We start from the raw sequence: 56,639 nt of genomic DNA, 5'->3' as shown, positions 1-56,639 counted from the left end.
TTTCGCAAAAGCAGATCAACGACTTCGTGACCGAGGTGGACCATGCCGCCGAGCAGGCCATCATCGAGACGCTGCTCACCGCCTACCCCGGCCACGGCATCCTGGCCGAAGAATCGGGTTCGGAGCACGGCTCCAAGCATTCCGAATACGTCTGGATCATCGACCCGCTGGACGGCACCACCAATTTCATCCACGGCTTTCCCGTGTACTGCGTGAGCATCGCCCTGGCCGTGCGCGGCAAGGTCGAGCAGGCCGTGGTGTACGACCCCTCGCGCAACGACCTTTTCACCGCCACGCGCGGGCGCGGCGCCTTCCTGAACGAGCGCCGCATCCGCGTGAGCAAGCGCACGCGCCTGGGCGAATGCCTGATCTCCACGGGCTTCCCCTTCCGCCCCGGCGACAACTTCAAGCAATACCTGAACATGATGGCCGAGGTGATGCCCCGCACCGCGGGCCTGCGCCGCCCCGGCGCTGCCGCGCTGGACCTGGCCTATGTGGCCGCCGGCTACACGGACGGCTTCTTCGAGAGTGGCCTGTCGATCTGGGACGTGGCCGCGGGCGGCCTGCTGGTGACCGAGGCCGGAGGTTTGGTGGGCAACTTCACGGGCGAGGCCGACTACATGGAGCAGCGCGAATGCCTGGCCGGCGCGCCACGCATCTATGGCCAGCTGGTGACTCTGCTGGGCAAATACAGCAAGTTCGCCAGCGCGGGCGACAAGGCCGCGGTGCGCCAGGCCGCCGAGGTCACGGAAGTCGCTGGCGTGGCCGACGACGAGGCGGCCGCGCAGTCGCCAGACGACGCCACGCCCACCGCACCGGACAGCGCCGCCGAGGACACCCAGACCCGCCCCACGGCCGCGCCGTAATCCTCACACTCATAAAACAATAGCTGCCCGCGCTTGCTGCAAGCGCCTTAGCAGCTATTTTTTATGAGAGCTGCGGCAGCACTTCAATGGGGATCGGGGTAGCGCTGTGCGATGCCGCGGAAGTCGTCGGCCAGTTCCACGAACGCATCCACCATGTCCGGGTCGAAGTGCGTGCCCCGCCCCTTGAGGATGATGGTGCAAGCCTGTTCGTGGGAGAACGCCGGCTTGTACACGCGCTTGCTGATGAGTGCGTCATACACGTCGGCCACGGCCATCAGGCGCGCAGACACGGGAATGGCGTCGCCCTTGAGGCCTTCGGGGTAGCCCGATCCGTCCCACTTCTCCTGGTGGCTGTACGCGATCTCCTTGGACACGCTGAGGAAGGCCACGCGCATGCCCAGGCGCTGCTCGGCATCCTCGATGGCCTTGCGCCCCAGCGTGGTGTGGGTCTTCATGATCTCGAACTCCTCCACCGTGAGCTTGCCCGGCTTGAGCAGGATGCTGTCGGGGATGCCGATCTTGCCGATGTCGTGCAGCGGCGCCGACTTGTACAGCAGGTCGATCATGCGGTCGTTCAAGGCCGCCTCGAAGCGCGGGTGGTGGCGCAGAAGCTCAGCCAGGGCCTTGACGTACAGCTGCGTGCGGCGGATGTGGTTGCCGGTTTCGTTGTCGCGCGTCTCGGCCAGAGAAGTCATCGCCATGATGGTCACGTCCTGGATCGCCTGCACCTCCAGCGTGCGCATCGCCACCTCGCGCTCCAGGTAGGCGCTCTTGTCGCGCAGGAAGTCGGCCGTGGCCTTGAGCGCCAAGTGCGTGGCCACGCGCGCCAGCAGGATGGAGGGGCTGATGGGCTTGGTGATGTAGTCCACCGCCCCCAGCGCCAGCCCTTCGCGCTCGTCGTCGGGATCGGAGCGTGCGGTGAGAAAGATCACCGGAATGTGACGCGTGGCCTCGTTGGCCTTGAGGCGCCGGCAGACCTCGTAGCCGTCGATGCCGGGCATCATGATGTCCAGCAGCAGCAGGTCGGGCGGAGCGTCGGACTGCGCGATTACCAGGGCCTTCTCACCGCTGGCCGCCACCTTGACGCGGTAATGCCCCTGCAGCAGTCCGGCCATGAGCGTCAGGTTGTCGGGCGTGTCGTCCACTACCAGCACGGTGGCGATGGGCTTGTCGACCAGGCGGTCCGGAGCGGCGTTCACGTAGCGTTGCTGATCCATGGGAAGTCCTGCCAAAGAGTTGGTGGGATGGGGCGTCATTCCGCCGGGGCCGCCGGGCATGCCTCCAGCCGCCGCAGCGCGTCGTCATAGGCAAAGCTGCGCACGCTGCGCTCCAGCGCATCGAAGTCCGCACCCAGCAAGTCGGCCAGCCCAGCCGCGTTGCGCTGGAGGTAGTCGCCTGCGGCCGGGTCGTCCGCGCGCAGCAGCGTGCGCAGCCCGCGCAGCAGCTGGGCGGGCGTCTGCGGCGGCACGGTGGCCTCGCGAGCGCCCGCGCCCGGGGCCTGCCGGGTCCAGGCACCCAACGCCTGCAGCAAAGGCGCCATATGCTCTGCCAGGGCCGCCAGCAGGGGCTGGAGCGTTTCTGCCGGCGCCTGAGAGCGCAGCGCCTGCTCCAGTGCCTGCGCATGCCGCGACACCGGCTGCGCACCGAGGTTGGCGGCCACCGAGCGCAGCGTGTGTGCGGTGCGCTCGGCCAGTGCCCAGTCCTCCGCCTGTATGGCCGCCTGCAGGTTCTGGACGACGTCACTCTGACTCAGCGCGAAGCGCTGCAACAGTTCGGCGTACAGCCCCGGCTTACCCGAAGCCCGCTTCAGGCCCAGCGCGGTATCCAAGCCCGGCACGCCCTGTGGCAGGGCAGGCGCGAATGCCGATGCTAGCGGCGCGTTCGCCGGGGGTGCGGGCGAGTGCGACGCCGCCTCGGGGCGCGGCGACAGCCAGCGCACCAGCGTGGCCCACAGCACGTCGGGGTCGATGGGCTTGGGCACGTGGTCGTTCATGCCCGCGGCAAAGCAGCGCTCCCGGTCGGCCTGCATGGCATTGGCAGTCATGGCGATGATCGGCAGGCCGGCGTGGCGTGGGTCGGCACGCAGTTGCCGCGTGGCCGTTTCGCCATCCATCACGGGCATCTGCATGTCCATGAGCACCACGTCGTACCGGCGCCGGTCGATGCACGCGATGGCCTCCTGGCCGTTGGACGCCACATCCACCTGCATGCCCGCATCGCGCAGCAGCTCCTGCGCCACGATCTGGTTGAGCTCGTTGTCTTCCACCAGCAGCACCACCGCACCGCGCAGCACGGCGGGTGCGGCGCCAGACGGAGACCGCGGCAGCGGATGCACGTCCCACGCCTGGGCCAGCGGCTGCATGAGCGTGTCGAACAGCACCGACGCGCTCACCGGCTTGACGAGCACGTTGTCGATCCCCTCGCTGCGCGCGGCGTCCATCACCTCGTCGCGCCCGTGCGCCGTGACCATCAGCATCTGCGGGATATGCGCAAGGCCCAGCCCGCGAATGCGGCGCGCCAACTCGATCCCGTCCATGCCCGGCATGTGCCAATCCAGCAGCAGCAGGCCGTAGGGACGCTGCTCGGCCACCGCGTCGCGCAGTGCCTGCAGCGCCTGCACGCCCGAGTGCACCTGCGTGGCCTGAAGGCCCATGGTCTGCAGCATGTCCACCAGCACCTGGGCGGCGGTGTGGTTGTCGTCCACCACCAGCACCCGGCTGCCACGCCAATCGCTGCGCAACAGCGCACGGGGCAGCGGCTCGCCCCGCGTCAGCGGCACGATGATCCAGAAGGCCGAGCCCTGCCCTGGTTCGCTGCGCACGCCCACTTCGCCGCCCATGAGTTCGGCCAGGCTCTTGCTGATCGCCAGGCCCAGGCCCGTGCCGCCGTAGCGGCGGGTGGTGGAGGTGTCGGCCTGCTCGAAGCTCTGGAACAGCCGCTGCATCTGCTGCGGCGCGATGCCGATGCCGGTGTCGCGCACTTCGAAGCGCAGCAGCACGCGCGCGCCCTCGTCGCGCTCCAGCCGCACCAGCAGATGGATCTCTCCTTGCTCGGTGAACTGAACGGCGTTATTGGCAAAGTTGATGAGGATCTGCCCCAGGCGCAGCGCGTCGCCCACCAAGTGCTGCGGCACGTCGGGTGCCACGTCCAGCACCAGCTCCAGCCCCTTGGCCGCCGCCTTGAAGCCCACCACGTCGGCCACGCCTTCCAGCATACGATCCAGCGCGAAGGGGCTGCGCTCCACCACGAGCTTGCCGGCCTCGATCTTGGAGAAGTCCAGGATGTCGTTGATCACGCCCAGCAGATGCTGGCCCGCCTGCTGCATGCGCACCACGTAGCCGCTTTGGCGCGCATCCAGCCCCGACTTGAGGGCCAGGTGCGACATGCCGATGATCGCGTTGAGCGGCGTGCGGATCTCATGGCTCATGTTGGCCAGGAAACGCGACTTGAGCGCCGCCGTCTCCTCGGCCAGTTCCTTGGCGCGGCGCAGTTCCACTTCGGCGCGCTGGCGGTCGGAGACGTCCACGAAGGTGCCGATGACTCCGCCCGCCGAGCCGTCCGGGCGGTTGAACCCATGCAGCCAGAACATCGTGTGATGCACCAGTCCATCGGCATACGGCATGACCACCTCGCGGTGCACGGACTGCGCGCCCCGCAGCGCGGCCTCGGTATCCGCGTGCAGGCGTTCGCGCTCCAGCATGGGCAGGAACTCCAGGTCCAGCACCGTCTTGCCGATGAAGTCTTCCGTATGGATGTCGAAGGCCTGGACATAGGCCCGGTTGAAACCCAGGTAGCGCCCCTTCGCGTCTTTGTAGAAGAGCGGTACCGGAATGGCATCGATCAGCGCCTGCTGGAAGGCGAGCTGCTCGGCCACGCGCGCCTCCAACATCTTCTGGTCATGCACATCCACCTGCACGCCGATGATGCGCGCGGCCTGTCCTGCTTCGTCGCGCACCACGCGCGCGGTACACAGGATCCAGCGCGTACTGCCATCGGCGCGCACGATGCGCCAGGAATCGCGCAGACGGCCGCCGCCCTCGCCGGCCTGTGCCTGCGCCAGCAGGCCTTGCACGCGCGCACGGTCTTCGGGATGGATCACATCCATCCACGCCTGGAACGGCCTCTCTGCGGCATGCCCGTCCTTTTGCGCCGGCAGCGACGCCGCGCCATACAGCTGCTCCAGCTGGGGCGACCACACCATGCGCTGCGTCAGCAAGTTGTAGTCGAACACGCCGATGTGCCCCGCCTCCTGCGCCAGCTCCAGCCGCGCGTTGGCTTCGCGCGTGGCAGCCTCTGCGCGCTGCGCCTCGGTCACGTCCTCGATCACCCACAGCGATGCGATCTGCACGCCTTCCATCTTCAGCCCGCGGCCCGCCATGCGCGCCGTGAACGACGTGCCGTCCGGACGCCGCAGCACGGCCTGCTCGCGCACCGAGCCACCGGCCAGAAGCATGGGAACGGTCCGTGCGGTGAAGGCGCCGTAGCCGGCCTCGCCTGCGAACAGCTCCTGTACCGGGGTTCCCGCCAGGGCATCGTCCGAGGAGCGCAGCAGTTCCGCCAGGGCGCGGTTGAACTGCCGTATCTGCCCGTCGCAGACGAGCACGATGGGCGGCGCGTTGTCAAAAAGCGCTGTCTGTTGTTCCAGCAGTTCGCTCAGGCGGCGCTCACGCCGCTCCAGCTCTTGCGCGCCCTCGATGCGTGCGGTCACGTCCTGCAGCAGCCCCACGATCGCGATGCGCCGGCCCTTGGCGTCGAACACCGGCGACAGCGTGGCTTCCTCGTGGTACAGGGTGCCGTCCCGGCGCCGGTTCACGAAGCGTCCGCGCCAGGAATGGCCGGCCAGCAACCGGCTCCACATGTCCCGGTAAGTACCGGCGGGCGTGTGTTCGCTGGCGGCTATCGACGGCTTGCGCCCGCGCACTTCACCCAGCATGTAGCCGGTGTTGCGTTCGTACTGGGGATTGACCCACGCGATCACCCCTTCCGCATCGGTGATGACGATGGAAATGGGGCTGTTCTCCAGTGCCGCGCCCAGCACGGAAAAGCGCTGCATGCTCTCCGCCAGGCGGCGCCGGTTGCGCAGCGCGTCCAGCGCCATGGCGCCCACGAGCGCGAAGAGCGCGAACGCGCCCCCTCCCACCATCCAGCGCAACCCCATGGGCATGATGGCACTCATGTCGTCCAGCAACACCAGCTGCCAGGGGCCCGCAGGGTCCTTCCAGTCCACGGCGCGGCGGCCCACGGCATAGCGCACGCCGTCGATCAGCGCTTCGCGGGAGTCGATGGAAAACGGCAGGGCCGACACCAGCCCGTTGTCGAAACGGCTGCCAAACTGGCGCGTGCTGCGCACCGCGTCGATGCGTTCCTGCGTCAGGGGCGCGGCCATGGCGTAGAGCCACTCCGGACGGGTGGAAGAGAACACCACGCCCTGCGGCGACATCAGCAGCACGGGATGCCCCGCCCGCGTGAGCAGGCGGTCGAAATGGGAGAACCCCACCTTGACGGTAACCACACCGATGACGGGACTGGACGGGGTATCGCTCTCATACAGCGGCGCTGCGTAATAGAGGCCGCGCTCCTGCGACGTGCCGCCCAGGGCGGCATATACGGACGCATTGCCCTGCAGGGCCTGCTGAAAATAGGGCCGATGTCCCAGCTGCGCACCGGTCGTGCGGTTGCCGGCGGTGTCATGCGCTACCACCGTGCCGTCGCGCGCGATCACGTAGGCGCCATCCACCATGAAGCGGCCGCGGATGACGCCCAGGCGCGCCAGCACCGGCGGCGCATCGTAGGGCAGAAAGCCCTGCGCGGCAGCCTTGAGCGACGGCTCGCTCAAGCCAAGCAAGGTAACCATCCCCAGCAGCGGGCCGTTGCTGCTCTCGCCCAGCAGCGTCTGCTCCATGCCTTCCAGCAGCTGATTGCGTTCGTGTTGGCGCTGTTCCGAGCGCACCAGCGCGATCGCTTCCACTGCCAGCCAGGCACCCAGCGCCGCCAGCACGAGCACCCATACGGCGCCCCGCAGCCACCGGCCCTGGGGGTCGCGCAGCGAATCGCGCAGAACAGCCAGCCGTTCCTTGCGCTCAGGCATGGCCGTCATGCCTGCCAAGGGGCCGAGCGACCAGCCACACGTCGGGGGAGCTTTTCAAGGAAACCTCCATCAGCCCCGTGCTTCGGGGGTCGGTGCAAGATGCGTCACAGACGCGTGGCGCGCCGTGATCCAGTGGGTGCGCGGAGTATGTCAAAACGTAACCATTTTCGCCATCCTGCATGACACTTATCCACCACCTGCCAACAGCAGCGTACCAGCATGTAACAGCGGGAGCGTGTGACCTTTCTGCCCAGTACGATGGCCCGGATCACGCCACCACCAAGGAGACCCCGATGCGACCGTACCTGCGCGCCCAACGTATGACCGCCTCTGTCGTCGCTGCCCTCGCGGTGGTGACGCTGGCGGCCTGCTCCAGCCCCCCCGCCGCATTCCACTACCAGGTGCCGCAACAGCCCGAGGGCTCTTCCGGCTACACGGAGAAGCCCGGCTGGGCTACCGAGCGCTTCGCGGTGGCAGCCGCCAATCCGCTGGCGACCGACGCCGGCTACCAGGTGCTGAAGGCAGGCGGCTCGGCGCTGGATGCGGCCATCGCGGTACAGATGGTGCTTACCCTCGTGGAACCGCAGTCCAGTGGCATCGGCGGCGGCGCGTTCCTGCTGCACGCGGCTGGCAGCAAGGTCGAGGCCTACGACGGGCGCGAGACCGCCCCCGCGGCCGCCACGGAGAACCTGTTCATTGGCGCCAATGGCAAGCCCATGGCCTTCCATGACGCTGTGGTGGGCGGGCGCTCGGTCGGCGTGCCGGGTACGGTGCGCATGCTGGAGCAGGCCCACAAGGAACACGGCAAGCTTGCCTGGGCCACACTGTTCGAGCCCGCCATCCAGTTGGCGGAACAGGGCTTCAAGGTCAGTGCGCGCCTGCACACCTTGCTGGCCAATGAGAAGTTCCTCGCGCAGGACCCCGTGGCGCGTGCCTATTTCTTCGATGCCGCCGGCCAACCCTGGCCCGTGGGGCACACGCTCAAGAATCCTGAGCTGGCGAGCGTGCTGCGTGCCATAGCCAGGAACGGCTCCAAGGCGCTGCTGGAAGGGGAAGTGGCCCAGGCCATCGTGGCCAAGGTCCAGGGCCACGCAGGCAATCCCGGCGGGCTCAGCCTGGCCGACTTGGCAGGCTACCAGCCCAAGAAACGGGAGGCCCTGTGCTCCGACTACCAGATCGGCGCTAAAGCCTATCGCGTCTGCGGCTTTCCGCCGCCCAGTTCCGGCGCCATTGCCGTGGCGCAGATCCTGGGCATCCTGAAGAACACCGATGCCACGACCATGCCGTTGCAGGAGGGCCCCCAAGGTTCCGCCGACCCGCTGGGCCCGCTGCCCACGGCCGACTGGCTCTATCTGTACAACGAAGCCGCGCGCCTGGCCTTCGCCGACCGCGCGCAATACGTGGCCGACCCCGATTTCGTGCGCCCCCCTGCCGGCAGCTGGATGAGCCTGCTGGAGCCGGCCTACCTCGCCAGCCGCGCACGCCTCATCCAGCCGCAGAGCATGAAGGTGGCCCAGCCCGGAACCCCCGGCGGGGCGCAGACCAGCATGGCGCCCATGCCCGACCAGCCGGAATACGGCACCAGCCACATCAGCGTCGTCGATGCCCGGGGCAATGCCGTCGCCATGACCACCACCATCGAAGACCAGTTCGGCTCCCGCCAGATGGTCAGCACCAGCAGCGCGCGCAGCGGGGGCTTCCTGCTCAACAACGAACTGACCGACTTCAGCTTTGCGCCGCGCGACGCCCAGGGCCGCCCCATCGCCAACCGCGTCGAGCCGGGCAAGCGCCCCCGCTCGTCCATGGCGCCCACACTGGTGTTTGACAAGGCGTCCGGGCGCCTGCTGATGAGCGGAGGCAGCCCGGGCGGCGCGCTCATCATCCACTACACCGCCAAGACGATCTACGGGATCTTCAACTGGGGCCTGACGCCGCAGCAGGCGATCAATCTGCCCAACTTCGGCAACCTCAACGGCCCCACCCTGCTGGAGGAAAAGCGCTTCACCTCCACCACGATCGACAACCTGCGCGCACGCGGCGCGGAAGTGCGCGAGATGAACATGACCAGCGGCCTGCAGGCCATTACGCGCAGCGAAGTGCATGGCAAACCCATGTGGCTGGGCGGAGCGGACCCGCGGCGCGAAGGCGTGGTCATGGGCGACTGAAAGCCCCGATCCCCCCTGGCGACGCACGGGCGATGCGTCGCCCTTCGTGCGGCAGCGCGTGGACCGCCTGCGCTATTGCGTGCGCCGTTTTCTCCCATTTTCATAGCAGCGCAACGCCCCTGCCCCTGCGGGGGCAGGCTAAACCCTTTACCTGGCGAGGCTGCGTGACTTCGTAGAATGTCACCTTTGTAAGGACGTGTGCGCGGCGCCGCCGACCGTGCCCTGCCTACCGACGGCAGCGTCAGCGTTCTGCAAATCGATCTGGCCCATGCCCCACCCCGCGTGCGGACAGACACGCGCACCCAGCCATCTTCTTGGAGACACCATGCAGGCTTTACTTTCACTGTCGCGGGCCATCGACAGGCTCAACGCGTTCGTGGGCAAGTATTCAATCTGGCTCATCTTCGCATCCACTTTCATCAGTGCCGCCAACGCCATCGTGCGCAAGGCGTTGGACACGAGTTCCAACGCCTTTCTGGAAGTGCAGTGGTACCTGTTCGCATGGTCTTTCCTGATCGCCGCCGGCTGGACGCTGCTCAACCGCGAGCACGTGCGCATCGACGTGGTCAACAGCCGCTTGCCCAAGAAGGTGCAGGTGTGGATCGACATCGTGGGCTTTGCGCTCTTTCTCACCCCGCTGTGCATCACCATCCTGTACCTGAGCGTGCCGGTCGTGATCCAGATGTACCAGTCGGGTGAAGTGTCCGGCAATCCTGGCGGCCTGATCCGCTGGCCCGTATGGGTGGCGATTCCCGTCGGTATCACGCTGCTGATGCTGCAGGGCTGGTCCGAACTCATCAAGCGCATCGCTTTCCTGCGTGGCCAGGGGCCCGATCCCATGGGCAAGCTCAGCGACAAGAGCGCTGAAGAAGAACTGGCCGAGGCGCTGCGCGCCGAAGCTGAGAGAAAGCAGGAGCAGGCCCTGTCCGCCGCTCCCGCCGCGCAACGCTGATCTGCCCCAGGAAAGCATTTCATGGAATTCATCACAAGCAATTACGCCCCCGTCATGTTCGGGAGCCTGATCATCTTCCTGCTGCTGGGCTTCCCCGTGGCGTTCAGCCTGGGCGCCTGCGGCCTGCTGTTCGGCTTCCTGGGGATCGAGCTGGGGGTCTTTCCTTCGTCCGTGATGGCCTGGCTGCCGCAGCGCCTGATCGGCATCATGGCCAACGACACGCTGCTGGCGGTGCCCTTCTTCACGCTCATGGGCCTGATCATGGAGCGCAGCGGCATGGCGGAGGACCTGCTCGACACGGTGGGCCAGGTGTTCGGCCCTTTGCGCGGCGGCCTGGCGCTGGCGGTGGTTTTCGTGGGCGCGCTGCTGGCGGCCACCACCGGTGTGGTGGCGGCCTCGGTGATCTCCATGGGCCTGATCTCGCTGCCCATCATGCTGCGCTACGGCTACGACCGGCGGCTCGCCAGCGGTGTGATTGCCGCATCCGGCACCCTGGCCCAGATCATTCCCCCATCACTGGTGCTGATCCTGATGGCCGACCAGCTCGGCCGCAGCGTGGGCGAGATGTACAAGGGCGCATTCGTGCCCGCCTTCATCCTCGTCGGCCTCTACGTGCTGTGGGTGGTCATCCTGGCCATCTTCAAGCCCCAGTCCGTACCCGCCCTGCCACCCGAGGCGCGCATCTACCGTGAAGACAATGGCAGCTCCGGCTATGCCTCGCTGGCCGTCGTGATGGGCATCTCCACGGCAGCATCGATCTTCCTGGCCGCTCACATGGCCGACGTGCATACGTGGTGGACAGGCACCGAAGTGCTGGACGTGCCGACCGATGAGAAGGTCGTCACCGCCATGTGCGGCGGCACCTTCATCGCGTTCGTCATCGCGAGCATCAATCGCGTGCTCAAGCTGGGCATGCTCTCCCGCCTGGCCGAGCGCGTGACCTTCGTGCTGATTCCGCCACTGCTGCTGATCTTCCTGGTGCTGGGCACCATCTTCCTGGGCATTGCCACACCGACCGAAGGCGGCGCCATGGGTGCCATGGCGGCGCTGGTCATGGGCTTCGCGCGCCGGCGCCTGGACATGCCCCTGCTCAAGCAGGCGCTGGGCGCCACTACGCGCCTGGCCAGCTTCGTGATGTTCATCATGATCGGCGCCACCACGTTCAGCCTGGTGTTCCAGGCGGCCGACGGCCCGAAGTGGGTGGAGCACCTGCTGGCCAGCCTGCCCGGCGGACAGGTGGGCTTCCTGATCGTGGTGAACCTCATGATCTTCTTTCTGGCTTTCTTCCTGGACTACTTCGAGCTGTCCTTCATCGTGGTGCCGCTGCTGGGACCCGTCGCCGACAAGATGGGCATCGATCTGATCTGGTTCGGCGTGCTGCTGGCGATGAACATGCAGACCTCGTTCATGCACCCGCCTTTCGGCTTCGCGCTGTTCTTCCTGCGCTCGGTGGCCCCGGACAAGCCCTACATCGACCGGGTGACGCACAAGGCCATCCAGCCCGTGACCACCATGCAGATCTACAAGGGCGCCATTCCCTTCGTCCTGATCCAGTTGATCATGGTGAGCCTGCTCATCGCCTTCCCGTCCATCGTGACGGGCAGCCTGGACAAAAAGGTGGAAGTGAACATGGAAGCGGTGGGCGCGCAAATGATGGATGCGCTCCAGGATGCGGAGAGCTACGGTGCGCCAGGCAACGACCCGTTCGCATCGCAGCCCGCTCCAGACGCCGAGCAGGCACCGGCACCGGAGGGCGAGTTGGCACCCCCTGCCGACGGCGGCTACGGTTCGGACGACCCAGCCAAGGCGCTGCAGGACGCCATGGGCTCGGGCAGCAAGTAAGCCGTCTCACCCCCACTAAAAAGCCCCGGTACGCCGGGGCTTTTTTAGTTTGCGCGGGCAACAAAAAAGCCGCAGGGAACTGCGGCCTCGTTGGATTGGTCGCAAGCCGCCGCCGCAAGGGCAGCAGCCCGCCACGCGATCAGATCTTCACACTGTTCATGTACTGGTTGAACGGGAACTCCGAGAAGCGGTTCCACAGGATCTGGTCACGCTGGAAGGCGCGCATGTCCTGGTGGATCTTCTTGAACTCGGGCGACTTGGCCTCGTGCTCGGCAAACACTTCCATCGACGCCTTGAAGCCGGCGTCCATGATCGCCTTGGGGAACGCCTTGAGTTGCGTCTTGTTGGCCACCAGGTTCTTGATGGCGCGCGGATTGAACACCTGGTACTTGGCGGTCATGTCGGCAGCGGCCACGCGGGTGGCCGCGTCCAGGATCGCCTTGTGCTCGGGCGACAGGGCGTTGTACTTCTTGATGTTGATGAAGAACTCCAGGTCAGCGGAGCCTTCCCACCAGCCGGGATAGTAGTAGTACGGCGCCACCTTGTTGAAGCCCAGCTTTTCATCGTCGTACGGGCCAACGAACTCCACGGCGTCCAGCGTGCCCTTCTCGAGCGCCTGGTACACGTCACCGGCGGGCATGTTCTGCGCCACCACGCCCAGCTTGGCCATGGCCTCGCCGAACACGCCGCCGCCCAGGCGCATCTTCAGGCCCTTGAGGTCAGCGACGGTCTTGATTTCCTTGCGGTACCAGCCGCCCATCTGGGTGGTGGTGTTGCCGGCGCTGGCGGTCTTGAAGTTGTACTTCTCGAAGAAGGCATCCAGGTACTTGCGGCCGTTGCCGTGGTCCTTCCAGGCTGCCATCTGCAGCGGGGTCAGGCCGAAGGGCACGGCGCAGCTGAAGGCGAACACGGGGTCCTTGCCGGTGAAATAGTAGGCGGCCGTCTGGGCCATATCGATGGTGTCGCCCTGCAGCGCATCCACCACGCCAAACGCGGGCATCAGCTCGCCGGCGGGGTGCACGGAGATCTCGAACTTGCCGCCCGACATCGCCTTGACGGCCTGGGACAATTTTTCTGCGCTGCCAAAGATCGTGTCCAGCGACTTGGGGAAGCTGGAGGCAAGGCGCCAGCGAACGGCGGCCTGGGCATGCACTGCGGGTGCAACCCCGGCTGCGAGTACGCCAGCCAAACCGGCCTGCTTGATGATTGAGCGACGATCCATGGACAAATTCTCCGAAATGATGAAGCAAACAAACAGTAACGCGGTTGAGTGTACGCGCCGCTGAATCCCGCCGATGAGCGGAGGTAAATTCTAAAAACGTGGGTTGCCGGCCCCGTTGCGGGTTTCCCCTGAAAAATCCGCGAATGGCGCGTATTACTCGGCCGGGCAAGGAGCAGCGCAGGCCTCCGCGATGGGCTGCACAGGCGCCGCGACGCATCCCAGCGGCACGCTGCCGCGGGATGACTGCATTGTTGTGAAGGGAAGGAAAGCGCGTCAGGCCGCTGCCAGCGCCTGCGCGCCCGGCAATGCGCCGAAGCGCTCGGTGATGGAGCGCTGCATGCCAGCGGCGTCCAGCCCCTGCAGGGCCAGCAGCTTGGCCGGGTCGCCATGCTCGATGAACGCGTCGGGCAGGCCCAGTTGCAGCAAGGGGCGCTGCACACCTGCGGCGGCCAGCGCCTCGGCCACGGCACTGCCGGCGCCGCCCATGATGCAGCCCTCCTCGACGGTGACCAGCGCATCGTGCTCCGCTGCCACCTGAAGCAGCAGCTGCGTATCCAGTGGCTTGGCCCAGCGCATGTTCACCACCGTGGCGTCCAGCGCCTCGGCCGCCTGCAGCGCCGGGTACAGCAGCGTGCCGAAAGCCAGGATGGCAATGCGCCGGCCCTTGCGGCGCACCTCGCCCTTGCCGAAGGGCAGCCCCTCCAGATCGGGCAGCGGCGCCACGCCCACGCCCGCGCCGCGCGGGTAGCGCACGGCCACAGGGTGGTCTTGCTCGTAGGCGGTGGTGAGCAGTTGGCGGCATTCGCGCTCGTCGGCCGGGCAGGCCATGCTCATGTTGGGAATGCAGCGCACGAAGGCGATGTCATACGCGCCGGCGTGCGTGGCGCCGTCCGCACCCACCAGGCCCGCACGGTCCAGGGCAAACACCACGGGCAGGTTCTGCAGCGCCACGTCGTGAATAAGCTGGTCATAGGCGCGCTGCAAAAAGGTGGAGTAGATCGCCACCACGGGCTTGATGCCCTCGCAGGCCATGCCGGCGGCAAAAGTGACGGCATGCTGCTCGGCAATGCCCACGTCGTAATAACGATCAGGAAAGCGCTGATGAAACTCGACCATGCCCGAGCCCTCGCGCATGGCGGGGGTGATGCCCACCAGGCGCTTGTCCTTGTCCGCCATGTCGCACAGCCACTGGCCGAACACCTGCGTAAAGGTCTGCTTGGGCGGCGTGGCCGGCTTCACCAGGCCCACGCGCGGGTCAAACTTGCCCGGGCCGTGGTAGGCCACCGGGTCGGCCTCGGCCAGCTTGTAGCCTTGGCCCTTTTTGGTGACCACATGCAGAAACTGCGGGCCCTTCAGCCCTTTGATGTTCTCCAGCGTGGGGATGAGCGAATCCAGGTCGTGCCCGTCAATCGGCCCGATGTAGTTGAAGCCAAACTTCTCGAACAGCGTAGCCGGCACCACCATGCCTTTGGCCTGCTGCTCCAGGCGCTTGGCCAATTCGAGCAGCGGCGGCGCGTTCTTCAGCACGCTCTTGCCCACATCGCGCGCCTTGGCATAGAACTGCCCGCTCATCAGCTGCGCCAGGTAGCGGTTCAGCGCGCCCACGGGCGGGCTGATGCTCATGTCGTTGTCGTTCAGGATGACCAGCAGATCCGCGTCGGCCACGCCCGCGTTGTTCAGCGCCTCGAAGGCCATGCCGGCGGTCATGGCGCCGTCGCCAATGATGGCGATGGCCCGGCGGTCTTCGCCTTTTTGCTTGGCCGCCAGCGCCATGCCCAAAGCGGCCGAGATGCTGGTGGACGAGTGCGCCGTGCCAAAGGTGTCGTATTCGCTCTCGGCGCGCTGCGGAAAGCCCGACAGGCCGCCCAGCTGGCGAAGGGTGGGCATGCGCTCGCGCCGGCCGGTCAATATCTTGTGCGGATAGGTCTGGTGGCCCACGTCCCACACCAGCCGGTCGCGCGGCGTGTCGAACACGGCATGCAGCGCCACGGTCAACTCCACCGTGCCCAGGTTGGACGACAGGTGCCCGCCGGTCTTGGACACGCTCTCCAGCACAAAGGCGCGCAGCTCATGGGCCAGGGTCTTGAGCTCGGCACGGGGCAGCCGGCGCAGGTCGGCGGGGTCGTTCACGCGCTCAAGCAGTGGATAGTTTGTCATGGACATTTGCTATATCTTTAGTAGCTACCAGCGCTTTCCAAACATGCGCTGAAGGCCAATTTGACTCATAAAACGGCACCCACCCCGCCCTGCGCAGCCTGGGGACCACCATCAATGCGAGCGGCGCACCACCATGTCGGCCAACGCCGCCAACGCCCGCGTGTCGGTCAGGCCGCTGGCGGCCAACGCCGCCAGTGCCTGCGCGCGCAGGGCTTCGGCATGCGCGCGCGCGGCCTCCAGCCCCATCAGCGAGACATAGGTCGGCTTGTCGCTCGCGGCGTCCTTGCCGGCGGTCTTGCCCAGTGTGGCGGAGTCCTGGGTCACGTCCAGCACGTCGTCCACCACCTGGAAGGCCAGCCCCATGGCTGCGCCGTAGTCGCTCAGCGCGCGCAGCGTGCCCTCCGGGGTCTGGCCGCAGACCGCGCCCATCACCACGCTGGCCTGCAGCAGCGCGCCCGTCTTCAGGCGATGCATCTGACGCAACTGGTCTTCAGACAACTGCAGGCCCACGCTGGCCAGGTCGATGGCCTGCCCGCCGGCCATGCCGTCGGCACCTGCGGCGCGGGCCAGCTCACGGCACAGCCGCGCCTGCATGGCCGGCGGTACCCCATCCTCGGGCGTGAGCAGCTCAAATGCCAGCGCCTGCAGTGCGTCGCCCGCCAGCAGTGCACGCGCTTCGCCAAAGCGCACATGCACCGTGGGCTTGCCGCGGCGCATCACATCGTTGTCCATGCAGGGCATGTCGTCATGCACCAGCGAATAGGCGTGGATCAGCTCCACCGCGCAGGCGGCGCGCAGGGCGGCCTGCGCGTTTCCACCGACGGCCTCGCAAGCGGCCAGCACCAGCAGCGGGCGCAGGCGCTTGCCGCCATCCAGCACGGCATAGCGCATGGCCTCGCCCAGGCCTGCGGGCGCATCGGGGCACACCCAATGGGACAGGGCGTCCTCGACCCGCGCAAGCTGCGCGCGCATCCAGCCATCGAAGTCGAACACGGGCACGGCGGACATGGCGGGCGTCACTCCTGCGTCCATGGCTGCAGCGTGCCTTCGTCCAGCACCTTGATCTGGTCCTGTACCGCGTCCAGGCGCGCGCGGCAGAAGTTCAGCAACACCGCGCCCCGCTGGTAGCCCGCCAGCATCTGGTCCAGCGGCAGCTGGCCCGACTCGATGCGGCCCACGAGCTGCTCAAGCTCTTCCAGTGCGGCTTCGTAGCTGACGGGATCGGGCTGGGTGGATGAAGGGGCGGCGGGGGCCTTGGCCATGGAGACGCAGCGCCAAGGGCGCAAGTGGAAACGGCCAATTTTAGGCGCAGGGCCCCGCGCCTACCCGGCGAAGGCCGCGGGGATGCCCCCGCGGCCGGCGGGAGATCGCCGCCCCGGACGCCGCACGCGGCTTGCTAGGCGCGCGCAATACACGTACACCCGCCGCGGAAATAACCCCACCACCTATAATCCCATTCCTTCACCACGAACCGGCTATGGAGTACTTCCCTGGGCCGGTTTCGTTTTTTCTATAGCCCCGTGCGCACGCGCACCCTCCCTGTGGGGAGTCTTTAGGTCAGGTCACCCATGTCTGATTTAAGTCTTCAACTGCAGCAGGCCGCAAGCCAACTACCAGTTTCCAGCTATTTCGACGAAGCGCTGCTGCAGCGCGAACTGGAGACGATCTTCCAGCGAGGGCCCCGCTACGTGGGGCACCAACTCGCCGTCCCCGAGGTGGGCGACTACTTCGCGCTGCCCCAGGAAAAGGAGGGCCGCGCCCTCGTGCGCAATGCCCAGGGGCGGGTGGAGCTGATCTCCAACGTCTGCCGGCACCGCCAGGCAGTGATGCTCAAGGGCCGCGGCAACCTGCAGGCCCAAGGCAAGGGCCATGCGGGCGGCAACATCGTCTGCCCGATTCACCGCTGGACGTATTCCAGCAGCGGCGAGCTGCTGGGCGCGCCGCACTTCGCGCACGACCCCTGCCTGAACCTCAACAACTACAAGCTGCGCGAGTGGAACGGCCTGCTGTTTGAGGACAACGGCCGCGACATCGCCACCGATCTGGCCGGCATGGGCCTGCAGCGCGAACTGTCGTTTGACGGCTTTGTGCTCGACCATGTCGAGCTGCACGAGTGCAACTACAACTGGAAGACCTTCATCGAGGTCTATCTGGAGGACTACCACGTCGGCCCCTTCCACCCCGGGCTGGGCAACTTTGTCACCTGCGACGACCTGAAGTGGGAGCTCGCCAGAGAATATTCGGTGCAGACCGTGGGCGTGGCTTCCACCTTCGGCAAGCCAGGCTCTGACACCTACAAGAAGTGGCACGAGGTACTGCTGCGCTACCAGGGCGGCAAAATGCCCGAGCGCGGCGCGATCTGGCTGACCTACTACCCGCACATCATGGTCGAGTGGTACCCGCATGTGCTCACCGTGTCCACGCTGCACCCGGTCAGCCCGACCAAGACGCTGAACATGGTGGAGTTCTACTACCCCGAAGAAATCTGGGCCTTCGAGCGCGAATTTGTCGAGGCGCAGCGCGCCGCCTACATGGAAACCTGCATCGAAGACGACGAAATCGCCGAACGCATGGACGCCGGGCGCATGGCCCTGCTGGCGCGCGGCGACAACGAAGTCGGCCCCTACCAAAGCCCCATGGAAGACGGCATGCAGCACTTTCACGAGTGGTACCGCGCGCGCATGGGTGCAGCCGTGCCGCAGCGCTGATAATTTCACTCCTTTTTTGATAGCTGCCAGCGCTTGCCACATAAGCGCTAGCGGCTATTTTTGGTTTAACCACTTTATTTTCTATGCAAGCCCTCTGGATGGTGCTGGGCGCCTTTTTGTTTGCCAGCATGGGCGTGTGCATCAAGCTCGCGTCGGCGCACTTCAACGCGGCCGAGCTGGTGTTCTACCGCGGCCTGATCGGCCTGGTGCTGACCTGGCTGCTGGCGCGCTCGCAGCAGGTGGCCCTGACCACCCGCTACCCCGGCATGCACGCCTGGCGCAGCCTGATTGGCGTGTCGGCGCTGGGTGCCTGGTTTTATGCGATTGGCCAGCTGCCCCTGGCCACGGCCATGACGCTCAACTACATGAGCAGCGTCTGGATTGCCGCGTTTTTTGTCGGCGGCGCACTGCTGGCCTGGCGCCCCTCGGCGGCCACGCCGCGCCCGGCCCTGCAAGGCCCGCTGGTGCTGACGGTGCTCGCCGGGTTTGCCGGCGTGGTCATGATGCTGCGCCCCAGCCTGGACCAAAACCAGATGTTTGCCGGCCTTGTCGGCCTGCTGTCGGGCATGGCATCGGCCTTTGCCTACATGCAGGTGGTGGCGCTGTCGCGCGTCGGCGAGCCCGAAACGCGCACCGTATTTTTCTTTGCCGTCGGCTCTGCCGTGGCAGGCGCGGCGGCCATGCTGGTGGTGGGCGTATCGGCCTGGCCGGGCCTGCCGGGCCTGTGGCTGCTGCCGCTGGGGCTGTTTGCCACAGGCGGGCAGCTGTGCATGACGCGCGCCTACGCCAGCGCCAAAACACAGCGCGGCACGCTGGTGGTGGCCAACTTGCAGTATTCGGGCATCGTCTTTGCCAGCATCTACAGCTTGGCGCTGTTTGGCGACCGGCTGCCGCTGATCGCCTGGGCCGGCATGGCGCTGATTGTGGCCAGCGGCATCACCGCCACCGTGCTGCGCGCCCGCACGGCACCCCGCACGCCTGCAGAGGAACACTGAGCCCCGGGCAACACCGCCACAATGGCGCCTGATCCAACTGTGCAGACCGCCTTGCCATGCCCTACTCCACGCTGATCTCTGTCCTGCAACTGCAAACCCTCATGCGCAGCGGCCAGCCACTGATGGTGTTTGACTGCAGCTTCGACCTGGCCCAGCCCGCCCTGGGCGCAGCGCAATACCGCCAGGCCCACATCCCCGGCGCCCTGCACGCTGACCTGGACCAGCACCTGAGCGCCCGGCACGGCGCGCCCGGCGCTGATGGCGCAGTCATGGCATCGGCTACAGACCTGCCCGCATCGGGCGGACGCCACCCGCTGCCCAGCCGCGAGCGCTTTGCCACCTGGTTGTCGGACATCGGCTTTACCAACGACATGCAGGCCGTGGTGTATGACCGCAACGGCGCCAACTACTGCGGCCGCCTGTGGTGGATGCTGCAGTGGGCGGGGCATGACGCCGTGGCCGTGCTTAACGGTGGGCTGCAGGCTTGGCAGGCCGCTGGCGGTGCGCTGGCCACCGGGGACGAGGCCACGCACAAGGCCACCCATTTCGCATCCCACTTCGTCTTGCGCGAGCCGCTGCGCCAGCTGGTCAGCGTGCAGCAGGTGCAGGCCGCCCTGGGCGACAGCGCGCAGACCCTCATCGACGCACGCGGCGCACCGCGCTATCGCGGCGAGGTGGAGCCGCTGGACCCGGTGGCAGGCCACATCCCCGGCGCGCTCAACCGCCCCTTCAGCGAGAACCTGGGGGCCGACGGCTGCTTCAAAAATGCCGACCAGCTGCACGCCGAATTCACCGCCCTGCTGCAAGGCCGCAGCCCCGCCACCGTGGTGCACCATTGCGGCAGCGGCGTGAGCGCCATCCCCAACCTGCTGGCCATGGAAGTCGCCGGCCTGGGGCCCACGGCGCTGTTCGCCGGCAGCTGGAGCGAGTGGTGCAGCGACCCCAGCCGCCCCGTGGAGCGCGGCTGAGCGTGGCTGCGACATATCTCAGAGAGCGCGTGACATCAATCACCCCGTCATTCCGGCGAAGGCCGGAATCTACACGTCGCGCACTGGTAACAGCGGTAGATTCCGGCTTTCGCCGGAATGACGGTGAGTTGAGATATATACCTAATCAGGGCTTTTTTGCCTCTAGCCCTTATAAATCAAGCGCTGGCAGCTATTTTATCTGTAGCAAAATTACACATTCGTGATCGAGATCGCGCGCGTATTCAAGCAGGCTTCCAGCGCCTCGGGGCCGCCTTCTGAGCCGTAGCCCGAGTCCTTGATGCCGCCAAACGGCAGCTCGGCCGATGGCGTGGCGGGCTGGTTGATCCACAGCATGCCCACTTCCACGCGCTGGCTGAGCAGGTGCGCGTTTTTCAAAGACCGGGTAAACGCATAGCCCGCCAGCCCAAACGCCAGGCGGTTGGATTCGGCGATGGCGTCTTCCAGCTGCGTAAAGCCGCGCACCGCCGCCACAGGGCCGAAGGGCTCTTCATTGAAGATGCGCGCCGACAGCGGCACGTTGTCCAGCACCGTGGGCGCAAAAAAGTTGCCCACGCCGCCGATGCGCTCGCCGCCGGTGCGCACATCGGCGCCCTGCTGCACGGCGTCGCCCAGCAGATCGGCCATGGCGGCCACGCGGCGCGGGTTGGCCAGCGGGCCCATTTGCGTGCCCTCGGCCAGGCCGTCGCCCACCTTCAGGCCCTCGGCATGGCGGGCCAGCGCGGCCACAAAGTCGGCGCGCACGCTTTCGTGCACCAAAAAGCGCGTGGGCGAGATGCACACCTGCCCCGCGTTGCGGAACTTGGCGCCGCCGGATGCCTTTACAGCCAGCTCAACGTCGGCGTCCTCACACACGATCACCGGCGCATGACCGCCCAGCTCCATGGTCACGCGCTTCATGTGCTGGCCCGCCAGCGCGGCCAGCTGCTTGCCCACGGGCGTGGAGCCGGTAAAGGTGACCTTGCGCACGATGGGGTGCGGAATCAGGTAATTGGAGATTTCGGCCGGGTTGCCAAACACCAGGCCCACCACGCCAGCGGGCAGGCCCGCATCGGCAAACGCGCGGATCAGCTCGGCCGGGCTGGCGGGCGTTTCTTCGGGCGCCTTGACCAGCACCGCGCAGCCCGCGGCCAGCGCTGCGCCCAGCTTGCGCACCACCTGGTTGATGGGGAAGTTCCAGGGTGTAAACGCGGCCACCACGCCCACCGGGTCTTTCACCACCAGCTGGCGCACGGCCAGGCTGCGCGAAGGCACGATGCGGCCATACACGCGCATGCCCTCGTCGGCAAACCATTCGATGATGTCGGCCGCGGCCAGGGCCTCGATGCGCGCCTCGGCCAGGGGCTTGCCCTGCTCTTGCGTGAGGATGGCGGCAATGCCATCGGCACGTTCGCGCATCAGCGCGGCGGCGCGGCGCATGGCCCGCGCACGTTCGATGGCGGGCGTGTCGCGCCACACTTCAAAGCCTTTTTGCGCCGCGGCCAGGGCGCGATCCAGGTCGGCAATGCCCGCGTGCGCCACCTGGCCAATCTGCTGGCCGGTGGCGGGGTTGACGACGGGCAGCGTCTTGCCGCTGGTGGCGTCTTGCCATTGGCCGTCGATGAAAAGGCGGGTGTCGGGGTAGCTCATCACAATGCTCCAGGTCGTTATGTCAAAACAGGACAGATGCCGTCGGCGGCCGGCAAGGCGCAGCACTGACGGCAAACCGTCACTATAGAGGGCAACGCCCGAAGGCACCGGGCAGGCTGCGCGTATGCTCGCCGCCCATGACAGACCAACCCAGCGACCAACCCAGCACCCCGCCCGCATCCGCCACACCGCAGCCCCGCAATCCGCTGCACGGCGTCACGCTGGAGGCGATGGTGGTGGCGCTGCAGCAGTACTTTGGCTGGGACGACCTGGCCAGCCGCATCCCGGTGCGATGCTTTCAAAGCGACCCCAGCGTTGCCTCCAGCCTCAAGTTTTTGCGCAAAACGCCCTGGGCGCGCGCCAAGATCGAAAGCCTGTACCTGTTCATGCTGCGCGAGCAGCGGCGCAGCGCCAGGTAATGACCGCGCGGGGCCCGGCGCAACTATGGCTGCGATGCAACAGTAGCGCCAGGCACGCGGTGGTGCCAGTAGCGCCGCGCGGCCTCGCGCTCGCAGTGCACCGTCTGCGGCACATGCGATTGCCAGCGCACCGCGCCGCACTCGGGCGTTTGCACCAGCGTGGCGCCGTGCTGGCGGTAGCGCGCTGCCACCTCGGGCGCGGGGTGGCCAAAGCGGTTGCGGTAGCCCGCCTGCACAAGGGCGATGCGCGGTTGCACGGCCTGCAAAAAGGCCTGGCCGGACGAGGTCTTGCTGCCGTGGTGCGGGGCCAGCACCAGGTCTGCCGCCAGGGGTGCGCCAGCATCCACCAGGGCCTGCTCTTGCGCCAGCTCGATGTCGCCCGTCAGCAGGGCCTGGGCCCCGTCGCTACCGGGCGTGCCGGCCGCTGCAATGCGCAGCACGCAACTGGTGGCGTTGGTGTTGGGCTGACGGCTGCGGGGCGCGCTGTCGGCCATCTGCGGCAATTGCAGCGACTGCGGCGGCGGGTGCAACACCTCGAAGTGCACGCCATCCCAAGTCCAGCGCTGCCCCGCCGCGCAGGGCTGAACCGGGCGCAGCGCCTGCAGCGCGTGGCCGGGCTCGATCGACCCCAGCAGGCGCGCCTGGGGCTGCTGCGCCAGCACGGCTGCGGCGCCACCGGTGTGGTCGCTGTCGCGGTGGCTCAGCACCAGCAGATCCAGCCGATCGCCCTGCGCGCGCAGCAGGGGCACCAGCACGCGCTCGCCGGCATTGCTGTCCTGGTGGTAGCGCGGGCCGGCGTCGTACAGCAGCGCATGGCCCGCGGTGCGCACCAGCACGGCCTGGCCCTGGCCCACGTCGGCAGCCAGCAGTTCAAACTGCCCCGGCGGCGGGCGCGGCGGCTGCCACCACAGCGCGGGCAGCAGCAGCGGCAGCCCCAGGGCGCGCAGGCCCCAGGGCAGGCGCAGCGCCAGCAGCGTGCCGCCGGCCACGGCCGCCATGCCCACCCACAGCGGCGCCATGGCCAGGCTGATCTGCGCCCAGGGCCAGGCGGCCAGCCATTGCAGCAGCACCGACAAACCCTGCACGCACCACGCCGCCGCCAGCCACAGCGGCGCCCACAGCACGCCCAGCAGCGCCAGCGGCGTGACCACCAGCGTGGTCCACGGAATCGCCACCAGATTGGCCAGCAGCCCCACGACGGATACCTGCCCAAACAGCAGCAGCGTGAGCGGCGTCAGCGCCAGCGTCACCACCCACTGCTCGCGCAGCAGTGCATAAAATTGGCCTCTTGCGTCCGCAGGACGCGCGCTGGCAGCTCCTGAATCCGTAGCAAACAGCACCGCCACGGCCACAAAGCTCAGCCAGAACCCCGGCTGCAGCAGGGCCCAGGGGTCGGCCGCCAGCACCACCGCGCAGGCCAGCAGCCACACCTGCGGCCAGGGCCAGTGCCGCCCCGACAGGCGCAGCAGCGCCACCGTGGCCAGCATGCACACCGTGCGCTGCGCAGGCACACCCCAGCCGCTGAAAAGAGCATAGGCGCCAGCCAGCAGCACGCCGCCCGCCAGCGCTGCCGTGGGCGCGGGCACGGCCAGGCACAGCCGTGGCGACAGGCGCCAAGCCCGGCCCAGCGCCGCAACCGTCAGCCAGGCAAACAGCGTGATATGCAGGCCCGAAATGCTCATCAGGTGGGCCACGCCCGTGGCGCGGAACACGTCCCAGTCGGCCCGGTCAATGGCGCGCTGGTCGCCGGTGACCAGCGCCGTCACCACGCCGGCGGCGCGCTGGCGGGCAGCATCCGGGGCGGCATCCCCGGCAGGGTCGGCCAGCGTGCGGGCAATCGCATCGCGCACGCGCTGGCGCAGCTGCTCGACGGGGTAGCGCCAGGTGGCGGCCAGCCGCTGCGGCGGGCCGTGCAGCACATCCAGCCGCGCACTGGTGCGCACATAGCCGGTGGCCTGCACACCTTGCTCCCACAGCCACAGCTCGTAGTCAAAACCATGCGGGTTGCGTGCGCCGTGCGGAGCCTTCAGGCGCACGGTCAGGCGCCAGCGCTCGCCCGCGCGCACGGCGGGGGGCGGCGCCAGTTCGCCGTCATGCTGGCCTTGCGCGTACCAGGTCAGGTCGATCAGCGCCGGCACCTGCACGGGGGCGCCGTGCAGCAGTGCGGACTCCACCTGCAGCCGCAGGCGCAAGCTGGCGTCGCGCTCTTGCGGCATGGCGGCCACCAGGCCGGTCACGCGCAAGTCCTGCCCCTCCAGCTGCGGTGCCAGCGCCGCCGCCAGAAAGACACTTGCGCGCAAGCCGCAGGCGCTCCAGGCCAGCAGCGCGGCAATCAGCCAGCCAAGCCAACGCCATTGGGGCAGTCGCCACGCCAGACCTCCCACGGCAAGCGCCAATGCCAGCGTGCCCCCATAAGCGGGCCACGGCCACAGCGCGCCCTGCTGCAACTGCAGCGCCGTGCCCAGCAGCCAGCCGGCCAGCACAGCGGGCAGGCGCCAGGCCGTGCGCGGCAGGGTGGACGCGGGCGCCGGGGCAGTCATGTGATGGGCTGCGGCAGTCGGGACGGTGAGGTTTCAGGGGCAAAAAATGTCGCGCAGCGCGGCAATCAGTTTGATGACGCCGGGGTCGTCAATGCGGTAGTACAGCGTCTGCGCCTCGCGACGGTAGGTCACCAAACCTTCTTCGCGCATCCTGGCCAGGTGCTGCGACAGGGCCGAGGGGCTCAGGCCGACCACCTCATTGAGTGCGCCGACAGTCATCTCGCCGTGTTCGATCAGCAGGCACAGCACCAGCAACCGGCTGGGGTTGCCCACGGCCTGCAGCAGCTCGGCGGCCTGTGCGGCGCTTTGCTGCAGTTGCTGCAGCGCGGACAAGGGCTGGGTCAAGGTTTCAGCAGTCATGGTGTTTACGCGTTTCGCTATTCATTCAATTTAGGCTAATCTAAACAACAAGGGGACAACTGACAAAGGGGATCAACGCCATGCCTATCACGCCCGAGCAACGCAGACTTGTCGATTCTTGGCTACAGGCGCCCAGCCAGCGGCGCGCCTTCTTGCTGGCCGCGCTGGGCGGCATGGCCGCAGCAGCACACGCGCAGACGCCGGCGCCAGCGCCAGCGGCCACGCCCGCCAAAGTCAAAACCCAGGCGCGCATTGTGATTGCAGGCGCTGGCGCTGCGGGCCTGACGGCTGCCGCGCGCCTGTCGGCAGCGCTGGACGGCGCGCGCATCACGCTGATCGATGCCCGCCGCGACCACTACTACCAGCCCGGCTTCACCCTGGTGGGCGCGGGCATCAAGCCCGCAACCTATGTGGTCTCCAGCACGGCCGACTATGTGCCCGCAGGTGTGGAGCTGGTGCCCGAGCGCGTGGTCGAGTTCGACGTGGAGGGCAACCAGGTGGTCACCGAAAGCGGCGCGCGCCACGCCTATGACTTTCTGATCGTCGCCACCGGCCTGCAGCTGGAATATTCTCTGATCGAAGGCATGGACCCGCGGCTGATCGGCAAGGACGGCATCGGCAGCATCTACGCCGGGCCACAAGCCGCCGAAGACACCTGGCAGGCCATGTCGGCGTTTGCCGACAAAGGCGGGCGCGGTGTGTTTTTGCGCCCCGCCACCGAGATGAAATGCGCGGGCGCCCCGCTCAAATACACCTTTTTGACCGACGACTACCTGACGCGCCGCGGCACGCGCAGCAAGTCCGAGGTGATCTACAACAGCAACAACAAGGTGCTGTTCAGCGTGCCCATCGTGCACGAAAAGGTGCGCATGCTGTACCAGGAGCGAGGCATTGCGGTGAACTACGAGCGCGTGCTGCGCGCCATCGACCCCGGCAAGCGCATTGCCACCTTTGCCACGCCGGACGGCACAGAAGAGCAGCCCTACGACTTCATCCACGTCATTCCGCCCATGCGCGCGCCCGAGGCCGTCAGAAACAGCCCCCTGCCCTGGCCCGCCGACAAAAACAAGGCCTGGGCCGCAGAAGGCTGGATGGAGGTGGACAAGGGCACGCTGCGCCATGTGCGCTATCCCAACGTTTTTGGTCTGGGCGACATTGCCGGCGTGCCCAAGGGCAAGACCGCCGCCAGTGTCAAATGGCAGGTGCCGGTGGCCGTGGACCATCTGGTGGCGCAGATCGCGGGCCGCACATCGTCCGCGCTGTACGCGGGCTACACATCGTGCCCGCTGATCACGCGGCTGGGCCGGGCCATGCTGATCGAGTTTGACTACCAGAACAACCTGACGCCCTCGTTCCCGGGCGTGATCGCGCCGCTGGAGGAGCTGTGGGTCAGCTGGGTGATGAAAACCATGGCGCTCAAGCCCACCTACATCAGCATGCTGCGCGGCGTGGCTTGATGCATCAAAAATGCCTCTAGCGCTTTTGCATCAAACGTCAGCAGCTACTTAACCTATAGCAAACGGAGACTTCTCATGAAAGAACTCGACCCCCTCATCCTGCTGGCCGTGTTCCAGGAAATGCTGGGCGCCTGGCTGTGGCCGCTGATCGCCGTGGCGGTGCTGGGCACGCTGGCCTTTGTGCTGCTGCTGGTGCGCGACCGGGGGCTGCGCGCGCGGCAGCTGGTGGGCGCGCAGGCGCTGGCCCTGCCCGGCGGCGCGCTGGCGCTGTGGATCATGGCCAGCGTGTCGTCGTCCGGCTTTACCGACGCCGCCGGCCCGGCCGACTGGATACTGATCACCCTGGTCTTCATGCTGGGTGCCGTGGGCGCCACCATCGTGGCCTACACCCTGGCAGGCTGGCTGGGCCTGGGCGCCCGCACCCGCCACACCTGAACCTACCCACCGCCCCACACGGGCCCCTATTGCAAAGGAAGCAAACCCATGCCAGCCACCGCCGACTTCGTCTCCACCCTCTACCACGGCAAGGGCAACCCCGACAAAGCCACAGTCGCCCTGACCATGGCGCTGGCCGCGCGGCGCAAAGGCCACACGGTCTGCCTGATCCTGATGGCCGAGGGCGTCACGCTGGGTGTACCCGGCACGGCGGACGGCATCAACATCGGCGCGCCTTTCGAGCCCGCCGCCGACCTGCTGCGCAACTTTCTGCAAGAAGGCGGGCGCGTGGCGGTGTGCAAATCCTGCATGGTGCACAACGGCCTGGACGCATCGCAGATGGACCCGCGCACCGAGATCATCACCGCGCCCGACGTGATCGACCTGCTGATGGGCGCCAAGGGCTCGCTGCAGGTGGCTTGATCAAAAAGCCCTGCCAAGGGCCCCGCCCAGCTGCCCGCGACTGGGTAGCCAGTTGTGCAACACTCAGCAAGGCCATGCGACGCGCGCGTGGCCTTTATTGTTTTCAAGGACTGCCATGAGCGTTTACGACAAGCTGAAGGAACTCAACATCTCCCTGCCCCCCGTGGCCGTGCCTGCCGCGGCCTATGTGCCCTATGTGCAGACCGGCAACCTGGTGTTCTTGAGCGGCCACATCGCCCGCAAGGACGGCAAGCCCTGGGCCGCGCAATTGGGCCGCGACATGACCACCGCAGAAGGCCAGACAGCCGCCCGCGCCGTGGCCATCGACCTTCTGGGCACGCTGCAGGCAGCCTGCAGCGGCGACCTGAACCGCGTGCAGCGCATCGTGAAAGTGATGAGCCTGGTCAACTCCACCGGCGACTTCATCGAGCAGCACCTGGTCACCAACGGCGCCAGCGAGCTGCTGGGCCAGGTATTTGGCGACAAGGGCCGCCACGCGCGCAGCGCCTTCGGCGTGGCGCAAATCCCCATGGGCGCCTGCGTGGAGATCGAGCTGATCGCCGAGATCAGCTAAGCCCCTGCAGCTGCCAGTGCATCGCTTGGCGATTGGGCATGTTTTATGCCTCCAGCCCAATCGCTAAAAGCGCTGGCAGCTATCTTTTTTATATCACCCGTCACTCCACCCGCAGCACGTCGGCCGGCTTGAAGCCCAGGTCGGCAGCCTTGCCCTTGCGCCCGCGCAGGGCGCGCGCGTTGTTCAGGCTGCGGATTTCCAGCGTTTCATCGCGCGGTTTGCCGCCACGGCCCACGCCCACAAAGCGCACGCTGCGCGTGTAGGCGGCCGCGCCGGCCAGTTGGTCCTTGGGCTCCAGGTCGATGAGCATCAGCCCGCGGCCGCCCTTTTCCATGAGCTTGAGTTCGGCGATCTCAAACGTGAGCACTCGCCCACCCACGGATGCGCAGCACACATGGGTGGCGGGCGCCAGCGGCTGGCTGCCGCTGGTGAACGCCGCATGCGAGGGGCGGCACAGGCGTTCGCCCTCACCCAGGTTCACAAAGGCCTTGCCGCCACGGTTGCGTGCGGTCATGTGCTCCACGGTGGACAGGAAACCATAGCCGCCCGAGCCCGCAAGCAGCAGCGCTGCGTTGGCCGGTCCGGCGAAATAGTGCACCGGTTGCGTGCCGGCCTCCAGCTCGATCAGCGTGGTGATGGGCTGGCCGTCGCCACGCCCGCCCGGCAGGCTGGACACGGCCACCGAGTACACCCGCCCGTTGCTGCCGAAGACGATGAGCGTGTCCACCGTGCGGCACTCAAAGGTGCCGTACAGGCCGTCGCCCGACTTGAAGGCGAAGCTGCCCGCCTCGTGCCCGTGGCCCTGGCGCGCACGCACCCAGCCCTTTTCGGACACCACCACGGTGACGGGTTCGTCCAGCACCTTGACCTCGGCCACGGCCTTCTTTTCGGCCTGGATCAGCGTGCGGCGCGCGTCGCCGAACAGCTTGGCGTCTGCCTCGATCTCCTTGACCATCAGGCGGCGCAGCGAGGCGGGGTTGGCGAGGATGTCCTCCAGCTTCCCCTGCTCGTCGCGCAGCTCTTTCAGCTCCTGCTCGATCTTGATGGCTTCCAGCCGCGCCAGTTGGCGCAGGCGGATTTCCAGAATGTCCTCGGCCTGGCGGTCCGACAGGTGAAAGCGCGCGATCAGCGCCGCCTTCGGCTCGTCGGCCTGGCGGATGATGGCGATCACCTCGTCGATGTTCAGCAACACCAGCTGCCGCCCCTCCAGGATGTGGATGCGGTCCAGCACCTTGTCCAGCCGGTGCTGGCTGCGCCGCGTGATGGTGGTCTGGCGGAAGTCGATCCACTCCTGCAGCATCTCGCGCAGCGACTTCTGCACGGGCCTGCCGTCCAGCCCCACCATGGTCAGGTTGATGGGCGCGGAAGTCTCCAGGCTGGTGTGCGCCAGCAGCGCGGTGATGAGGTCCTGCTGCGGCACCTTGCCGGTCTTGGGTTCGATGACCAGGCGCACCGGTGCGTCCTTGCTGGACTCGTCGCGCACGCCGTCCAGCAGCGCCAGCAGCGCGGCCTTGAGTTGCGTCTGCTCCTGCGTGAGCGCCTTCTTGCCGGTCTTGACCTTGGGGTTGGTGAGTTCCTCGATCTCCTCCAGCACCTTCTGCGCGGAGACGCCGGGCGGCAGCTCGGTCACCACCATCTGCCACTGGCCGCGCGCCAGGTCCTCGATCTTCCAGCGCGCGCGCACCTTGAGGCTGCCGCGGCCCGTGCGGTAGGCGTCCTGGATGTCCGCATCGCTGCTGATGATCTGGCCGCCGCCCGGGTAGTCAGGGCCGGGGACCAGCGCGAACAGCTCCTCGTCGCTCAGCTGCGGCTTCTTGACCAGGGCCACGCAGGCGTCGGCCACCTCGCGCAGGTTGTGGCTGGGGATCTCGGTGGCCAGGCCCACGGCGATGCCGCTGGCGCCATTGAGCAGCGCGAACGGCAACCGCGCGGGCAGCTGGCGCGGCTCCTGCGTGCTGCCGTCGTAGTTGGGCACGAAATCCACCGTGCCCATGTCGATCTCGTCCAGCAGCAGGCCGGCGATGCGGGTCAGCCGCGCCTCGGTGTAGCGCATGGCGGCGGCGCCGTCACCATCGCGGCTGCCGAAGTTGCCCTGGCCGTCGATCAGCGGGTAACGCTGGTTGAAGTCCTGCGCCAGGCGCACCAGTGCGTCGTAGGCCGACTGGTCGCCGTGCGGGTGAAAGCGGCCCAGCACGTCGCCCACCACGCGGGCGCTTTTGACAGGCTTGGCCGCCACGTTGCGGTTTGGCCCGCTGTAGCCCAGGCCCATGCGGTCCATGGCGTAGAGGATGCGCCGCTGCACGGGCTTGAGGCCGTCGCACACGTCGGGCAGCGCGCGGCCCTTGACGACCGAGAGGGCGTATTCCAGATAGGCGCGCTGGGCGTAGCCGGCCAGTTCCAGGCTGTCGCCGTGGTCGGCGGGCGCGGAGAAGTCGAGAGTGGGTTGGTCGCTCATTCAGTGAAGACAGACTCGGTCGATGACTGCCGGGCCAGGCGCGTGGGCGCAGGCGTGGACATGCGCTGCGTGTCGCCGCGCTCACCGGCATCGGATAGGGAATGGGGCGTGGCGGGCAGTTCCATGCGCACGCGCCCCGGGTTCGCGCGCTGATTGCGCGTCGGTAGCGGCGGCTTGAGCAGCGCATACAGGCCCATCACGCTCTGTACGTAGTTGCGCGTCTCGCGGTAGGCGGGCACGCGGTTGCCGGCGCGCTGCACGGCGCCCTCGCCCGCGTTGTAGGCCGCCAGCGCCAAGTCCAGGCGGCCCTCGAAGAGATCCATGAGGTAGCGCAGGTAGCGCGTGCCCGCGGCCACGTTGGTGGCGGGGTCCACCAGCTTTTGCTCCACCGAGCGCCTGGCGTCGCCGCTCACGCCGAAACGGCTGGCGGTGGCGGGCATGAGCTGCATCAGCCCCACGGCGCCGCGCGGCGAGACCGCACGGGTGTTGAAACCCGACTCGGTGGCGATCACCGCCTGCAGCAGCGCGTAGTCCACGCCATGGCGCGCCGACGCCGAGCGCAGGTGCTGGCGCACGAGCTTGTAGTCGTGCGACACCTCGAAGAAGGCCAGCAGCCGCACCCCCGAGGGACTGGCCGGCCCGGTGGAGACATCGGCCGCACCCTGACGTCCGGTGTTGGAGCCGTCGCGCTCGGAGTCGAAGTCGTTGCCGCGAAAGAACAGCGCGTAACGCTCGTCCAGCTGCTGCGCGGCGAAGTGCGTCACGCCGCGCTCGTCCACGAAGGCCCACAGGTCCGCATGCGCGGTTTGCTGCAAAAACAGGAGCGCGCAGCACATGCCAGCCGTGCGCAAAACCCCCAAAAGGCTGTTACGCATACGGTATCCCGGGCGCGCAGTCATGGCGAGTGCCTTCGTCAGATGTCCACATCCACCAGGTCGCCGTGCAGCTCCATGAGCTCGCGGCGCGCGGCGGCCTCGCCCTTGCCCATGAGCTTGGTGATCAGGCCCTCGGTGGCGGAGAAGTCGAACGTGCCCAACTGCACCGGCAGCAGGCGGCGCGTGTCGGGGTTGAGCGTGGTCTCCCACAGCTGCTCGGCGTTCATTTCGCCCAGGCCCTTGAAGCGGCTGATCTGGCATTTCTCGCGCGGCACGCCGTCCTTGGCGCACTTGTCGAGGATGCTTTCCAGCTCGGATTCATCCAGCGCATACACCTTGGCCGCGGGCTTCTTGCCGCGCGCCGGCACGTCCACGCGGAACAGCGGTGGCCGGGCGACAAAGATATGGCCGGCCTCGATGAGCTTGGGGAAGTGGCGGAAGAACAGCGTGAGCAGCAGCACCTGGATGTGCGAGCCGTCCACGTCCGCGTCGGAGAGGATGCAGATCTTGCCGTAGCGCAGGCCGGACAGGTCGGGGGTGTCGCTCGGGCCGTGCGGGTCCACGCCGATGGCTACCGAGATGTCATGCACCTCGGTGTTGGCAAACAGGCGGTCGCGGTCGACCTCCCAGGTGTTGAGCACCTTGCCGCGCAGCGGCAGGATGGCCTGGCTTTCCTTGTCGCGGCCCATCTTGGCGCTGCCGCCGGCCGAGTCGCCCTCGACCAGGAAGACCTCGTTGTAGGCCAGGTCACGGCTTTCGCAGTCGGTGAGCTTGCCGGGCAGCACGGCCACGCCCGAGCCCTTGCGCTTTTCGACCTTCTGGCCGGCCTTTTGCCGTGTCTGCGCGGCCTTGATGGCCAGTTCGGCCAGCTTCTTGCCGTATTCCACGTGCTGGTTCAGCCACAGCTCCAGCGCCGGGCGCACGAAGCTGGACACCAGCCGCACGGCGTCGCGCGAGTTCAGCCGCTCCTTGATCTGCCCCTGGAACTGCGGGTCCAGCACCTTGGCCGCCAGCACATAGCTGGCGCGCGCAAACACATCCTCGGGCAGCAGCTTCACGCCCTTGGGCAGGAGCGAGTGCAGCTCGATGAAACTCTTGACCGCGTTGAACAGGCCGTCACGCAGGCCGCTTTCATGGGTGCCGCCGGCGCTGGTGGGGATCAGGTTCACGTAGCTCTCGCGCACCGGCTGGCCTTCCTCGGTGAAGGCCACACACCATGCGGCGCCCTCGCCCTCGGCAAAGCTCTCGTTGTGGCGGTCGGCAAAGCCCTCGCCCTCGAACAGCGGGATCACCGGGTCAGCGCTCAGCGTCTGCGCCAGGTAGTCGCGCAGGCCGCCCTTGTACTGCCAGGTCTGGGTGTCGCGCGTCTTTTCATTGACCAGCTGCACCGTGACGCCGGGCATGAGCACCGCCTTGCTGCGCAGCAGGTGCGTCAGCTCGCCCATCGGAAGGTTGCTGGACTCAAAGTATTTGGCGTCGGGCCAGACGCGCACGGTGGTGCCCTGCTTGCGCTCGCCCGCCTGCAGCGGGCGCACCGCCAGCGGCTCGGTCACATCGCCGCCCGCAAACACCAGGCGCGCCACCTGGCCCTCGCGGTGGGTGGCCACCTCCAGCCGGGTGGCCAGGGCGTTGGTGACGCTTACGCCCACACCATGCAGGCCGCCCGAGAAGCTGTAGGCCCCGCCCTTGCCCTTGTCGAACTTGCCGCCCGCGTGCAGGCGGGTGAACACCAGCTCCACCACCGGTGCGTTCTCCTCGGGATGCAGGCCGAACGGAATGCCCCGGCCGTCGTCCTCCACGCTCACCGAGCCGTCGGTGTGCAAGGTCACCTTGATCTTCTTGCCAAAGCCCGCCAGCGCCTCGTCGGCCGCGTTGTCCAGCACCTCCTGGATGATGTGCAGGGGGTTGTCGGTGCGGGTGTACATGCCCGGCCGCTGCTTGACGGGCTCCAGTCCCTTGAGGACGCGGATCGAGCCTTCGGAGTAGTCGCTGGCGGAGGTGGATGCGGGTTTGACTGCCATGGCGGCGGATTGTAGTGCTGGATATAAAACCAGGATGGTGACGCTTTCTTGCCCCGCCAGCGTGCCGCACAGGGGGGCGCCAAGCAGGCGACACGGGTTTTCGCTACATTCGCCGGATGCACGACGCAACCCGAAAACTGTCCATGGCCCAGGTGCTGATCTGCGGCGCCGCCATCGTCACTCTGTCCATGGGCATCCGGCACGGCTTCGGCCTGTGGCTGCAGCCCATCACCCAGGACATGGGCTGGACACGCCAGACCTTTGCCCTGGCCATGGCCATTCAGAACCTGTCCTGGGGTCTGTTCGGCATCTTTGGCGGCATGCTGGCCGACCGCCTGGGCGCCTTCCGCGTGCTGATCGGCGGCGCAGCGCTCTACGCCATGGGCCTGGCCGGCATGGCGCTGTCTCCCACGCCGCTGCTGTTTTCGCTGACCACGGGCGTGCTGATCGGCGCTGCACAGGCGGGCACCACCTACGCCATCATCTACGGGGTGCTGGGCCGGCAGATCCCGGCCGACAAGCGCTCCTGGGCCATGGGCGTGGCCGCTGCGGCGGGCTCGTTCGGCCAGTTCCTCATGGTGCCGCTGGAGGGGCAACTGATCCTGCGCCTGGGCTGGCAAGAGGCCCTGCTGGTGCTCTCGGCCATGGTGATCCTGATCGTTCCGCTGGCCTTCGGCCTGCGCGAGCCGGGCTTTCATGGCAGCGCCCCCATCAAACGTACCCAGTCCGTGGGCGAGGCCTTTGCCGAGGCGCTGCGCTACCGCAGCTTCCTGCTGCTCACCGCCGGCTACTTCGTGTGCGGCTTCCAGGTGGTGTTCATCGGTGTGCACATGCCCAGCTATCTGCGCGACCAGGGCCTCACGCCCCAGGTGGCCAGCTATGCGCTGGCGCTGATCGGGCTGTTCAACGTGTTCGGCACCTATATCGCGGGCTCGCTGGGCCAACGGATCCCGAAGCGCCACATCCTGGCGTTCATCTATTTCGCCCGTGCCGTGGCCATCACCATCTTCCTGCTGGTGCCGCTGTCGCCGCTGTCGGTCTACGTGTTCTCGGCCGTGATCGGCGCACTGTGGCTGTCCACGGTGCCCCCCACCAATGCCACCGTTGCGCAGATCTTCGGGGTGCAGCACCTGTCCATGCTCAGCGGCTTCGTGTTCTTCAGCCACCAGATCGGCAGTTTCCTGGGCGTGTGGCTGGGCGGCTATCTGTATGACCGCACGGGCAGCTACGACATCGTGTGGTACCTGGCAATTGTGTTGGGCATCCTCGCGGGCCTGGTGAACCTGCCCGTACGCGAGGGCGCCATCGTGCGCGCCACCCCTCAGGCGGCCTGACCATGCGCACCCTGTACAAGCGGTCGATCGTCGCAGCTGCGCTGCTCGCGGTGCTGCTGGGGGTGTTCGCGCTGTACCTGCAGCCCGACTTCATGCTGACGCTGGCGGACCAGATCTGGGCCTGCTTCTGACGATGGCCCCGCACGGCACCGCCCATGCGCCGCTGCCCGCGGCCTCGGAATGGATACAGCGCTGGTCCCATCTGGTGCCTGCGGGCGGCAGTGTGCTGGACGTGGCTTGCGGTCACGGCCGTCACATGCGCTGGTTCCATGAAAGAAAACACCCGGTAACGGGCATAGACAAAGCGCCAGAAGCTATTGAAAGCATAGCACCATGGGGCGCGACGATCGTTGCGGATATCGAGGCTGGCCCCTGGCCCCTGCCCGGGCAGCGCTTTGCCGGCGTGGTGGTCACCAATTACCTGTGGCGTCCTTTGCTGCCCACCATCGTGGACAGCGTGGCGCCCGGTGGCGTGCTGCTCTATGAGACCTTCGCCGTGGGCAACGAAACTGTCGGCCGGCCCGCGCGGGCCGAATTCCTGCTGAGGCCGGGCGAACTGCTGCAGGCCTGCCGGGCCCTGCGCATCGTGGCTTATGAGGAAGGCTTCCTCGACGCGCCCGCGCGCTTCGTGCAGCGCATCGCCGCCGTGCGGCCTGCGCCGTCCATGGACGGGCCGCTGCGCGCGCCGCTGCGCGCGCCGCTGCAGGGCCCCGTCTAGTTAGAATGTGTTTTTACCGTTTTTGAACGCGGACATGACTTCTCCCAGCGCCCCCCTGACCGGCAGCATCGTCGCCCTCGTCACGCCCATGCATGACGACGGCAGTGTGGACTACCCCGCGCTGCGCAAACTCATCGACTGGCACATCGCAGAAGGCACCGACTGCATCGGCGTGGTGGGCACGACCGGCGAATCGCCCACGGTGAACGTGGAGGAGCACTGCGAAATCATTCGTGTGTCCGTGGAACAGGCCGCCAAGCGCGTGCCCATCATGGCGGGCTGCGGCGCCAATTCCACGGCCGAGGCCATCGAGCTGGCCAGGTTCGCCAAGAAGGTTGGCGCCGACAGCCAGTTGCAGGTCGTGCCCTATTACAACAAGCCCACGCAGGAAGGCCAGTACCGCCACTTCAAGGCGATCGCCGAGGCCGTGGGCGACCTGCCGATGGTGCTGTACAACGTGCCCGGCCGGTCGGTGGCGGACATGCAGCACGAAACCGTGCTGCGCCTCACGCAGGTGCCCGGCATCGTGGGCATCAAGGAAGCCACAGGCAACATCGAACGCGCGCAATGGCTCATCCGCGACGTGCCCAAGGGCTTTGCCGTGTATTCCGGCGATGACCCCACGGCCGTGGCGCTCATGCTGTGCGGCGGCCAGGGCAACATCAGCGTGACAGCCAACGTGGCGCCCCGCCTGATGCACGAGCTATGCGTAGCCGCGCTCGCCGGCGACACCCGCCGTGCCATGGAGATCCAGTTCCGCCTGATGCCCGTGCACAAGCAACTGTTCGTAGAGGCCAACCCCATCCCCGTGAAGTGGGCTGTGCAGCGCATGGGCCTGTGCGGCGGCGCTATGCGCCTGCCCATGACGCCCCTGAGCCAGGGCAACGAAGCCGTAGTCGAGTCCGCTCTGCGCGCCGCGGGGCTGCTCTAAGCTCTAATTTCACCCAGCCTGTTGCCAGCTTGCAGCGTATTTGGAACGCTCCCGGCCGAATCTGGATCAATGAGGATTTTCGCGTGAACGCTACCACCCGTTTGGGCCTGCTGGGCCTTGCCGTGACCCTGTCCGCTTGCTCCGTGCTGGAGAACGACAAGATCGATTACAAAAGCGCCACCAAGGGGGCAACGCTGGAGGTGCCTCCGGACCTGACGCAGCTCTCGCGCGACACACGCTACACGGTGCCTGGCGGCGTCGTGTCTGCTGCCGCTTTCGAAGCCGGCCAGGCGCAACAGCCCCGCGGCGCGGCGAGCGCAGCCCCGAAGTCCATTGGAGACGTACGCATCGAGCGCGACGGCAACCAACGATGGCTGGTGGTGGACCGCCCTGCCGACCAACTGTGGGACCCGGTGCGTGACTTCTGGATCGAAAACGGCTTCGTGTACGTGCTGGAACAACCCAAGCTCGGCCTGCTGGAGACCGACTGGGCCGAAAACCGCGCCAAGCTGCCGCAGGACATCATCCGCTCCACGATCGGCAAGGTCTTCGATTCGCTGTATTCCACGGGCGAACGCGACAAGTTCCGGACCCGCCTGGAGCGCAACGCCAGCGGCGGCACGGAGATCTACATCAGCCACCGCGGCATGGTGGAGGTCTACACCAACACCCAGAAGGACAACACCGTCTGGCAGCCCCGCCCGGCCGATCCGGAACTGGAAACCGAATTCCTGCGCCGGCTGATGGTCAAGCTGGGCGTGAGCGAGGAGCAATCCAAGGCCGCCGCCGCAGCGCCCGTACCCTCCGCCCCGTCCGCGCGCATGGCCACGGTGGACAACGTGCCGGTGGTGCAGCTTGATGAAGGCTTCGACCGCGCGTGGCGCCGCGTGGGCGTGTCGCTGGACCGCACCGGCTTCACCGTGGAGGACCGAGACCGCAGCCAGGGTGTGTACTTCGTCCGCTACGTCGCCCCGACCGAGAAGAAGGAGCAAGGCTTCTTCAGCAAGCTGTTCAGCCGCTCGCCCGACGCGGTGCCGCCGCTGAAGTACCGCATCGTGGTGCGCAGCGAGGGCAACCGAAGCACCGTGTCTGTGCTCAACGCCGCAGGCGCGCCCGAGACCTCCGCCAATGCACAGCGCATCGTGCGCGTGCTCGCGGATGATCTGAAGTAAAAGGGGCGGCGCCGCGCCGCTTGCGCCTACACGATGCTGCGCTTTCGCAATCTGGCCAGCGGCAGCACCGGCAACGCCACGCTGGTTGAAGGGCGTAGCGGCGCGCATACCCGGCGCCTGCTCGTGGATTGCGGGCTGGGCATCCGGCAACTGCAATGGCGCCTGGAGGCTGCCGGTACGGCCCCTGCGCAGTTGGATGCCGTCTTCATCACGCATGAGCATTCCGATCATGTGGGCTGCGTGCTGAAGCTCGCCCTGCGCGAACGCATCCCCGTTTGGATGAGCGAGGGCACCTACGACGCCCTAGGGGCACCCGACCTTGACGGCCTGCTGCATGTGGCGTGCGATGGCGTACCCGTCGATATGGGCAGCTTTTGCGCACATCCTTTCAGCGTGCCGCATGACGCACGTGAACCATTGCACTTGCGCTGCAGCGATGGCGCGACGCACATCGGCCTACTGACCGACCTGGGCCATGCGGCAGAAACGGTGGTGGAACGGCTGCAGGGTTGTCACGCGCTGCTGCTCGAAGCCAACCACGACGCCGACCTTCTGGCGTCGGGCGACTATCCCGTGTTCCTGAAACGGCGCATCGCAGGTCCGCGTGGGCACCTTCCCAACCATGTCAGCGCGGACATCCTGCACGCCGTACATCACCCGAATCTGCGACACGTGGTGGCTGCACACCTGAGCGCACGCAACAACCGACCGGAACTCGCGCAATCCGCTCTGGCGCAAGCTGTGGGGTGGCATGCAAGTGACATCGTAGTGGCCGATCCGCGCGAGGGCACTCCCTGGATCGAGGCCAGCTACTGAGCCATTGCCCAAAAAAGAAAACCCCGACCTTGCGGTACGGGGTTTGCAGCAAGCCCGACCCTTGGAGGGGCCGGGCATCAGAGTGTTCTTACTTGGCTTCGGAAGCGGCAGCGCCGGTAGCGGCGGCAGCAGCAGCATCAGCAGCTGCCTTGGCGGCATCGGAAGCTGCGTCGGTAGCGGCAGCAGCAGGTGCCTCGACAGACGCTGCGGCCGCGGGAGCAGGCGCGGGCTCAACAGCCGGTGCGGGAGCAGGAGCTTCCACAGGAGCGGGAGCAGGTGCGGGCTCTTCCTTCTTGCCGCAAGCGGCGAGAGCGGCAGCAGCGATCAAAGCAGCCAGAACGACGGAGTTCTTCATTTGGTGTCCTATCAAGCGGAACGATTGTTATCAAACAGCCCAACGCCGCCATCCACGCGGCTAGTCAGGCAGTGGCGCTACGCTTTGCGAAGCAAACGCCGGGGGCAAAACCAGTTCGGAATTATAGAAAGATTTCGTCAATAGTAGATAACACGAATAACTGGCTACCCTTGTTACAAAGAGGGTGAATCCGTCACAGGCCAAGTACGGATGCAGGGAATCCAGGAGTGCTCTTGCGGTCTACCCACTCCTGCAGCGATTCGCGCAGGATGATGCGGCGCTCCGGCTCGGCGCCGGCGACGCCGTTGCACCGCACCGGGTCGTGCCGCTGCAGCGCCCACAGCGGCGACCACAGTGCACTGGGCACATCCTGCGGATCTGCGACGGACGCCTTGCGGCAGACAATGATGTGGTCCCAGCGCACGCGCCACTGCACAAAGCGCGCGTGCCGCCGCACGATTTCATCGAACCCCGCCGCCACCAGCACGAAGCGCCGCCCCGCCCGCGCCCAGTCCTGCAGGGAATCGGCCACGGAGCGCTCCCCCAACGGCCAATCGTGGAAGCTGGCGTCCGACAGGATGAGCTCGGGCCAACCTTCGCGCGCAGCGCATGCCAGGGCATCGCGCACCAGTTGCTGAAATGCCACCCGCCCTTCAAACCGGCCGGCGGGCAGCGATGACTGTGCGTGCGAGATGGCGTCTTCCATGGTTTGTCTCCGGCGGCGACACGTCAGGCCTGCGCGCCCGCATGGGCCCAGCCTGCCTCGCACCAGGCGGACAGCAGCTCCAATGCTTCATCGCTCGCCCGCGCGAGGTCCCGCGAGTCCAGGAGACGCTCGTCGGCCAGGCGACGCATCAGTACCGCATCGCGACCGGCCGCGCGATAGCTTTCGCCGTTGATGAACACATGCCTGTCGTCATACATCATGCGCGTGCGCCGGTCCAGCACCACGCTCTCCAGCATGCCCGCCGGAGACGGCTCGAACCATACGTTGGGCTTGGGTTCGGTCAGAGCCTCGCCCAGTGCGCACTCCAGCGCCTGAGGCTGCTGCAACGCGCGCTGCACCACCTTGCGTGCGAAGTCTTGCAACGCGGCCGGGATGGCTCCCGGGTTCGCAACAGCGGACTGCTGTGCGTCACGGTAGATGGCCCCCTCCTCGTCGGCCGCCGCCTCCGCCATGCGCTGCAGCACCTCATGCGCCAACTGGGCACCATTGGGCGAGCGAAAGCCGATGGAATAGGTCATGCATTCCCCCTCGGCAATGCCATCGTGGGCCCAGCCCGGGGGCAGGTAGAGCATGTCGCCGGGCTCGAGCACATGCTCTTCTTCGGGCTCGAAAGCCGCGAGGATCTTCAGCGGCAAGCCGGGGCGCAGCGTCTTGTCCTTTTGCCGGCCAATGCGCCAGCGCCGCCGCCCATGGGCCTGCAGCAGGAAGACGTCGTAGTTGTCGAAATGCGGCCCCACGCCTCCGCCGTCGGTGGCGTAGCTGATCATCAGGTCATCAAGCCGCGCCTCGGGCACGAAACGGAACTGCTGTAGCAGCGCGTGCACGGCATCGTTGTGCAGATCCACGCCTTGCACCAGCGCGGTCCAGCGCGGCGTGGCCAGGGACGGCAGGGAGCGGCGTGCCAACGGCCCGTGGCGCAGCACCCATTGGCCGGCCTTGTCCTGGATGAAGCGCGACTCCACACCGTCCTGCCCCGCCAACTCCAGCAGTTCGGCGCGGCTCAGCAGCGGCTTGAAGCCGGGGATGGCCTGGCGCACCAGCAGCGGCTTCTTGTGCCAGTGGCGGCGCATGAACTGCGCCGGGCTCAGGCCCCCGAGCAGGGCCAGCGGTTGTTGAACGTCCATGGAATCGAAATGGCCGCGCGCGCGGCAGGGCAGTGAACTGCGACAATTCTCCTATGGAAATTACCGAACAATGTGTGGTCGCCTTGACCTGGGTCCTGAAAGACACGCTGGGCGAGAAACTGGATGTGCTCGACGATCCCGTGGAATTCCTCGTGGGGGGCGACGACCTGCTGGGCCGCATCGACCAGGCCCTGCAGGGCCATGGCGTCGGCGCCGAACTCTCGCTGCACCTGGAGCCCGAGGAAGCTTTTGGGGACTACCAGGACAAGCTGCTCTTCCTGGAGCCCCGCCAACTGTTTCCCGCGGATATCGAAGAAGGCATGACGTTCGAGGGAACGGCTTTGCCCCAAGGCGTCAACCCCGATGCACCGCGCGACGCGCTGTACACCGTGGCGCAGATCTACCCTGAGCACGTGGTGCTGGACGGCAACCATCCGCTGGCAGGCATCGCACTGCGGCTACAGCTCAAGGTGCACGCGGTGCGCGAAGCCACGGAGGAAGAAATCGGCCGTGGCACAGCGGGCACGGGGTTCTTCCGCATTCAGCCGCAGGCGCCGGGCAGCGACCTGATCCACTGAACCACGCACCTTTCGACACACAGCCCCAAAAAAACGGGCTCCCCTCGGGAGCCCGTTGTGTGTGCGCGGCGCCGCCATCGGCGCGTCAATCGTCTTACATGCGTGATATCTGTCCGCCATACAGCCGCACGCGGTCTCCGGTGCGCAAATCGCCTGGCGACGGCACTTCGTATACCCGCTGGCCGCCCCGGTCCAGGTTCACCGTGATGCGATAGGCCTCGTAATCGCCGGTGTTATTGCGGCCTTCGATGGCGTTGCCCGCCACCGCGCCACCCACGGCCCCGATGGCAGTGGCCGCCGTGCGGCCGGAGCCCGAGCCAATTTGATTGCCCAGCACGCCGCCCACGACGGCACCCAGGATCGCGCCAGCGCCGGACGTGCGGTTGCGCGCCTGCAGTCCTTCGATGTAGGCCACGGTGCCGTATTCGGTACCTTGCTGATTGGGGTAGGTGGTGTATCCCGGCGCCGGTTGGCTGGTGTAGCCGGGCGTCGGATGGTAGTCAGAATAGCGCGGCTGTTCGGCGCAGGCGACCAGTGCGCCAGCCACCAGCGCGGAGCCGGCCAAGGCGATGAAGCGGGAATGAGGACGCATGGAAATCTCCTTGGTTCAACAATGCAAGCATGGCTACATGAAAGCGGCCACCCATTGGGAGATTGAAGCACCACAGCATCCTGCACACTGCCGGCCATGCCCGGCGGGCCTCGTAGTGAAGTGCGCACCCGCCATGTAGGCATGGTGCCGACAGCGGCGCTGGCGCTCAGTGCTTGCCCGTGGAGCCGTAGCCGCCCTCACCGCGCTCGCTGGCCGGAAACTCCTGCACCACGTTGAACTGGGCTTGCACCACCGGCACGATGACCAACTGCGCCAGGCGCTCCATGGGTTGCAGGGTGAAGGCCTGGGGGCTGCGGTTCCACGCGCTGACCATGAGTTGCCCCTGGTAGTCGCTGTCGATCAGGCCCACCAGGTTGCCCAGCACGATGCCGTGCTTGTGGCCCAGCCCCGAGCGCGGCAGGATCAGCGCGGCATAGCCCGGGTCCTGAAGGTAGATGGCGATGCCCGTGGGCACCAATTGCCAGGCGTTGGGCTCCAGCGTGAGCGGCGCGTCCAGGCACGCGCGCAGGTCCAGCCCCGCGCTGCCGGGCGTGGCATACGTTGGCAATTGATCCGCCATGCGGGGGTCGAGAATCTTGACGTCGATTTTCATGGGAGCAGAGGTTCAAAGGAATGGTCGAGCGGCGTCACGCCGGCAGCACCGCGAGCCGAGCCCGCGATCATCGCCCAACCGGTGCGCCCCTACCCGCTCAAACGGCGGCAAGGCGCCGCGCGATCTCCGCCACGAGCTGATGGCCCAGCGCCTCCTTGGAAGCACGGGGCAGTTCACGATGGCCCTGCGCGTCGACCAGCAGCAGCGCATTGTCGTCCTGCCCGAACGTGGCCGGGCCGATATTGCCCACCAGCAACGGCACGCCCTTGCGCTCGCGCTTGGCGCTGGCATGCTCCAGCAGGTTCTCGCTCTCGGCGGCAAACCCCACACAGTACAGACGGCCAGCGCGCGCGCGTTCGGTGCGCGCCACCGTGGCCAGGATGTCGGGGTTCTCCACAAACTCCAGCGCCGGCACGTCGCCCGTGCCGTCCTTCTTGATCTTGTGCAGCGCAGCAGTGGCGGGACGCCAGTCCGCCACCGCGGCCGTAGCTATGAAAATAGTAGCTTCTCGCGCTTGCTCCTCAACGATTGCAAGCATATTTTTTGCTGAACGCACGTCGATGCGGCGCACGCCCCGCGGGGTGGGCAGATGCACCGGCCCGGCGACCAATGTGACCTGTGCGCCAGCGGCACGCGCCGCGCGGGCAATCGCAAAGCCCATCTTGCCGCTGGACAGGTTGGTGATGCCGCGCACCGGGTCAATGGCCTCGAAGGTGGGGCCAGCGGTAATCAGCACGTGCTGGCCCGTAAGCAACTGGGGGGTGAAGAAGGCCTCCAGTTCCTCCAGAATCTCCGCGGCCTCCAGCATGCGGCCGTCGCCCGTCTCGCCACAGGCCTGGTCACCAAAGCCCACGCCCAGCACCGTTGCGCCGTCGCGCGCCACCTGGGCCAGGTTGCGCTGAGTGGCCGGGTGGCCCCACATCTCGCGGTTCATGGCGGGGGCCAGCAGCAACGGCACCCGATCCCGGGGCCGTGCCAGACACAGCAGGCTCAATAACTCGTCGGCCCGCCCCTGCACCAGCCGCGCGATGAAGTCCGCGCTGCACGGCGCAATGAGGATCGCGTCCGCCTCGCGGCTCAGGTTGATATGGGGCATGTTGTTCGCCTCGCGCGCGTCCCACTGCGAGGTGTAGACGCTGCGTCCCGACAGCGCCTGCATGGTCACGGGCGTGATGAACTGCGCAGCCGCCTCGGTCATGACCACCTGCACCGTGGCGCCGGCCTTCACCAGCAGCCGGCACAGTTCCGCCGATTTGTAGCAGGCCACGCCGCCGCTCAAGCCCAGGACAATGTGTTTGCCAGCCAACTGTTCGTTCATGGGGGCGCAATTTAGCAGAGGGCATGGCCCCTGCCACTGCATCCCTGCAGTGGGCTGATTACAATCCCAATTTCCCACCACCATCAAAGACATGACCAAATTCGTCTTCGTCACCGGCGGTGTGGTGTCTTCCCTGGGCAAGGGAATCGCCTCAGCCTCCCTTGCCGCGATCCTCGAATCGCGGGGTCTCAAAGTCACCCTCATCAAGCTCGACCCGTACATCAACGTGGACCCGGGCACCATGTCGCCCTTCCAGCATGGTGAGGTCTTCGTGACCGACGATGGCGCCGAAACCGACCTGGACCTGGGCCACTACGAGCGCTTCATCGAAACGCGCATGAAGCAGGCCAACAACTTCACCACGGGCCGCATCTACCAGAGCGTGCTCGAAAAGGAGCGCCGCGGCGACTACCTCGGCAAGACCGTGCAGGTGATCCCGCACGTGACCAACGAGATCCAGGAATTCATCAAGCGCGGCGCGGGCATAGACACGGACGACGCCGTGGACGTGGCCATCTGCGAGGTCGGTGGCACGGTGGGTGACATCGAGTCCCTGCCCTTCCTGGAGGCCGTGCGCCAGCTGTCGCTCAAGCTGGGGCCGAACAACTCGGCTTTCGTGCACCTGACCTACCTGCCCTGGATCGCCACGGCCGGCGAGCTCAAGACCAAGCCCACGCAGCACACGGTGCAGAAGCTGCGCGAGATCGGCATCCAGCCCGACGCCCTCCTGTGCCGCGCCCAGCAGGCCGTGCCCGACGAGGAGCGCGAGAAGATCTCCCTGTTCACCAACGTGCCCGAGTGGGGCGTGATCAGCATGTGGGACGTGGACACCATCTACAAGGTGCCACGCATGCTGCACGAGCAGGGCCTGGACGGCCTGATCTGCGACAAGCTGCGCCTGAACACGCCGCCCGCCAACCTCAAGCGCTGGGACGCGCTGGTGCACGAGACCGAGCACCCGCAGGGCGAGGTGAAGATCGCCATGGTGGGCAAGTACGTGGAGCTGTCGGACGCGTACAAGTCCGTCAACGAGGCGCTCAAGCACGCCGGCATGCAAAGCCATGTGCGCGTGAAGATCGACCACCTGGACTCGGAAGACATCACCGACGCGAACGCTCGCGAGCGGCTCGGTGCCTACGACGCCATCCTCGTGCCCGGGGGCTTCGGCAGCCGCGGCGTGGAGGGCAAGATCTCCACGGCGCGCTACGCGCGCGAGCACCAGGTGCCCTACCTGGGCATCTGCCTGGGGATGCAGGTGGCCACCATCGAATACGCGCGCCACGTGGCGGGCCTGCAGGGCGCCAATTCCACCGAGTTCGACCCCGCCACGCCGCATCCGGTCATCGCCCTGATCACCGAATGGAAGGACGAGGACGGCACCATCAAGACGCGCTCCGAGAATTCCGACCTGGGCGGCACCATGCGCCTGGGCGCGCAGAGCTCGGACGTGCAGCCCGGCACCCTGGCGCACAGCATTTACGGCGACGTGGTCACCGAGCGCCACCGCCACCGCTACGAGGCCAACGTGCAGTACCTGGACCGCTTGCGCAGCGCCGGGCTGGTGATCTCGGCGCTCACGCAGCGCGAGCACCTCACCGAGATCGTCGAGCTGCCGCAGAGCGTGCATCCCTGGTTCATCGGCGTGCAGTTCCACCCCGAGTTCAAGTCCACGCCCTGGAGCGGCCACCCGCTGTTCAACGCCTTCATCAAGGCGGCCGTGGAACACCAGAAGCCAGCGGCGAAAGCCTGATTGGAAGGAAAGCCCATGCAGCTGTGCGGATTCGACGTCGGCCTGGACCAACGCTTCTTCCTGATCGCGGGCACCTGCTCCATTGAAGGCCTGGAGATGTCGCTCGACGTGGCCGGCCAACTCAAGGAGGCCTGCGCGCCGCTGGGCATCCCGCTGATCTACAAGGGCTCGTTCGACAAGGCCAACCGCTCGTCCGGCACCAGCAAGCGCGGTGTCGGCCTGGATGCCGGTTTGAAGATCCTTGACGAAGTGCGCCGCCAGTTGCAGCTGCCCATCCTGACCGATGTGCACGACACCTCGCACGTGGCCGAAGTGGCCAGCGTGGTCGACGTGCTGCAGACCCCGGCCTTCCTGTGCCGCCAGACGGATTTCATCCGCGCCGTGGCGCAAAGCGGCAAGCCGGTGAACATCAAGAAGGGCCAGTTCCTTGCGCCCTGGGACATGAAGAACGTCATCGACAAGGCCCGCGCCGCCGCGCGCGAGGTGGGCCTGTCGGAAGACCGCTTCCTGGCCTGCGAGCGCGGCGTGAGCTTTGGCTACAACAACCTCGTGGCCGACATGACCAGCCTGGCCGAGATGCGCAATTCCGGCGCGCCCGTGGTGTTCGACGTGACCCACTCGGTACAGAAGCCCGGCGGCCTGGGCGCCGTGAGCGGCGGCGCGCGCGACATGGTGCCCGTGCTGGCCCGTGCCGGCGTGGCCGTCGGCGTGGCGGGCCTGTTCATGGAAACGCACCCCAAGCCCGCCGAGGCCTGGTCGGACGGCCCCAACGCCGTGCCGCTCAAGCACATGCGCGCGTTGCTTGAAACGCTGGTGGCGCTCGACGACGTGACCAAGAAGAACGGTTTTCTCGAAAACAACTTTGGAGCCTGACACCATGCCCAGCGGCTACATCATCGCCAACGTCCGCGTGACCAACCCCGCGCAGTAAGAGGAATACAAGAAGTGGTCCACCGCCGCCTTCGCGGCGCACAACGCCGAGATCTGCGTGCGTGGCGGCCAGGTGGAGGTGATGGAGGGCGACTGGCAGCCCGAGCGTGTGGTGATCGCCAAGTTCCCCAGCTTCGAGGCGGCCAAGGCGTTCTACCATTCGCCCGAATACGGCAAGGCCCGTGCGGCGCGCGAGGGCGCGGCCATCATGCGGCTGGTGTGCGTCGAAGGCCTTTGATGCTACCCATTTGATAGCTGCCAGCGCTTGATGGAAAAGCGCTAGCGGCCAATTTGATTAAAAACTCCCGCAAAAGGAAACCCATGAGTGCCATCGTTGACATCGTAGGCCGCGAAGTGCTGGACAGCCGCGGCAATCCCACCGTCGAATGCGACGTGCTGCTGGAATCGGGCGTGATGGGCCGCGCGGCCGTGCCCTCGGGCGCGTCCACCGGCTCGCGCGAAGCCATCGAGCTGCGCGACGGCGACAAGGCCCGCTACCTGGGCAAGGGCGTGCTCAAGGCCGTGGAGCACATCAACACCGAGATCAGCGAGGCCGTACTGGGCCTGGACGCCTCCGAGCAGGCCTTCCTGGACAAGACCCTGATCGACCTGGACGGCACCGACAACAAGAGCCGCCTGGGCGCCAACGCCATGCTGGCCGTCTCCATGGCCGTGGCCCGCGCCGCCGCCGAAGAGTCCGGCCTGCCCCTGTACCGCTACCTCGGCGGCATGGGCGGCATGCAGCTGCCCGTGCCGATGATGAACGTCATCAACGGCGGCGCGCACGCCAACAACAGCCTGGACCTGCAGGAGTTCATGATCATCCCCGTGGGCGCACCGAGCTTCCGCGAGGCCGTGCGCTGGGGCGCCGAGGTGTTCCACGCGCTCAAGAAGATCATCCACGACAAGGGCATGAGCACCGCCGTGGGCGACGAAGGCGGTTTTGCGCCTTCCGTGGAAAACCACGAAGCCGCCATCCAGCTGATCCTGCAGGCGATTGAGGCCGCCGGCTACACCGCGGGCGAGCAGATCGCCCTGGGCCTGGACTGCGCCGCCAGCGAGTTCTACAAGGACGGCCAGTACGTGCTGGAAGGCGAAGGCGGCCTGCGCCTGACCGCCCAGCAGTGGACCGACATGCTCGCCACCTGGTGCGACAAGTACCCCATCATCTCCATCGAAGACGGCATGGCCGAGGGCGACTGGGACGGCTGGAAGACCCTGACCGAGCGCCTGGGCCAGAACGTGCAGTTGGTGGGCGACGACCTGTTCGTGACCAATACCAAGATCCTGAAGGAAGGCATCGACAAGCGCATCGCCAACTCGATCCTCATCAAGATCAACCAGATCGGCACGTTGACCGAGACCTTCGCCGCCATCGAGATGGCCAAGCGCGCCGGCTACACCGCCGTGATCAGCCACCGCTCGGGCGAGACCGAGGACTCGACGATCGCCGACATCGCCGTGGGCACCAACGCCGGCCAGATCAAGACCGGCTCGCTCTCGCGCTCCGACCGCATCGCCAAGTACAACCAGCTGTTGCGCATCGAAGAAGACCTGGGCGACATCGCCTTCTATCCCGGCCGCGCCGCGTTCTACAACCTGCGCTAAGCCCACCCGCGCCGCTGCGCCCCGCCATGGGCACACGCATCGTTCCGCTCGCCCTGCTGCTGCTCCTCGTGGGGATCCACGCGCAGCTGTGGACCGGGCGCGGCAGTGTCGGCCATGTAGAGGACATGCGCCGGCAGATCGCCGCCCAGCAGGCGGCGAATGCGCAGGCGCGCCAGGCCAATGAGCGCCTGGCCGCCGAAGTGCAGGACCTGAAGGACGGCCTGGAGATGGTCGAGGAAAAGGCGCGCAGCGAACTGGGCATGGTCAAGCCCGGCGAGATCTACGTGCACGTCACCCCGGCCCGCAAGTGAGCCTCTCGCCCGGCCCCGTGCCCGGCGCTGCGGCGGTGCGCATCGCGATCCTGGGTGCGCACGCGCCCGCCTGCACCACCTTGCGCGACGGCATCGCTCAGCACTGTCCCGCGCTCGCAGTCGCGGCGGCCGGCCCCGATCTGCCAGCCCTGCCGGCGGACCTCACGCTGCTGTGCGCACTGGACCTTCCCGATGCACACGAGCTGCAACTGCGCGCCGCGCTGGCCCAGGCCGGCACGGCCTACCAGGTGCTGTACGGGCCGCCAGCGGCGCAACTTCGCAATGCACTAAACGCTATTGATTTAATAGCTACTCGCGCTTTCCCATCAAGCGCAGAAGTCGAATTGAAACCTGAACCCAGCCGTCCTCGGCTGCGCGCTTGGGGTTGCGAAGAATGCGTGGAGCCCCAGTGCGAGCACCGGCTGTTCACCGCGCTGCGCGGCCTGGGTGCGGGGGCGTGAGGCGGACGCTTCACGCTCGTTGAAGCGCGACCACCTGCAGCGCCGCGGCGCGCAGGCTGGCTCGCGAAAGCCGCCCAGAGCGGCCGCCTGGATCACTGCATGCGCGACGGCGCGGGCGGCTGCTTGTGCGGATCGGTGAACAGCTGCGCGGCATCCACCGGGTCGAAGTGGTACTGCTGGCCGCAGTATTCGCAGCCCACCTCGATGTTGCCACGCTCCTCCAGGATGCTCTCGACCTCTTCCGTGCCCAGGCTGCGCAGCATGTTGCCCACACGCTCGCGGCTGCAGGAGCACGCGAAGCGCGGGCCGCTATCGCCCTGCTGAGGCGCGAAGCGCAGCAGTTTTTCCTCCCAGAACAGGCGGCGCAGGATGGTGTCCACGTCCAGCGTGAGCAGCTCCTCGCGCGTGAGGCTGCTCGCCAGGGTGGCGATACGGTTGTAGTCCTCGTTGCGGCCGATCTGGTCCTCGTCCTCGCGCCCATGGCCGCCGGCCAGGTTGGCCTCGCCCTTCAGGGGCATGCGCTGGATCAGCACGCCCGCGGCCACCTGGTCGTTGGCAGCCAGCACCAGGGTGGTATCGAGCTGCTCGGACTGCAGCATGTAGTGCTGCAGCACGTCGCTGAGCTTGTGCAGCTTTTCCTGGTGGTCGCCATACAGCGGCACCACACCCTGGTAGGGCTGCTGGCCGGGCAGACGGTCCTTGGGGTCCAGCGTGATGGCGCAGCGCCCGCCGCCGCCCACGTTCACCATGTCCGGCAGGCCCGCGTTCGCGGGCAGTTCGCCCAACACCGACGCGGTGGCGCGCAGGCTCAGGTCGGACTGCACCTCTGCCACGGCCAGCTTGACCGGGCCGTCACCAAAGACCTGCAGCACCAGCGCGCCGTTGAACTTGATGTTCGACTGCATCAGCACGCCGGCGGCGGCCATCTCACCCAGCAGCTCGCTCACGGGCGCGGGGTATGGCCCCGTTTCGGTGTTGGCCGCGCGGCGGCGCAGCAGCTCTGTCCAGGCGTCGGTCAGGCGCACGATCATGCCGCGCACGGGCAGGCCATCAAACAAAAACTTGTGCAGTTCGGACACGCAGTATTTCCAGTCAATCAACGGCCGGGCTATTACCCCAGCTTGCGCAGACCCGCCTTGAAGCGGCGCGCGTTTTCCATGTAATGCCGCGCACTCTGGCGCAGTCCTTCGATCTGCTCGGGCGTGAGCTGGCGCACCACCTTGGCCGGACTGCCCAGGATCATCGATCCGTCGGGAAACTCCTTGCCCTCGGTGACCAGCGAGCCGGCGCCCACCAGGCAGTTGCGGCCGATCTTCGCGCCGTTGAGCACGATGGCGCCAATGCCGATCAGTGATTCATCCCCGACGGTGCAGCCATGCAGCATGACCTGGTGGCCCACGGTGACGCGCTCACCGATCACCAGCGGCTGGCCGATGTCGGCGTGCAGCACGCTCGCGTCCTGCACGTTGGTGCCCGCGCCGATGGTGATGCGCGCCGTGTCGCCACGCACCACGGCGCCGAACCATACGCTGGCGTCCTCGCCCAGCACCACGTCGCCCATCACCTGGCCACTGTCGGCCACCCAGGCCGATGCGGCCACCTGCGGCGCCACGCCGTCGAGTTCATAGATCGCCATCGCTTGTCTGTCTCCGTTGTTTGTGTAGGGGGAACCTAGTGTGGTGTCTCAAAAGTAATCATCAAATAATGGTACTCGCTGCCCGCGCCACAGATGCCAAGATGGTGTCCGCACTTTTATGCCACACGAACGGCTTGGGATCCTCGTTGTGACGATCAATGTATTCCCGTATGGATTGCTCCAGCTGAGCAACGCTGGTGTGGGCGCTGCGCTTGATCCACTGCTCGCTGATCTGGCTAAAGAAACGCTCGACCAGATTGAGCCAGGACGCTGAGGTGGGCGTGAAGTGAACGTGGTAGCGAGGATGGGCTGCTAGCCAGGCCCGCACTGCCTGCGTCTTGTGCGTGCCGTAGTTGTCCATGATCAGGTGGATGTCTTGTTCGCCTGGCACCGCTGCATCGATGGCTTTGAGGAACTGCAGGAATTCCACACTGCGGTGACGGCGCTTGAGCTGTCCTATGACTTTGCCAGTGGCCACATCCAGCGCTGCAAACAGCGACGTTGTGCCATGGCGCTTGTAATCGTGCGTGCGCGTGCTGGGTTTGCCAAACGTCAGTGGTAACCCTGGTTGGGTGCGATCCAGAGCCTGGATCTGGCTCTTCTCGTCCACGCACAGCACCAAGGCGCGATCGGGTGGTGCCATATACAGCCCCACCACATCCCGTACCTTGTCCACGAAATGGGGATCCGTCGATAGCTTGAAGGTTTCTTGCAGGTGCGGCTTCAGCCCAAAGGCATGCCAGATGCGCTGCACCGTCGCGGGCGATACGCCAGCGTGCCGACTCATCTGGCGCACGCTCCAGTGCGTGGCGTTGTCAGGCTTGCTCTGGCGAACCTTGTCCACAATGAGCTGAACCTGCTCGTCGCCCACACTGCGCGGGCGGCCAGCGCGCGGGGCATCGGTCAAACCCGCCAGACGATACGCCCGGTAGCGCCGCCGCCACTTGGAGACAGTTTGCACCGTCGTGCCCAAGCGTTGGGCAATCATGGTGCCCGACTCCCCATCTGCGCAGCCCAGCACGATTCGCATGCGCAGCTTCTCGTCCTCGGGCGCTTTGCGTACGCGCAGTCGCGCATGCAGCTCTGCGCGCTCGGCATCGGTGATCTGCAGCTTCGTGGCGGGGCGTCCAGGGTGGGCCATCGGCGTAGTCTCCTATAAGGAAGCTGATTCGACCAACACCGGTCAAAATAGTTCTATCTATTTTTGAGACACCACACTAGAATTGTAGGGATGGAGCTTCGCCAACGTGCCCTGGAGGTCTTGCGCCTCTGCGACCCTGAAGAAAAATCGGCCGCAGCGCTGGATATGTATGCGCAAGCAGCTCGCATTTCAATAGCGACGGAAACGCGTCTCACCGCCCCGCCCGCCGACACCCTGCCCGGCCGCCCCGCGCGGCCGCAGCTGCTGCACCACACCGCCGTGGCACGCCGCTCGCCCGCCACGCCCGAGGGGCGCGCGGTGCTGATCCACGCCATCGCCCATATCGAGTTCAACGCCATCAACCTCGCGCTGGACGCCATCTGGCGCTTTGCGGGCATGCCCGAGACGTTCTACCGCGACTGGCTGCGCGTGGCGGCCGAGGAGGCGAAGCACTTTCGCCTGCTGCGTGACCACCTGCGCCGGCAACTGCACCATGACTATGGCGACTTTCCCGCGCACCAGGGCCTGTGGAGCATGTGCGAGAAGACGGCCGACGACATCGTGGCGCGCATGGCCCTGGTGCCGCGCACCCTGGAGGCGCGCGGACTGGATGCCACGCCGCTGATCCAGCACAAGCTGCGCCAGGTCGGTACACCGGACGCGCTGGCCGCCGTGGCGATCCTGGACACCATCCTGCGCGAGGAAGTGGGCCACGTGGCCATCGGCAACCACTGGTACGGCTGGCTGTGCACGCGCGACGGACTGGACCCCGTGGCGCACTACGCCGCGCTGGTCCAGCGTTACGAAGCCCCCCGCCCGAAGCCGCCGCTGAACGAGGTGGCACGCCGCGCCGCCGGTTTCAGCGAGGCGGAGATGCGCTGGCTGCAGCACGGCTGAATCGCCTCCATCCGCACTGCCATCCCCGAGCCATCGGGGGTTCTTCCCTACAATGCCAGCAGCGATACGCCACGCCGCTGCCGCCAGCCCTCGCGCCTGCGGCGGGCATCCGCATCGCCCGGTATCCCGCACACGCCCAGGCATTCCATGACGAACTCCACACCTCCCGCTTCTCCCTCGGCGGCCGGCGCCTCCCAGGCTGGCAGCACCGGCTCCATGATCGCCCGGCAGGCCATCATGAACGGCCAGCAGGCGGTCGTCGGCTACGAACTCTTCAACCGCTCGCGCTCCACCGTCGGCCACACGGCCGCCAGCGACGTGATCCTGGTCTTCACCGCGCTGTCGCATGCGGGCACCGAAGAGCTGGTGGGCAAGATGCTGATTTTCGTGAACTGCACCCACGAAAGCCTGACGGGCGGGCACCTGGAACTGGTGAGCCCCGACAAGGTGGTGCTGGAGATCCCTCCGCTGGGCCACGTGGCCGCGGCCGAGGTGCATGCGCGGCTTCCCATCCTGCAGGCGCTGCGCAGCCGCGGCTTTCACCTCGCCTTCAACCACACGGTGCTGGAGTCCACCTACGCGCCCTGGCTGCCGCTGGCCGACTACATCAAACTCGACATGTCGGTGCTTGCGCGCGACCAGCTCGCGGTGCTGATCAACTACGCGGGGCGCCATTCCCAGGCCGAACTGATCGCGGAAAAGCTCGAAACCGCGCAACAGTACGACATGGTGTCGTCCATGGGCGTGGAAATGTTCCAGGGCTACTGGTTCTCGCGTCCCACGCTGGTGGAGGCCAAACTGCTCACTCCCGGCCAGGCGAGCATCGTGCAGCTGCTCAACCTGGTGCGCAGCCAGGCCAGCACCGACGAGATCGAAGAGGTCCTCAAAAAGGATGCTGGGCTGGCCTTCAACCTGATGCGCCTGATCAACTCCGCGGGGCTGGGCATGACGCGCGAGATCACCTCCTTTCGCCAGGCGGTGCTGCTGCTGGGACTCAAGAAGCTGTTCCGCTGGGCCGCCCTGCTGCTCACGGCGGTGCGCAGCGGCGGTACGCCCCCGGCCGTGGGGCAGACGGCCGTGGTGCGCGGCCGCCTCATGGAACTGCTGGCCCAGGAATTTCTGCCCGCCGAAGAAGCCGACCAGGCGTTCGTGATCGGCATCTTCTCCATGCTGGACCAGATGCTCGGCATGCCGCTGGCCTCCGCCGTGGGGCTGCTCAACCTGCCCGAAGAGCTGTCCACTGCCCTGCTACAACGCAGCAACGTGTACGGCCAGCTGCTGACACTGGCCGAAGCCTGCGAGACCAGCGACGACCACACCTTCGACCAGATCGCCCAATCGCTCCACCTGACGAACCAGCAGATCAACTGGGCCCACTTGCAAGCCCTGGCCTGGGCGGACCAGATGGCGCCCGCCTGAGCCACGGCCGCGCCGACCTCCTAGAATCCAACGAACTTCCCACGCCATCCATGTCGAGCCTTCCAGACACCGCCGCACAGCTCCCCGCCGATTCCGCCCAGCCGTCACCCGAGGCCACCGAGGCGCAGAACCAGGTCGTCATCGCACGACAGGCCATCCTGGACGAACAGCGCGCCGTCTTTGGCTACGAACTGTTCGACCGGTCCACCGCCGCGGACGCGCACACCGCCGCCAGCGATGCGGCGCTGCTGTTCAACGCGCTGTCGTATGCGGGCTCCGAGGCGCTGGTGGGCAAGAAAACCGTCTTCATCAATTGCACGCACGACAGCCTGGCCGGCGGACACCTGGAGCTGATCCACCCCGAGAAAGTGGTGCTGGAAGTACCCACGCTCGGCGCCCAGGCCACGGCCGAGCAGATCGAGCAGTACATCCCCACGCTGCAAGCGGTGCGCACGCGCGGCTTTCGGCTGGCCTTCAACCAGGACGTGCTGCGGCGCGCCTACAGCAGCTGGGTGCCTCTGGCCTCGTTCATCAAGCTGGACATGCAGGCCTTCAAGCCGGAGCTCGCCGAGCCGCTCGTGAAGTTCGCCCAGGCCCACTCGCAGGCCACCCTGGTGGCCGAGAAGGTGGAGACGGCCGAACAGTACCAGCGCATGGCTTCGCTGGGCGTGAAGCTGTTCCAGGGCTACTGGTTCGCACAGCCCTCGCTGGTCAAGGCGCAAACCATCCGTCCCTCGCAGGCGACCATCATCCAGCTCATCAACCTGGTGCGCCAGCAGGCCAGCACCGGAGAGATCGAGGAACTGCTCAAGAAGGACCCCACGCTGTCCTTCAACCTGCTGCGTTTCATCAATTCCTCCGGCTTCGGCCTGTCGTGCGAGGTGACCTCGTTCCGTCACGCGGTGATGATCCTGGGCCTGAAGAAGCTGTTCCGCTGGGCGGCGCTGTTGATGACGACCTCGCGCGCCAGCGGCTCGCCGCCCGCCGTGGGCCAGACGGCCGTGGTGCGCGGCCGCCTCATGGAACTGCTGGCCGCCGAGCTGCTGCCCCCCGAGGAATGCGACAACGCCTTCGTGGTGGGGGTCTTCTCGCTGCTGGATGCGATGCTGGGCGTGCCGCTGGAGCGCGCCCTGGAAACGGTGGCCCTGCCCCAGCCGGTGCTTGACGCACTGCTGCACAACAAGGGCGTGTTCGCCCCCTTCCTGGAGCTCACCAAGGCCTGCGAAAGCGGTGACGACGAGGCTTTCGCGCGCACGGCCGAAGCGCTGCACCTGTCCAACCGCCAGGTCAACTGGGCCCACCTGCAGGCACTGGCCTGGGCCGAGAGCCTGACGGCCGACGAATAAACCCGATGCCCCCTGTGCGCGGGCCGGCCGGCGCGCGCACGGGGCAGCCGTCAGTTCAGGCGGATGTTGGCGGCGCGGATGATGCGCGCGTTGCTCTGCGACTCCGCCGCGATCTGCCGGCGAAATGCCTCGGCGCTGCCGCCCGTGGGCACGTTGTCCGAAGCCTCCAGGCGCGCCTGGATGTCGGGCAGCGCCAGCGCACGGTTGATCTCGGCATTCAAGCGCTCCAGCACCGCGGCCGGCACGCCCGCTGGCGCGAACATGCCGAACACCGAATTCAGGTTGGCCGCGGGCAGGCCCAGTTCGCCCAGCGTGGGCACGTTCGGCAGGGTGGTCAGCCGCGCGGGCGCACCCACGGCCAGCGGGTGCAGCTTGCCCGCCTTGATCTGCTGCATCACGGCCGGGCCGGCGTTGGTGGACAGCACCTCGAACTGACCCGAAAGCGCATCGTTCAGTTGTTGCCCGCCGCCCTTGTAGGGCACGTGCGTGATCTGAACGCCGCTGCCCTGCATGATGTGTTCCAGCATGATGTGGCCCAGCGACGCCAGCCCCGATGTGGCCCATCGCACCTGGCCCGGCTGCGCCTTGGCGGTCGCCAGCAGGCTGCGGAAGTCACGCTCCTTGGCGGCCTGCGTGCCCAACAACAGCACGGGCGAGTACATCACGCTGGCCACGGGCACGATGTCGCGCGTTGCGTCGTACGGCGGCGTGCCCAGGTGCGGGTTGAGCACCAGCGGGCTGATCGCCGAGAAGCCCAGCGTGTAGCCATCGGGCGCCGCCTTGGCCACCGCGTCCATGCCGATGGTGCCGCCCGCGCCGGCCTTGTTCTCCACCACCACGGGCGTGCCCAGGCGTTCGGACAGTTTGTCGCCCAACGCGCGGGCGACCACGTCGCTGACGCCGCCCGCGGGATAGGCCACGATGATGCGGATGGGCTTGGCGGGCCAAGTCTGGGCCTGCGCGCCCAGGGGCAGCGCGGCAGCCAGCGCGAGGGAGGCCAGCACGCGACGGCGCACGGAATCTGTCATTGCAACTCCAGAGTTTCAAGAAAGAGCGCGATTTTTCACCCGTTTGCCGCTGTCCGCCGGCACTCCGCGCCATGCCCCTTCAACCGCGCGGATGGTGCTGCGCATGCAGCGCCTTCAGCCGCTCGCGCGCCACGTGGGTGTAGATGGTGGTGGTGGAAATGTCGGCGTGGCCCAGCAGCAGTTGCACCACGCGCAGGTCCGCACCGTGGTTCAACAGGTGCGTGGCAAAGGCATGGCGCAGCGTGTGGGGCGACAGCGGCGCGGTGATGCCTGCAGCCTGCGCGCATTTCTTGACGATGACCCAGAACATCACGCGCGACATGGCCGCGCCGCGCTGCGTGACGAACAGGTCATCCGTTTGCTGCCGGCCCAGGATGGCGCCACGCCCCTCGGCCAGGTAGCGCTGCAGCCAGCGGTGCGCCTCTTCGCCAAAGGGCACCAGCCGCTCCTTGCCGCCCTTGCCCATGACGCGCAGCACGCCTTCGGCCAGCCCCAGGTGGAAGGTTTTCAGCGTGACCAGCTCGCTCACGCGCAGGCCGCTCGCGTACATCAGCTCCAACATGGTGCGGTCGCGCAGGCCCAGCGGCGTGGCATCGTCCGGCGCATGCAGCAGGGCCTCCACCTGCGCCTGCGTCAGCGTCTTGGGCACGCGCAGCGGCTGGCGC

The 56,639-nt window shown here is 67.0% G+C and carries 50 protein-coding genes and 1 pseudogene (2 of these 51 cut by a window edge); 28 read left to right on the top strand and 23 right to left on the bottom strand.

The annotated features are described in order from the left end of the window. On the top strand, positions 1–866 hold the 3' portion of the coding sequence (locus HND92_RS06075) for an inositol monophosphatase family protein (protein WP_015912691.1). The gene continues 103 nt to the left of window position 1, outside the view; the window shows 866 of its 969 coding nt (coding positions 104–969); the start codon falls outside the window, past its left edge; the stop codon is at positions 864–866. 83 nt (positions 867–949) lie between these two features. Here HND92_RS06075 and HND92_RS06070 read toward each other — a convergent pair whose 3' ends face one another. Then, a complete protein-coding gene (locus HND92_RS06070; protein WP_172206495.1) occupies positions 950–2,083 on the bottom strand; it encodes a two-component system response regulator in 1,134 nt (377 codons plus the stop codon). Positions 2,084–2,118: 35 nt separating this feature from the next. Beyond that, the gene (locus HND92_RS06065; protein ID WP_172209179.1) at positions 2,119–6,954 is read right to left on the bottom strand and encodes a response regulator; all 4,836 of its coding nucleotides are present in this window, start codon (positions 6,952–6,954) and stop codon (positions 2,119–2,121) included. Between the two features lie 293 nt (positions 6,955–7,247). Here HND92_RS06065 and HND92_RS06060 point away from each other — a divergent pair, with 293 nt between their 5' ends. The 3 genes from HND92_RS06060 (at position 7,248) to HND92_RS06050 (ending at position 11,913) form a co-directional block, all read left to right on the top strand. After that, positions 7,248–9,119, top strand: a complete 1,872-nt coding sequence (locus HND92_RS06060) for a gamma-glutamyltransferase family protein (RefSeq protein WP_172206493.1) — start codon at positions 7,248–7,250, stop codon at positions 9,117–9,119. 325 nt (positions 9,120–9,444) lie between these two features. Beyond that, the gene (locus tag HND92_RS06055; RefSeq protein ID WP_172206491.1) at positions 9,445–10,071 is read left to right on the top strand and encodes a TRAP transporter small permease subunit; all 627 of its coding nucleotides are present in this window, start codon (positions 9,445–9,447) and stop codon (positions 10,069–10,071) included. A 21-nt stretch (positions 10,072–10,092) separates the two neighbouring features. Further along, positions 10,093–11,913 carry a TRAP transporter large permease subunit gene (locus HND92_RS06050; RefSeq protein WP_172206489.1) on the top strand — a complete coding sequence of 607 codons (1,821 nt, stop codon included), beginning with the start codon at positions 10,093–10,095 and terminating at the stop codon, positions 11,911–11,913. A gap of 139 nt (positions 11,914–12,052) precedes the next feature. On the opposite strand, the gene HND92_RS06045 is transcribed toward HND92_RS06050, so the two are convergent. From HND92_RS06045 to xseB, 4 genes are all read right to left on the bottom strand, one after another. Further along, positions 12,053–13,135, bottom strand: a complete 1,083-nt coding sequence (locus tag HND92_RS06045) for a TRAP transporter substrate-binding protein (protein WP_172206487.1) — start codon at positions 13,133–13,135, stop codon at positions 12,053–12,055. A gap of 273 nt (positions 13,136–13,408) precedes the next feature. Continuing rightward, complete coding sequence (gene dxs / locus HND92_RS06040; protein ID WP_172206485.1) at positions 13,409–15,298, bottom strand: 1-deoxy-D-xylulose-5-phosphate synthase; 1,890 nt, start codon at positions 15,296–15,298, stop codon at positions 13,409–13,411. 105 nt (positions 15,299–15,403) lie between these two features. After that, complete coding sequence (locus tag HND92_RS06035) at positions 15,404–16,324, bottom strand: polyprenyl synthetase family protein (protein ID WP_172206483.1); 921 nt, start codon at positions 16,322–16,324, stop codon at positions 15,404–15,406. Continuing rightward, on the bottom strand, positions 16,309–16,554 hold the full coding sequence (xseB, locus tag HND92_RS06030) for an exodeoxyribonuclease VII small subunit (protein ID WP_015912683.1): 246 nt from the start codon (positions 16,552–16,554) through the stop codon (positions 16,309–16,311). Before xseB ends, HND92_RS06035 begins: the two co-directional genes overlap by 16 nt. Positions 16,555–16,860: 306 nt before the next feature. Here xseB and HND92_RS06025 point away from each other — a divergent pair, with 306 nt between their 5' ends. From HND92_RS06025 to HND92_RS06015, 3 genes are all read left to right on the top strand, one after another. After that, on the top strand, positions 16,861–18,000 hold the full coding sequence (locus HND92_RS06025) for an aromatic ring-hydroxylating dioxygenase subunit alpha (RefSeq protein ID WP_172206481.1): 1,140 nt from the start codon (positions 16,861–16,863) through the stop codon (positions 17,998–18,000). Positions 18,001–18,083: 83 nt separating this feature from the next. Further along, positions 18,084–18,995, top strand: coding sequence for a DMT family transporter (locus HND92_RS06020; RefSeq protein WP_172206480.1), 912 nt, complete (start codon positions 18,084–18,086; stop codon positions 18,993–18,995). Between the two features lie 56 nt (positions 18,996–19,051). After that, complete coding sequence (locus HND92_RS06015; protein WP_172206478.1) at positions 19,052–19,963, top strand: sulfurtransferase; 912 nt, start codon at positions 19,052–19,054, stop codon at positions 19,961–19,963. 210 nt (positions 19,964–20,173) lie between these two features. On the opposite strand, the gene HND92_RS06010 is transcribed toward HND92_RS06015, so the two are convergent. After that, positions 20,174–21,610 (bottom strand): NAD-dependent succinate-semialdehyde dehydrogenase, encoded by a 1,437-nt coding sequence (locus HND92_RS06010; RefSeq protein WP_172206476.1) that lies wholly within the window; start codon positions 21,608–21,610, stop codon positions 20,174–20,176. A gap of 137 nt (positions 21,611–21,747) precedes the next feature. Here HND92_RS06010 and HND92_RS06005 point away from each other — a divergent pair, with 137 nt between their 5' ends. Next, positions 21,748–22,029: a VF530 family DNA-binding protein gene (locus HND92_RS06005; RefSeq protein WP_172206474.1), complete on the top strand. Its 282-nt coding sequence runs from the start codon at positions 21,748–21,750 to the stop codon at positions 22,027–22,029. 23 nt (positions 22,030–22,052) lie between these two features. On the opposite strand, the gene HND92_RS06000 is transcribed toward HND92_RS06005, so the two are convergent. Further along, positions 22,053–24,569 (bottom strand): DNA internalization-related competence protein ComEC/Rec2, encoded by a 2,517-nt coding sequence (locus HND92_RS06000; protein WP_172206472.1) that lies wholly within the window; start codon positions 24,567–24,569, stop codon positions 22,053–22,055. A gap of 33 nt (positions 24,570–24,602) precedes the next feature. After that, positions 24,603–24,929 (bottom strand): helix-turn-helix transcriptional regulator, encoded by a 327-nt coding sequence (locus HND92_RS05995; RefSeq protein WP_172206470.1) that lies wholly within the window; start codon positions 24,927–24,929, stop codon positions 24,603–24,605. Between the two features lie 80 nt (positions 24,930–25,009). Here HND92_RS05995 and HND92_RS05990 point away from each other — a divergent pair, with 80 nt between their 5' ends. The 4 genes from HND92_RS05990 to HND92_RS05975 all read left to right on the top strand — a co-directional run bounded on the left by HND92_RS05990 (position 25,010) and on the right by HND92_RS05975 (position 27,818). After that, a complete protein-coding gene (locus tag HND92_RS05990) occupies positions 25,010–26,386 on the top strand; it encodes an FAD/NAD(P)-binding oxidoreductase (RefSeq protein ID WP_253940109.1) in 1,377 nt (458 codons plus the stop codon). 75 nt (positions 26,387–26,461) lie between these two features. Then, on the top strand, positions 26,462–26,821 hold the full coding sequence (locus HND92_RS05985) for a DUF5368 domain-containing protein (RefSeq protein ID WP_172206468.1): 360 nt from the start codon (positions 26,462–26,464) through the stop codon (positions 26,819–26,821). 48 nt (positions 26,822–26,869) lie between these two features. Then, the gene (locus HND92_RS05980) at positions 26,870–27,244 is read left to right on the top strand and encodes a DsrE family protein (RefSeq protein ID WP_172206466.1); all 375 of its coding nucleotides are present in this window, start codon (positions 26,870–26,872) and stop codon (positions 27,242–27,244) included. Between the two features lie 115 nt (positions 27,245–27,359). Beyond that, complete coding sequence (locus HND92_RS05975) at positions 27,360–27,818, top strand: RidA family protein (RefSeq protein WP_047349593.1); 459 nt, start codon at positions 27,360–27,362, stop codon at positions 27,816–27,818. A 100-nt stretch (positions 27,819–27,918) separates the two neighbouring features. Here the strand turns inward: HND92_RS05975 and parC are convergent, their stop codons facing one another. From parC to HND92_RS05960, 3 genes are read right to left on the bottom strand one after another with little or no spacing between them, the layout of a single operon-like run. Further along, complete coding sequence (parC, locus tag HND92_RS05970) at positions 27,919–30,273, bottom strand: DNA topoisomerase IV subunit A (RefSeq protein ID WP_172206464.1); 2,355 nt, start codon at positions 30,271–30,273, stop codon at positions 27,919–27,921. After that, positions 30,270–31,148 (bottom strand): lytic transglycosylase domain-containing protein, encoded by an 879-nt coding sequence (locus tag HND92_RS05965; protein WP_172206462.1) that lies wholly within the window; start codon positions 31,146–31,148, stop codon positions 30,270–30,272. The genes parC and HND92_RS05965 overlap by 4 nt, the downstream gene beginning before the upstream one ends. A 38-nt stretch (positions 31,149–31,186) precedes the next feature. Then, positions 31,187–33,169, bottom strand: a complete 1,983-nt coding sequence (locus tag HND92_RS05960; RefSeq protein WP_011804453.1) for a DNA topoisomerase IV subunit B — start codon at positions 33,167–33,169, stop codon at positions 31,187–31,189. Positions 33,170–33,285: 116 nt separating this feature from the next. On the opposite strand from HND92_RS05960, the gene HND92_RS05955 reads away from it, so the two are divergent. The 6 genes from HND92_RS05955 to HND92_RS05935 all read left to right on the top strand — a co-directional run bounded on the left by HND92_RS05955 (position 33,286) and on the right by HND92_RS05935 (position 38,140). Beyond that, positions 33,286–34,503 carry an MFS transporter gene (locus tag HND92_RS05955; protein ID WP_015912657.1) on the top strand — a complete coding sequence of 406 codons (1,218 nt, stop codon included), beginning with the start codon at positions 33,286–33,288 and terminating at the stop codon, positions 34,501–34,503. A gap of 2 nt (positions 34,504–34,505) precedes the next feature. Then, complete coding sequence (locus tag HND92_RS19490; RefSeq protein WP_011804451.1) at positions 34,506–34,634, top strand: hypothetical protein; 129 nt, start codon at positions 34,506–34,508, stop codon at positions 34,632–34,634. Positions 34,635–34,636: 2 nt separating this feature from the next. Beyond that, positions 34,637–35,221: a bifunctional 2-polyprenyl-6-hydroxyphenol methylase/3-demethylubiquinol 3-O-methyltransferase UbiG gene (locus tag HND92_RS05950; protein ID WP_172206460.1), complete on the top strand. Its 585-nt coding sequence runs from the start codon at positions 34,637–34,639 to the stop codon at positions 35,219–35,221. 34 nt (positions 35,222–35,255) lie between these two features. Beyond that, the gene (dapA, locus tag HND92_RS05945) at positions 35,256–36,152 is read left to right on the top strand and encodes a 4-hydroxy-tetrahydrodipicolinate synthase (protein WP_172206458.1); all 897 of its coding nucleotides are present in this window, start codon (positions 35,256–35,258) and stop codon (positions 36,150–36,152) included. Positions 36,153–36,235: 83 nt separating this feature from the next. Further along, positions 36,236–37,324 (top strand): outer membrane protein assembly factor BamC, encoded by a 1,089-nt coding sequence (gene bamC, locus HND92_RS05940; protein WP_015912654.1) that lies wholly within the window; start codon positions 36,236–36,238, stop codon positions 37,322–37,324. Positions 37,325–37,357: 33 nt separating this feature from the next. Beyond that, complete coding sequence (locus tag HND92_RS05935) at positions 37,358–38,140, top strand: MBL fold metallo-hydrolase (RefSeq protein WP_011804447.1); 783 nt, start codon at positions 37,358–37,360, stop codon at positions 38,138–38,140. Positions 38,141–38,228: 88 nt separating this feature from the next. On the opposite strand, the gene HND92_RS05930 is transcribed toward HND92_RS05935, so the two are convergent. The 3 genes from HND92_RS05930 to HND92_RS05920 form a co-directional block, all read right to left on the bottom strand. Beyond that, entirely contained in the window at positions 38,229–38,495 is a 267-nt protein-coding gene (locus HND92_RS05930) for a hypothetical protein (protein WP_047349587.1), read from the bottom strand. Between the two features lie 193 nt (positions 38,496–38,688). Next, positions 38,689–39,201: a hypothetical protein gene (locus HND92_RS05925; RefSeq protein WP_015912652.1), complete on the bottom strand. Its 513-nt coding sequence runs from the start codon at positions 39,199–39,201 to the stop codon at positions 38,689–38,691. 23 nt (positions 39,202–39,224) lie between these two features. Next, complete coding sequence (locus tag HND92_RS05920; protein WP_103737320.1) at positions 39,225–40,346, bottom strand: cupin domain-containing protein; 1,122 nt, start codon at positions 40,344–40,346, stop codon at positions 39,225–39,227. Positions 40,347–40,399: 53 nt separating this feature from the next. Between HND92_RS05920 and HND92_RS05915 the strand changes: the two genes are divergently transcribed. Continuing rightward, positions 40,400–40,924 carry a peptidylprolyl isomerase gene (locus HND92_RS05915; RefSeq protein ID WP_172206456.1) on the top strand — a complete coding sequence of 175 codons (525 nt, stop codon included), beginning with the start codon at positions 40,400–40,402 and terminating at the stop codon, positions 40,922–40,924. A gap of 94 nt (positions 40,925–41,018) precedes the next feature. On the opposite strand, the gene HND92_RS05910 is transcribed toward HND92_RS05915, so the two are convergent. The 3 genes from HND92_RS05910 to coaBC all read right to left on the bottom strand — a co-directional run bounded on the left by HND92_RS05910 (position 41,019) and on the right by coaBC (position 43,447). Next, positions 41,019–41,516: a glycine zipper 2TM domain-containing protein gene (locus HND92_RS05910; protein ID WP_015912649.1), complete on the bottom strand. Its 498-nt coding sequence runs from the start codon at positions 41,514–41,516 to the stop codon at positions 41,019–41,021. A gap of 166 nt (positions 41,517–41,682) precedes the next feature. Then, positions 41,683–42,129: a dUTP diphosphatase gene (dut, locus tag HND92_RS05905; protein WP_015912648.1), complete on the bottom strand. Its 447-nt coding sequence runs from the start codon at positions 42,127–42,129 to the stop codon at positions 41,683–41,685. Between the two features lie 97 nt (positions 42,130–42,226). Beyond that, on the bottom strand, positions 42,227–43,447 hold the full coding sequence (gene coaBC / locus HND92_RS05900) for a bifunctional phosphopantothenoylcysteine decarboxylase/phosphopantothenate--cysteine ligase CoaBC (RefSeq protein WP_011804440.1): 1,221 nt from the start codon (positions 43,445–43,447) through the stop codon (positions 42,227–42,229). 91 nt (positions 43,448–43,538) lie between these two features. Here coaBC and HND92_RS05895 point away from each other — a divergent pair, with 91 nt between their 5' ends. From HND92_RS05895 to HND92_RS05870, 6 genes and pseudogenes are all read left to right on the top strand, one after another. Continuing rightward, positions 43,539–45,197: a CTP synthase gene (locus tag HND92_RS05895; protein WP_172206454.1), complete on the top strand. Its 1,659-nt coding sequence runs from the start codon at positions 43,539–43,541 to the stop codon at positions 45,195–45,197. Between the two features lie 15 nt (positions 45,198–45,212). Beyond that, on the top strand, positions 45,213–46,070 hold the full coding sequence (gene kdsA, locus HND92_RS05890; protein WP_011804438.1) for a 3-deoxy-8-phosphooctulonate synthase: 858 nt from the start codon (positions 45,213–45,215) through the stop codon (positions 46,068–46,070). Between the two features lie 4 nt (positions 46,071–46,074). Continuing rightward, positions 46,075–46,365 (top strand): annotated as a pseudogene (locus HND92_RS05885) (DUF1330 domain-containing protein). An 83-nt stretch (positions 46,366–46,448) separates the two neighbouring features. Next, positions 46,449–47,735: a phosphopyruvate hydratase gene (eno, locus tag HND92_RS05880; protein ID WP_015912643.1), complete on the top strand. Its 1,287-nt coding sequence runs from the start codon at positions 46,449–46,451 to the stop codon at positions 47,733–47,735. A gap of 26 nt (positions 47,736–47,761) precedes the next feature. Then, positions 47,762–48,046 carry a septum formation initiator family protein gene (locus tag HND92_RS05875; RefSeq protein ID WP_011804436.1) on the top strand — a complete coding sequence of 95 codons (285 nt, stop codon included), beginning with the start codon at positions 47,762–47,764 and terminating at the stop codon, positions 48,044–48,046. Next, positions 48,043–48,507, top strand: coding sequence for a hypothetical protein (locus HND92_RS05870; protein ID WP_172206452.1), 465 nt, complete (start codon positions 48,043–48,045; stop codon positions 48,505–48,507). Before HND92_RS05875 ends, HND92_RS05870 begins: the two co-directional genes overlap by 4 nt. A gap of 92 nt (positions 48,508–48,599) precedes the next feature. Here the strand turns inward: HND92_RS05870 and HND92_RS05865 are convergent, their stop codons facing one another. From HND92_RS05865 to HND92_RS05855, 3 genes are all read right to left on the bottom strand, one after another. After that, on the bottom strand, positions 48,600–49,586 hold the full coding sequence (locus tag HND92_RS05865; protein WP_172206450.1) for an Hsp33 family molecular chaperone HslO: 987 nt from the start codon (positions 49,584–49,586) through the stop codon (positions 48,600–48,602). 32 nt (positions 49,587–49,618) lie between these two features. Then, positions 49,619–50,143: a gamma carbonic anhydrase family protein gene (locus HND92_RS05860; protein WP_123675117.1), complete on the bottom strand. Its 525-nt coding sequence runs from the start codon at positions 50,141–50,143 to the stop codon at positions 49,619–49,621. Between the two features lie 61 nt (positions 50,144–50,204). Continuing rightward, the gene (locus HND92_RS05855; RefSeq protein WP_005801445.1) at positions 50,205–51,284 is read right to left on the bottom strand and encodes an IS630 family transposase; all 1,080 of its coding nucleotides are present in this window, start codon (positions 51,282–51,284) and stop codon (positions 50,205–50,207) included. Between the two features lie 90 nt (positions 51,285–51,374). Here HND92_RS05855 and HND92_RS05850 point away from each other — a divergent pair, with 90 nt between their 5' ends. The 3 genes from HND92_RS05850 (at position 51,375) to HND92_RS05840 (ending at position 54,946) form a co-directional block, all read left to right on the top strand. After that, positions 51,375–52,181 (top strand): ferritin-like domain-containing protein, encoded by an 807-nt coding sequence (locus tag HND92_RS05850; protein WP_172206448.1) that lies wholly within the window; start codon positions 51,375–51,377, stop codon positions 52,179–52,181. A 147-nt stretch (positions 52,182–52,328) separates the two neighbouring features. Further along, positions 52,329–53,600, top strand: coding sequence for an EAL and HDOD domain-containing protein (locus HND92_RS05845; protein WP_011804431.1), 1,272 nt, complete (start codon positions 52,329–52,331; stop codon positions 53,598–53,600). Between the two features lie 50 nt (positions 53,601–53,650). Next, a complete protein-coding gene (locus HND92_RS05840) occupies positions 53,651–54,946 on the top strand; it encodes an EAL and HDOD domain-containing protein (RefSeq protein ID WP_172206446.1) in 1,296 nt (431 codons plus the stop codon). Between the two features lie 50 nt (positions 54,947–54,996). On the opposite strand, the gene HND92_RS05835 is transcribed toward HND92_RS05840, so the two are convergent. After that, a complete protein-coding gene (locus tag HND92_RS05835; RefSeq protein WP_088887472.1) occupies positions 54,997–55,974 on the bottom strand; it encodes a tripartite tricarboxylate transporter substrate binding protein in 978 nt (325 codons plus the stop codon). 79 nt (positions 55,975–56,053) lie between these two features. Further along, positions 56,054–56,639, bottom strand: the 3' portion of a protein-coding gene (gene xerD, locus HND92_RS05830) for a site-specific tyrosine recombinase XerD (protein ID WP_172206444.1). The gene runs 314 nt beyond the window's last position; 586 of the gene's 900 nt are visible here — the last part of the coding sequence; the start codon falls outside the window, past its right edge; it ends in the stop codon at positions 56,054–56,056.

It is taken from the genome of Diaphorobacter sp. JS3050, from assembly GCF_013154915.1.
GTDB classification, from domain to species: domain Bacteria; phylum Pseudomonadota; class Gammaproteobacteria; order Burkholderiales; family Burkholderiaceae_C; genus Diaphorobacter; species Diaphorobacter nitroreducens.
The sequence above is the reverse complement of the archived record's forward strand: the minus strand, read 5'-3'. Positions and strand labels throughout refer to the sequence as shown.

Bases quoted from the DNA above. Each gene is read 5' to 3' on its own strand.
- HND92_RS05895 (WP_172206454.1), top strand. From the start codon at position 43,539: ATGACCAAATTCGTCTTCGTCACCGGCGGTGTGGTGTCTTCCCTGGGC.
- HND92_RS05990 (WP_253940109.1), top strand. From the start codon at position 25,010: ATGCCTATCACGCCCGAGCAACGCAGACTTGTCGATTCTTGGCTACAG.
- HND92_RS05845 (WP_011804431.1), top strand. From the start codon at position 52,329: ATGACGAACTCCACACCTCCCGCTTCTCCCTCGGCGGCCGGCGCCTCC.
- HND92_RS05995 (WP_172206470.1), bottom strand. From the start codon at position 24,929: ATGACTGCTGAAACCTTGACCCAGCCCTTGTCCGCGCTGCAGCAACTG.
- HND92_RS05875 (WP_011804436.1), top strand. From the start codon at position 47,762: ATGGGCACACGCATCGTTCCGCTCGCCCTGCTGCTGCTCCTCGTGGGG.
- HND92_RS05925 (WP_015912652.1), bottom strand. From the start codon at position 39,201: ATGGAAGACGCCATCTCGCACGCACAGTCATCGCTGCCCGCCGGCCGG.
- dxs (WP_172206485.1), bottom strand. From the start codon at position 15,298: ATGTCCATGACAAACTATCCACTGCTTGAGCGCGTGAACGACCCCGCC.
- HND92_RS05840 (WP_172206446.1), top strand. From the start codon at position 53,651: ATGTCGAGCCTTCCAGACACCGCCGCACAGCTCCCCGCCGATTCCGCC.
- HND92_RS06010 (WP_172206476.1), bottom strand. From the start codon at position 21,610: ATGAGCTACCCCGACACCCGCCTTTTCATCGACGGCCAATGGCAAGAC.
- HND92_RS05955 (WP_015912657.1), top strand. From the start codon at position 33,286: ATGCACGACGCAACCCGAAAACTGTCCATGGCCCAGGTGCTGATCTGC.
- HND92_RS06025 (WP_172206481.1), top strand. From the start codon at position 16,861: ATGTCTGATTTAAGTCTTCAACTGCAGCAGGCCGCAAGCCAACTACCA.
- HND92_RS06005 (WP_172206474.1), top strand. From the start codon at position 21,748: ATGACAGACCAACCCAGCGACCAACCCAGCACCCCGCCCGCATCCGCC.
- HND92_RS05985 (WP_172206468.1), top strand. From the start codon at position 26,462: ATGAAAGAACTCGACCCCCTCATCCTGCTGGCCGTGTTCCAGGAAATG.
- HND92_RS05965 (WP_172206462.1), bottom strand. From the start codon at position 31,148: ATGCGTAACAGCCTTTTGGGGGTTTTGCGCACGGCTGGCATGTGCTGC.
- HND92_RS06015 (WP_172206478.1), top strand. From the start codon at position 19,052: ATGCCCTACTCCACGCTGATCTCTGTCCTGCAACTGCAAACCCTCATG.
- HND92_RS05950 (WP_172206460.1), top strand. From the start codon at position 34,637: ATGGCCCCGCACGGCACCGCCCATGCGCCGCTGCCCGCGGCCTCGGAA.
- HND92_RS06045 (WP_172206487.1), bottom strand. From the start codon at position 13,135: ATGGATCGTCGCTCAATCATCAAGCAGGCCGGTTTGGCTGGCGTACTC.
- parC (WP_172206464.1), bottom strand. From the start codon at position 30,273: ATGAGCGACCAACCCACTCTCGACTTCTCCGCGCCCGCCGACCACGGC.
- dapA (WP_172206458.1), top strand. From the start codon at position 35,256: ATGACTTCTCCCAGCGCCCCCCTGACCGGCAGCATCGTCGCCCTCGTC.
- HND92_RS06065 (WP_172209179.1), bottom strand. From the start codon at position 6,954: ATGCCTGAGCGCAAGGAACGGCTGGCTGTTCTGCGCGATTCGCTGCGC.
- HND92_RS05850 (WP_172206448.1), top strand. From the start codon at position 51,375: ATGGAGCTTCGCCAACGTGCCCTGGAGGTCTTGCGCCTCTGCGACCCT.
- HND92_RS05915 (WP_172206456.1), top strand. From the start codon at position 40,400: ATGGAAATTACCGAACAATGTGTGGTCGCCTTGACCTGGGTCCTGAAA.
- HND92_RS05975 (WP_047349593.1), top strand. From the start codon at position 27,360: ATGAGCGTTTACGACAAGCTGAAGGAACTCAACATCTCCCTGCCCCCC.
- HND92_RS05855 (WP_005801445.1), bottom strand. From the start codon at position 51,284: ATGGCCCACCCTGGACGCCCCGCCACGAAGCTGCAGATCACCGATGCC.
- HND92_RS05980 (WP_172206466.1), top strand. From the start codon at position 26,870: ATGCCAGCCACCGCCGACTTCGTCTCCACCCTCTACCACGGCAAGGGC.
- dut (WP_015912648.1), bottom strand. From the start codon at position 42,129: ATGAAAATCGACGTCAAGATTCTCGACCCCCGCATGGCGGATCAATTG.
- xseB (WP_015912683.1), bottom strand. From the start codon at position 16,554: ATGGCCAAGGCCCCCGCCGCCCCTTCATCCACCCAGCCCGATCCCGTC.
- HND92_RS06000 (WP_172206472.1), bottom strand. From the start codon at position 24,569: ATGACTGCCCCGGCGCCCGCGTCCACCCTGCCGCGCACGGCCTGGCGC.
- HND92_RS05930 (WP_047349587.1), bottom strand. From the start codon at position 38,495: ATGAAGAACTCCGTCGTTCTGGCTGCTTTGATCGCTGCTGCCGCTCTC.
- eno (WP_015912643.1), top strand. From the start codon at position 46,449: ATGAGTGCCATCGTTGACATCGTAGGCCGCGAAGTGCTGGACAGCCGC.
- HND92_RS06020 (WP_172206480.1), top strand. From the start codon at position 18,084: ATGCAAGCCCTCTGGATGGTGCTGGGCGCCTTTTTGTTTGCCAGCATG.
- HND92_RS06070 (WP_172206495.1), bottom strand. From the start codon at position 2,083: ATGGATCAGCAACGCTACGTGAACGCCGCTCCGGACCGCCTGGTCGAC.
- coaBC (WP_011804440.1), bottom strand. From the start codon at position 43,447: ATGAACGAACAGTTGGCTGGCAAACACATTGTCCTGGGCTTGAGCGGC.
- HND92_RS05860 (WP_123675117.1), bottom strand. From the start codon at position 50,143: ATGGCGATCTATGAACTCGACGGCGTGGCGCCGCAGGTGGCCGCATCG.
- kdsA (WP_011804438.1), top strand. From the start codon at position 45,213: ATGCAGCTGTGCGGATTCGACGTCGGCCTGGACCAACGCTTCTTCCTG.
- HND92_RS06035 (WP_172206483.1), bottom strand. From the start codon at position 16,324: ATGGACGCAGGAGTGACGCCCGCCATGTCCGCCGTGCCCGTGTTCGAC.
- HND92_RS05835 (WP_088887472.1), bottom strand. From the start codon at position 55,974: ATGACAGATTCCGTGCGCCGTCGCGTGCTGGCCTCCCTCGCGCTGGCT.
- HND92_RS05920 (WP_103737320.1), bottom strand. From the start codon at position 40,346: ATGGACGTTCAACAACCGCTGGCCCTGCTCGGGGGCCTGAGCCCGGCG.
- HND92_RS06055 (WP_172206491.1), top strand. From the start codon at position 9,445: ATGCAGGCTTTACTTTCACTGTCGCGGGCCATCGACAGGCTCAACGCG.
- HND92_RS06050 (WP_172206489.1), top strand. From the start codon at position 10,093: ATGGAATTCATCACAAGCAATTACGCCCCCGTCATGTTCGGGAGCCTG.
- HND92_RS05910 (WP_015912649.1), bottom strand. From the start codon at position 41,516: ATGCGTCCTCATTCCCGCTTCATCGCCTTGGCCGGCTCCGCGCTGGTG.
- HND92_RS06060 (WP_172206493.1), top strand. From the start codon at position 7,248: ATGCGACCGTACCTGCGCGCCCAACGTATGACCGCCTCTGTCGTCGCT.
- HND92_RS19490 (WP_011804451.1), top strand. From the start codon at position 34,506: ATGCGCACCCTGTACAAGCGGTCGATCGTCGCAGCTGCGCTGCTCGCG.
- HND92_RS05935 (WP_011804447.1), top strand. From the start codon at position 37,358: ATGCTGCGCTTTCGCAATCTGGCCAGCGGCAGCACCGGCAACGCCACG.
- HND92_RS05960 (WP_011804453.1), bottom strand. From the start codon at position 33,169: ATGGCAGTCAAACCCGCATCCACCTCCGCCAGCGACTACTCCGAAGGC.